Genomic DNA, 40699 nt, shown 5'->3' with positions numbered 1-40699 from the left:
ACGACTTCACCTGACCCGGCCTTGGCACAACCCATCCAACGACCAGACCCCAACAAAGTCACCGGTATTGCACCTAGCTCCACCATCCCCACATCCTGGCGTGCTCCGACATGAAGACGAGGACCGGCAGGATGTGCCGGACAAGGTCCAGGACCATCCGGAGGATCTCGAAGGCGTCACGCAGCCGCCGAAGCCCGCCTGAGACGCTGACCGTGACCGTGCCTTTCGAGACTCCGGCTTCGGCCGCGACTTCCTCAGCGGTCTTGTCGAGGCCCTTGTGCTCGTAGAGGTACCGGCGGGTCTTCTCGGGGAGCTTGGCGAACTCCTCTTCCAACGTGACCAGGTCCTCGGCGTCCTCCATGGGATCTGTGGTCTCTTCGGGCTGCTCCCCCAAGGCGAGGGGTTCCTTCTCCGGCGGGAACCGGCGGGCTGCCAGACGGCGGGCGATGAGGTACATGATCCGTTCGGGAACACGGTGCTTGTGCCGGTCCCGCCACAGCAACTCGACAGTCTCACCCACCACGTCTTCGGCCGCCACCGTCCGCCGGTCATACGGGAGGTGGCGGAGACGGAAGAACACGTAGCGGGTCAGCCGCTGGCTGTAGAGCAGATGGAACCGCTCGAACTCGGCCCGGTGCGCCCAACAACGTGAGCACCAGCGGTCCACTTCGGCGTACAGGCCGGTCGGCGACTCAGTGCTCGCGGGGAATACCACCGCCCGACGAACGGACTCCTCACAACAGCCCAGGCAGTCCGGCATCGACTGGTACCCGTTCACGTACTCCCCCTTGGAGCGCGGGGGCTGGCTCCTTGTGGCCAGCCCGTCACCATGCTCGTGCACTCCGAGCCCCAAATGGACGACAACGAGTTGCCCCGAATTCGACCGAAGGTCGTTGCCCTCACACGACACGTCGGTGCGGAGGCACCACCACGCCGACGCGGTCACCGCAGCAGCCGCTTCACGCCCTCGATGAGGAAGGCCGCCACCACGGCGGCGAGAGTGGCGTTCGGCAGTTCCTCGACCTGGTCGACGACGTACGCGAGCACGGTGTGCATCCGGAGGTAGCGTCTGTCCCTTAAAGTTCAGTACGCCGGGGTCATTGGACCCATGTGGTGTTTGGAGGAGTGTCCGAGCAGCCGCTATGGCGTTCGGTTTCCTGAACGCTTCGGCCTCACTGGTCAGTGGCCGCCTTGGCGGAATGGGTTGTATGCCTCGAAGGGGGCCCTCGTCGGTTTCCCCACGGCGTCGGCGCTCGGCCCGGTACGCGGTCCACGCGAGTTCCCCCTGCTGCGCGGAGCGCCAGGGCGTTCCGTGCGGTCGCAGCACTCGGCGTAGCTCAGATCGGGGGTCGAGGAACAACCCTTCTGGACCGTGCGGCAACGGCCGGTCGGAGCCGCGGGGATGGTCCCTACTCTCGCTCCAGGTGCAGGGGGTTGTCGTCGGCGTCGATGTACTGCTCGGTCTTGGTGTAGCCCATGTTGAGGCTGTTGCGGCGCCGCTTGCCGATGGAGATGACGCGCAGTTCCAGGCGCTTCGTCCAGCCCGCCACGTCGGCCGGGGAGACTGGCCCGATATCGCACTGGGTCAGCCAGAGCACGGGGTCGAAGCGGTCCGAGGTGCCGGTGAGGGCGTCGGCGAGGTTGAAGGCGATGTTTCGGCGGGCGTGGAAGTCCTGGTCGTCGGATTCAGCGATGGCCGCGGAGATGGTTTCGTAGTCGGCGCGGCTCATCTGTCGGTTCGTGGCCATGGGCCCCTCCTGGCTCGAGGTGGTTGCTGTTCAGGGGTATGGCACGGGTCGCCGAACCCGGATGTCGAGTTGGACGGCCCGCACGCAGGGAGTGCGTGTGTATCACGCAGCGATGGACGTGTGCTGTCCTTCGATGGCGCGGGCGCTGCTCAGACGGGCGGACTGACCGGCGTTGTCTGTGGCCCGGCGGGCGGAGGTGCTGTACGAGGACGTGCGGGAGCCCTTCCAGGCGCCCTTCGTCTGCTCCCCGCACCCGCGGGGATGGTCGCAACAGCGTCATGCACGAGGACCGCGCCTATGTCCGTCGCGTCGCAGTCTCAGGGCAGCAGACGCCAGGCGCCGGAGGTCCAGGCGAAGACCGGTCCTGGCCGGAGCACCGCCCCAGTTCACGCGCCGCCGAGTCGTTCAGGCCGGCGATGGCGACGCTCTGCTCGATGTGCGTGCCGTGCGCATTGCCTCCCGCTGTGGGCCACCACGCGAGCCCTCGCCGGTCGAGCTCATCGAGGAGCCGGGCCTGGGCGTGGGCGTCGTCTTCGGCAAGGGTGGGACGGCCGTGGGGGTCGCACGCCGTGACGACGTGGAGGGCGGCGGTGCCGGCGGGTTCCGGGAGTTTAGGGAAAGGGCCCTCGGTCGTGCCTCGCGGACGCGGTTTGATCCGTACTGTTCGGTCCGGGAATCGGATGTCGACGACCGTCCACCGGTAGGGGTCCCAGTTCGGGGGTGTGGTCGCAGCGTCAGTGACCTGCATGAGGGCCTCCTGGGGACGAAGGACCCCCTTACCCACCGGCAGGGAGATCGGTGCTCGCTCCCACAGGGCCGTGGGAGTCGGTCCTCGGCGCGATCGGCGTCGTGACCGAGCGGAACGATGCCACACCACCGGTCAAGGGGCAAAGCGTTGTGGATCACATTGTGCAAGATCCGGACGGATGTTACTTTCGCGCCCGGTCACGAGTTTCAGCGTCAAGCCCCGGCTTGCTGGACGACATCCCGCTCGCCGCGGATGCCCCGGGTGACGACCGGCCCAGCGCGCGGTGCGTTGGGAAACCGCAGATCACCGGGGTGCGGGTGTGCACTGCCGGGGTCCATCGACTCCGGAGGGTTGGCCGCCCATGCCCGTTTCCGACGCGATCCCCGAATTGCCGACGGGGCGGCAGGACCAGAAGCCTGAGCCGACGCCCGGACCCGCCATGTCCGCAGTCGCAGAGCCGGGCTGCGCGGGCCTGGTGACCATCGGCCTTGACGCTGCCCGGGCGCTGTTCTGCACGGCCGAGGCGAGCGGCTCCGGCCGGCCTGGAACTGACGAGATCTTGGACCAGTGGCTCGACAGCGGATTCGACGTCGCCTTCTACCGCAGCTCGGACCGCCCCCTTCAGGCACGTGCTGTCAGCCAGGGGGAGAATGTTCCCGGATCACTGATCAGCAGCCGTATCGGAAAGGCCCGGTTGGAGTCGGTCTGCCTCAACCCTCACCGGCGCGCACCCGTCCGGCCTCGGGAGCCGGACGCGGTGTCTGCGGAAGGCGAGGAGGCCGACGGAACAGATGCCCGGACGGGTGCCGGCATGCCCGGCATCCGCCGGGGAGACGAGGAGGACAAGCGGCGGTACGCGAAGGTGGAGTACCAGGAGGACACCGGCTGCGTTCTGACGGTCGTGGACGACTTCGCCGAAGGAACGGGGAAGGAGTCGGCCTATCACCTGGGCGGCGACATCACCGCGTACACCGAAGGAGATTGGTTCGAAACGCTCACCACCCTCACCGAACTCGCCCAGGCAAGGCCGGAAAGGGAGGGGTGGGCCCCGGACGGTCCATGGCAGATCCAGTGGCGGTGCAGCTCATGCGACGTCACGGACCCGCCGTACGAGATCCTTGAAGTGTTCGAACAGTACGGCTTCGATCCGGACGAGATCACGCAGCACTACGTGTCCATCTACAGCCGGGGCAGCAACGGCTATTACACCGTCGAGTTCAGTGCGGAGCACCGGGGAGAGGACCACGTCATGTACCTCCAGCTGGACGCTGGCAGCAAGGAGCTGGGCAGCGGCAGTCTCGAAGAACTGCGGAGCCACCTGGAACAGGCGACGGAACGGATGCGGGAGGCCGGCTACACCCCGCTCGACGGCGACTGGAGCGTCCACTGGACACGCTGCCATGTTCCTCTTACCGAGCTGTGACCGACTAACGGCCCCAGGCTGCGGTGCCCTGCGCCCTGTTGTTTCCGTCCAGCCGAAGGGCGCAGAGCGAGCATCTGCCGCCTGAGTCCATACGGGTGCGGGCTCATGGGACAGCACCACCACCAACGGGCCGGGACAGCCCAACACGGCAGAGGTAACCGGCGTGGAAGGCGTCCTCTTCAAGCAGCTGAACGGCCCGTACGAGCCGTCGGTGTGGAGGTGGCGCAAGTACAAGGTGCGAGAGACCGAGGACGCGATCGACGGGGCGGTCACCGGATCCCCGGCATCTCCCCGCACCCTGCTGCTCGGCCGGTACGGCGCCGACGGGCGCCTACGCTACGTCGGCCGCAGCACGACGCTCCGGGCACCGCGGGCCGGGTCAGCGCCCAGCTGCTCACCCCGGCCAGAGATGAACACCCGTGGACCGGCTGGACGTTCTCCGCCGGGTGGGGCACCCGCGAGACCCTCTACGTCGCACTCGTGCGGCCGGAACTGTGCGCCTGCCGAGAATGTCATCCATGCAGCTCAGGGGCTTGTTCGGTGCGGCAGGATGAGCACTAGTGTTGCTTCGTCTCGCCTACCTGACCGTCACCAACGCGTTCGCGGCGCTGTGTCTGCTACCAATGAGCAACCGCGACAAGGACGCGGAGATTCTCGCCCTGTGTCACCAGATCATGGTCCTTGAGCGGCAGCTCGGGGAGGACCGGGTGAAGTTCGCCTCGGAAGACCGAGCCTTCCTCGCCGCTCTGCTGGTGCCGCTGCCGCGCCGGGTTCTGCGCGGGCCCCGGTTGCTGGTCCAGCCCGACACCGTGCTGCGATGGCACCGCGACCTGCTCAAGCGGCGCCACGCCCGCACCTGCCGACCGAAGAGGCCGGGCCGCCCGCCCACCGTTCGCTCGATCCGCATCCTGATCCTGCGCCTGGTCCGGAAGAACCCGTCGTGTCGGTTCGACCTCTCGATCGAAAAGGTCATGAACGAGCAGCCCTTCGAGGGCGGGCAGTACACGCAGGTTGTCGCAGGGAGCCGTGTTCTGGCACCCCACAGGTTGGCGGCGGTGACGACGAAGGCCCGGTAGGGGACGGGGGTCACGACGTACGGCTCCAGTCCCCGGACTTGCCTCCGGTCTTCTCCTCGACCCGCACATCCGTGATGACCGCGGCCTTGTCGACGGCCTTCACCATGTCGATCACGGTCAGGGCGGCGACGGTGACGGCGGTCAGCGCCTCCATCTCGACGCCCGTGCGATCGGTGGTCTTGACGGTGGCCTCGATCTCGACGGCGTCGTCGGCCACCGAGAGGTCCACCCTCACCCCGGAGACGGCGAGCGGATGACACAGCGGAATCAGATCCGGGGCGCGCTTGGCACCCATGATTCCCGCGATCCGGGCCGTGGCGAGGGCATCGCCCTTGGGAACGCCCTCTCCGCGCAACAGTTCGACGACGTGCAGGGAGACCAGGACCCGCCCGCTCGCGCGCGGTGCGCGCGGTGACGTCCTTGTCCGAGACGTCGACCATGCAGGCGGCACCCGCGTCGTCGAGATGCGTGAGGTGACGCTGCGTGCTCATGGCTGACGATGCTCCCAGTGGTCTGCGTGGGCAGACACGGTACCGGCACCGCGGAAAACGGTACCGGCACCGCGGAAAGACGGCAGCCCAGGGCCGATCCACGGACCCCGGAGGTCCCGGGCCGGCCCGACGAAGGCTCGGCCGAGGACGATCAACCGAGCAGGACGACGTCCAGCTCGGCACCCGGCTCGACCTCGGTGGTGTCCTCGGGAATCACGATCAACGCGTCCGCATGGGCCAGGGCGGCGACCAGGTGCGACCCGGCCCCGCCGACCGGAGCGACACCGCCGGCCGTCCCCTCCTGGGTGGGCGGCTCGTACCTGCCGCGCAGGAACTGCCGCTTGCCGGCCGGCGAGGTCAGCGGCTCGCCGACCTCGAGACGGGCCCGGACCACCCTGCGCTCATGGGGCTCGAGCCCCATGAGGGCCCGGATCGCGGGGCGGACGAACAGCTCGAAGGAGACATACGCGCTGACCGGGTTGCCGGGGAGGGCGAGCAGCGGGGTGCGGTCGGGGCCGATACGGCCGAAGCCCTGCGGCTTGCCGGGCTGCATGGCGAGCCTGCGGAACTCGACCCGGCCGCCTTCCGCGGCGGAGGAGCTGCCGTGCGGTCCGCCGGCGTCGTCCCTGTCGTCCCCGTCGTGCGCCCCTCCCCCGAACCGCGACAACGTTTCCTTCACCACGTCGTACGCGCCGACGCTGACGCCGCCGCTGGTGACGATGAGGTCGGCGTGGGCCAGCTGCTCCTCCAGGGCGGCACGCAGGCTCTCGGCGTCGTCGGCCACGGCCCCGGCGCGGTAGGCGATGGCTCCGGCGTCCCGGGCCGCGGCGGTGAGCGCGAAGCTGTTGGAGTCATGGATGCGGCCGGGGGTCAGCTCCTCGCCGGGCTGGACGAGCTCGCTGCCGGTGGAGATGACGACCACGCGCGGGCGCGGCCGGACCGTGACGGTGCTGCGGCCGATGGCCGCGAGCAGTCCGATCCGGGATGGGCCGAGGACCGTACCGGCTTCCAGGGCGAGGTCTCCGGCCTGCACGTCGCTGCCGCGGAGGCGGATGTGTCGTCCGGCCCGGGCGGGGCGGTAGACCCGGACCTCGCCGCCGGCGCCCTCGGGAGCGGAGGAGTGGGCGCGCATGGTGGTGGCGGGCCCCCGTCCCGTACCGCCGTCGGTCCACTCGACCGGGACGACGGCGTCGGCGCCGGGCGGCAGCGGGGCACCGGTCATGATGCGGGCGGCCTCGCCAGGGCGAACGGCGGGCAGCTCACCGCTGCCGGCGGCGACGTCCCCGATGACGGTCAGCACGGCCGGGCGGTGCTCCGAGGCGCCCTCGACGTCGGCGGAACGCACCGCGTAGCCGTCCATGGAGCTGTTGTCGAACGGCGGCAGCGCGACCGGGACCGTGACGTCCTCGGCGAGGACACAGCCCTGGGCGTCGAGGAGGCGCAGCTCGAGGGGCTCCAGCGGGCGGATGTGGGCGAGGATGTCCGCAAGGTGCTCGGGGACCGACCAGATCGGGTCCTCGGCGGCGGCCGCCGACGTCCCGGCGCCGTGGGCTTCCGGGGCGGCCGCCGGGCCGTGGCCCGAGGGGGCGGGCATGGCCGACGCGGCGGCCTGTTCGACACTGCTCAAAGCGCTCCATCCCCTCGTGACATGACTGCGAAGCCTGGTCCGGAAGTCCGGTCCCGATCTTCGCGTTCGCGTGCGAGTCTGACAAGGGCACGCAGACAGTCGACACGGACCCCGGTGTCGTTGCGGCGGCCTGGGTGACGACGCCGTGCACGGGCCCGCCCAGGCTCCGGGTGTCGGCCAGCGTAGGCAGGGCGTCGGTGAGCTGGAGCTCGCCGCCGCGGCCGGCGCGTCGCCGACGGACGGCCGGAGACATGGGACGTATCCCGTTCACGCTGTACGAGCACGGGTTCACGCTGAACGAGCACGGGCTCGCAACAGCAACGGGTCACTTCTCACGCACGGGAAACGGCCCAGGCTCAGGGAGGATGCGGTCAGGCGCGGTCGATGTGGACGCTGGTCGACTTCACGCGGGAGACGGCGCCCCGACTCTACGAAGAGGCCGTTCATTTCCCCTCCCGGGAAGTGATCAAGGGCCGGGCAGACGGTGCCGAGTGGACATCACGGATCTCGTACTCGCCGGAGGCCGAACCGATGATCATCTCATCGGCTACGCCGGTGAACAGGCCGTTCTCCACTACCCCCGGAATCCAGTTGAGCCGGCCATCCAGTGCGATCGGGTCCTTGATGGCCTGCAGATGCGCATCGATCAGGTAGTTGCCACTGTCGGTGATCACGGTCTCGCCGTTGCTGGTGCGGAGCCGAAGGTCAGGTTCTGGATAGCCGAGGCGGGTCAGGAGCCGGGCGATGGAGCGTTGGGTTGATTCCCAGGCGAACGGGATCACCTCGATGGGGAGCGGGAACGCGCCGAGTGTGTCGACCACCTTGGTGCCATCCACGACTGCCACCATCTTGTCGGACGCGTCGGCGACGATGCGTTCCCACAGCAGGCACCCGCCCCCTCCCTTGATCATGGCCCCGTCGTGGTCGATCTCGTCGGCGCCGTCGATGGTGATGTCGAGCCTGTCGACCTCGGCCAGCATGGTCAGTGGGACACCCACCTCGATGGCCAGATCGCGGGTGCCGGTCGAGGTGGGGACTCCTACGACGTCGAGCCCTTCGGAGACGGCGGCACCGAGTGCTCGGACGAACCAGTGCGCGGTCGTACCGGAGCCCAGGCCGATTTTCATGCCGTCGCGGACGTAGGCGTGGACTGCTGCGGTACCGGCGGCCCACTTGGCCTTTTCCTGGTCGGTGCGAGGCTGCATGGTGCTGTCTCCTGTGGAAGGTCGGACGATCGCGTTCGGGGAGAGGGGTCCGGTCGGCAGAGCTCACCGGCGAAGCGAACTTCTCGATGACAGTGCAGTTCGGGACGGGGTGTCCCCACGCGACGTGTCGGTAAGTGACTCCGAGGCGTTGTGCGGTGTTGCGTCGATGTTGGTGTCCCCGACGTGGATGGCTTCGTCGGTGGTGACCCCGAACTGGTCGAGCACAGCACGAAGATGGCTGGGATCGGGTTCGCTGACCGGCACCGAGTCGATCCCCAGCACGACGTCGACGAGTTCGGCGAGGCCAGTGCCAGCCAGCACGTGCTGGGCTCGGAGTGTTTCACCGAAGTGCTGTTTGAACTCGCAGATGAAATGCGACTGGGCGGCCGACGCCTCGGTGGTCTCCGCCTTAAGACGCAGATGCCGGGTGAGCACCACATAGGGGAGCGGGTCGTACATGTAGTCCCGGCTCCCGATCCGTGCCGTCCTGCCGCCCGCCCTGGGCGACCAGGCAGACGACAGCGAGTTCACCGCGTCCCAGTCCGGCGGGACCGGGGAGTCGAAACGGTGGAGGGTCAGACCGGGCCAGTCGGAGTAGTTGGCACCCTCATCGGGCGCATATGGGGCGATCGGCGAGACCAGCTCTACGGCGCGGACCGGCTCGTCCGGCATGAATTCATCAGCCATGAACGTACTCCACTCCATCTGTGCCGCGGCTGTCTGTATCAGGTCTCCGCAAGCCAGTCCGCCCACTGACTCGCCCTGGGCCAGAACCGGGATTCCGGCGTCGGCCGGCACCCGCTGCCGCGCTGCCGCTGCTGGGGGTGGCTGCGTGTCGACGGTTGACGGGGGTGCAGAGGTACGCAGCGGCGCGATGGACGACGCCGTTGCGAGTGAGCCTGCTGCTGGGCGCGGTGCTGGTCCCGGTGGAGACGGAGTGAGGCAGAAGCCAATGTCGCAGCCTGTGGCCAGGAACGCGGCCAGGACCTGGCGCCAGGTGAGCTCACCACGGCCGGGAGGGCGGCGATGGTGAGCAGCCGCACCATGATGAGCAGGCACAGTGCCGCGCTGTCAATGCCGGTGGCGGATAACACACTTGGGAGACGGAGGCGATCGCCGCCACGCCTGATCCGGGCGGCGAGCCGTATCCCGAGGGGGCGCGCCGGGCGTGGTCGGCGGACGGTGGTGCCGATGACGGCGGTGGCCTCGTTGGCGCCGGCACATACGCCGGCGGCATGCCCGGCAGGGCGATGAGCAGCACGGGAAGCCGGCGCGGCCGGCGTCTTGGCCATCCCCTCGATGATCCCCCCGGCAGGGGATGTAGGCCTCGTAGCGGATTCCTAGTCTCCCTGGAGTCGGTGCGCCGCCGGCGGAGTTCTGGTGGACAGGCGTGACACCGCGGCGGAGTACCGGACGGAGTGCACCGCCGACGGAGCACGCATGGGAAGGAGTTGGGTGACCTGAGGCCACCAGGGTTTGTGGACCGCCTGACAAGGACGATCACGGGGTCCCCGGCAGAGCAGTGCGAATGCAGTCAGGCATGACCTGCGGAGGGAGCGGGAGCCTATGAACGCGTACGAGCCGATCCTCGTGCTCGGTGCCATCGCGGCGGCGTTTGCGGTGGGATCCATCGTGATGGCCGCCCTCGTCGGCCCCAAGCGTTACAACCGGGCCAAGCTCGACGCGTACGAGTGCGGCATCGAGCCGACCCCGCAGCCGGCCGGCGGCGGGCGGTTCCCGATCAAGTACTACCTGACGGCGATGCTCTTCATCGTCTTCGACATCGAGATCGTCTTCCTCTACCCCTGGGCCGTCACCTTCGACGACCTCGGGATCTTCGGGCTCGTGGAGATGCTGCTCTTCGTGCTCACCGTCTTCGTCGCCTACGCCTACGTCTGGCGCCGCGGCGGCCTTGAGTGGGACTAGCGGAGAGGGCATGTCCATGGGACTCGAAGAGAAGCTGCCGAGCGGCTTTCTGCTGACGACGGTCGAGCAGGCCGCCGGGTGGGTCCGGAAGTCCTCCCTCTTCCCGGCCACCTTCGGCCTCGCCTGCTGCGCCATCGAGATGATGACCACCGGCGCCGGGCGCTACGACCTGGCCCGCTTCGGCATGGAGGTCTTCCGCGGCTCCCCTCGGCAGGCGGACCTGATGATCGTTGCCGGGCGTGTCAGCCAGAAGATGGCCCCGGTGCTGCGGCAGGTCTACGACCAGATGCCGAACCCGAAGTGGGTCATCTCCATGGGCGTGTGCGCCTCCTCCGGCGGCATGTTCAACAACTACGCGATCGTCCAGGGCGTCGACCACATCGTCCCCGTCGACATCTATCTGCCCGGCTGCCCGCCCCGCCCCGAGATGCTGCTGGACGCGATCCTCAAGCTCCACCAGAAGATCCGCGAGGAGAAGCTCGGCGTGAACCGCCTCCGGGCGGAGAAGCAGGCCGAGCAGGAGGCGCTGCGTGCGGTCCCGACCATCGAGATGAAGGGGCTGCTGCGATGAGCGCCATCAACGGTGCCGGGCGGAATGGCGACGCGGGGAAGAACGGTTCTCCGCCCGTCCCGCGCGGCGAGCTCGGCGAAGTGATCGACACGCGGCGCGGCATGTTCGGCAGCGGCGACTCTGGGGGTACCTCCGGCTACGGACGCCTCGTACGGTCCGTGCGGCTACCCGGCGCGACCGCCCGCCCGTACGGCGGTCCACGCGGCCGAGGTGCAAAGGGAGACTTTGACGAGGTCGCCGACGAGCTCGAGGGTGCTCTGGAGGAGCAGGGTCTGGCGCCCGAGAAGGCCATCGAGAAGGCCGTCGTCGACCGCGGCGAGCTGACCTTCCACATCCGGCGCGAGCACTTGCTCCAGGTCGCCAGGACGCTGCGGGACGACCCCGCCCTGCGCTTCGAGCTGTCCCTCGGGGTGAGCGGAGTGCACTACCCCGGCAACACGGGCCGCGAGCTGCACGCCGTGTACCACCTGCGGTCGGTCACCCACGGGCGGCTGATCCGACTGGAGGTCTCGGCGCCGGACACCGACCCGCACATCCCGTCCACCGTCTCGGTCTACCCCACCAACGACTGGCACGAGCGCGAGACGTACGACTTCTTCGGCATCGTCTTCGACGGGCACCCCGCTCTCACCCGGGTCCTGTTGCCCGACGACTGGCAGGGCTTCCCGCAGCGCAAGGACTACCCGCTCGGCGGCATCCCCGTCGAGTACAAGGGCGCCCAGATCCCGGCTCCGGACCAGCGGAGGTCGTACAGCTGATGTCCGAGACATATGCAGAGGCGACAGCCCGGGAGACCACCGAGGGCCGGGTCTTCACCGTCACCGGTGGCGACTGGGACGAGGTCGTCGCGGCAGCCGCCGACACAGCCGACGAGCGGATCGTCGTCAACATGGGCCCGCAGCACCCGTCCACACACGGCGTGCTCCGGCTCATCCTGGAGATCGACGGCGAGACGGTGACCGAGGCCCGCTGCGGCATCGGCTACCTGCACACCGGCATCGAGAAGAACCTCGAGTACCGGACCTGGACGCAGGGCACCACCTTCGTCACGCGGATGGACTACCTCGCGCCACTCCACAACGAGACGGCGTACTGCATGGCGGTGGAGAAGCTGCTCGGCATCCAGGACCGGATCCCGGAGCGGGCCACCGTGCTGCGCGTGCTGCTGATGGAGCTGAATCGCATCTCCTCGCACCTGGTGGCCCTCGCCACGGGCGGCATGGAGCTCGGCGCCACCACCCTCATGATCTACGGCTTCCGGGACCGCGAGGTAATCCTCGACATCTTCGAGCTGATCACCGGTCTGCGGATGAACCATGCGTACGTCCGCCCGGGGGGCCTCGCCCAGGACCTACCCCCGGGAGCCGTCGACCAGATCCGCGAGGGTGTCGCGCTGCTGCGCTCTCGGATGCACGAGTACGACAAACTCGCCACGAACAACCCGATCTTCAAGGCCCGGCTGGTCGACGTCGGCTGTCTCGACCTGGCCGGCTGCATGGCACTGGGCATCACAGGGCCGATCCTGCGCTCCACCGGCCTGCCGCACGACCTGCGCAAGTCCGACCCATACTGCGGTTACGAGACCTACGACTTCGAGGTCGCCACCGCCGACAGCTGCGACTCCTACGGGCGCTTCCTGGTCCGCCTGGAGGAGATGCGGCAGTCGCTGCGGATCGTCGAGCAGTGCCTGGACCGGCTGGAGCCCGGCCCGGTGATGGTCGCCGACAAGAAGATCGCCTGGCCCGCCCAACTCGCCCTCGGCCCCGACGGCATGGGTAACTCCCTCGACCACATCAAGAAGATCATGGGCACCTCCATGGAGGCCCTGATCCACCACTTCAAGCTCGTGACCGAGGGCTTCCGGGTCCCGCCGGGACAGGCGTACGCGGCCGTCGAGTCGCCCCGGGGCGAGCTGGGGGTGCACGCGGTCAGCGACAGCGGCACCCGCCCTTACCGGATCCACTTCCGGGACCCGTCCTTCACCAACCTGCAGTCCATGGCAGCGATGTGCGAAGGCGGCCAGGTCGCCGACGTCATCGTCGCGGTGGCCGGAATCGACCCGGTGATGGGAGGTGTGGACCGATGACGGTACACGAAAACGAACCCGTGGGGCTGGGCATGCCGGCGCTGCCGGCGCCCGCCTTCCCGGCAGAGGTGAAAGCGCGGCTGGAGGCCGACGCCCAGGAGATCATCGGGCGGTACCCGGTGCCGCGCTCGGCGCTACTGCCGTTGCTGCACCTGGTGCAGTCCGAGGAGGGGTACGTCAGCAGCACCGGTATCCGGTTCTGCGCCGAGCAGCTGGACCTGACCACGGCTGAGGTCACCGCCGTCGCCACCTTCTACACCATGTACCGGCGCAGGCCCGCCGGCCGCTACCACGTCGGAGTGTGCACCAACACCCTGTGCGCGGTGCTCGGCGGCGACCAGATCTTCGCCGAGCTCAAGGAGCACCTCGGGATCGAGAACAACGAGACCACCGAGGACGGAGCGATCTCCCTTGAGCACGTCGAGTGCAACGCGGCCTGCGACTACGCGCCCGTGGTGATGGTCAACTGGGAGTTCTTCGACAACCAGACGCCTGAAAGCGCCAAGCAGCTCGTCGACGACCTGCGGGCGAGCCGCACGGTCCTTCCCACCCGTGGCGCTCCGCTCTGCACATTCCGGGAAACGGCCCGCATCCTCGCCGGGTGCCCGGACCAGCGACCCGGCGTGCTGGACGCCTCCGGGGCCGGCGGCGAACCCTCTCTCGCCGGGTTGCGACTGGCCAGGGGCGAGACCCTGGCCGGCACCGGCAGCGTCCCGCTGGACACCGCCGTGTCCGACCCCGGCCGCCCTGCCGGTCCGGAAGGGAGGGAGGGCCGGTGACCGCCGACGTCCTTCTCGAGGGGATGGGGCCGGAGAAGCTGCTCACGCCGGTGCTCACCGCCTTCTGGGACGAGCCGCAGTCCTGGACCCTGGAGACCTACCGCCGCCATGACGGCTACCAAGGGCTGCGCAAGGCCCTGCAGATGCCCCCCGACGACGTGATCGCCCTGGTGAAGGAGGCGGGGCTGCGCGGACGCGGCGGCGCGGGCTTCCCCACCGGGATGAAGTGGGAGTTCATCCCGCAGGGCGATGGCAAGCCGCACTATCTCGTGGTCAACGCCGACGAGTCCGAGCCCGGCACCTGCAAGGACATCCCCCTCCTGTTCGCCAACCCGCACGCGCTCATCGAGGGCATCGTCATCGCCTGCCATGCGATCCGCTCGAACCACGCCTTCATCTATCTGCGCGGCGAAGTCGTCCCCGTACTGCGCCGGCTGCACCACGCCGTCGCCGAGGCGTACGAAGCGGGCTACCTCGGCAAGGACATCCAGGGCAGCGGCTTCGACCTCGAACTCACCGTGCACGCCGGCGCCGGCGCGTACATCTGCGGCGAGGAGACCGCCCTGTTGGACTCCCTCGAAGGCCGCCGCGGCCAGCCCCGGCTGCGACCCCCCTTCCCAGCCGTCGCCGGCCTGTACGCCTGCCCCACTGTCGTCAACAACGTCGAGTCCATCGCCTCGGTTCCCGCGATCCTGCACAAGGGCAAGGACTGGTTCCGGTCGATGGGCAGCGAGAAGTCCCCGGGCTTCACGCTCTACTCGCTCTCCGGCCACGTCGCCCGCCCCGGCCAGTACGAGGCCCCGCTCGGCATCACGCTCCGTCAGCTCCTCGACTTGAGCGGCGGCATGCGGCCGGGCCACCGGCTGAAGTTCTGGACCCCGGGCGGCTCGTCCACTCCGCTGCTCACCGACGAGCACCTCGACGTGCCGCTGGACTACGAGGGCGTGGGCGCGGAGGGCTCCATGCTCGGCACCAAGGCACTCCAGTGCTTCGACGAGACCACCTGCGTGGTGCGCGCCGTGACCCGCTGGACCGAGTTCTACGCCCACGAGTCCTGCGGCAAGTGCACCCCCTGCCGCGAGGGCACGTACTGGCTGGTGCAGCTGCTCCGTGACATCGAGGCGGGCAAGGGCGCGATGAGCGACCTCGACAAGCTCACCGACATCGCGGACAACATCAACGGCAAGTCCTTCTGCGCGCTGGGCGACGGCGCCGCCAGCCCGGTCTTCTCCTCGCTGACGTACTTCCGGGACGAGTACGAGCAGCACATCACCGGCCAGGGGTGCCCCTTCGACCCGGCGAAGTCCACGGCCTGGGCCGACGACCACAAGACCGCCACCAAGGGGGTGCTCGCGTCACCATGACCATCGCCACGAACGCTCCCGCCGGGGGCGGAGCCGCGCCGGTCCCGCCGGAGGACCTCGTCACCGTCACCATCGACGGCATCGAGATCAGCGTGCCCAAGGGCACGCTCGTCATCCGGGCCGCCGAGCTGCTCGGCATCGAGATCCCGCGCTTCTGCGACCACCCGCTGCTGGACCCCGTCGGCGCCTGCCGCCAGTGCATCGTCGAGGTCGAGGGCCAGCGCAAACCGCTCACCTCGTGCACGACGACGGCCAGCCAGGGCATGGTCGTACGGACCCAGCTCACCTCGCCGGCCGCCGAGAAGGCGCAGCGCGGGGTGATGGAGCTGCTGCTGATCAACCATCCGCTGGACTGCCCGGTCTGTGACAAGGGCGGCGAGTGCCCGCTGCAGAACCAGGCCATGAGCGCCGGGCAGGCCGAGAGCCGCTTCGAGGGCCGCAAGCGGACGTACGCCAAGCCCGTTCCGATCTCCACACAGATCCTGCTGGACCGGGAGCGGTGCGTGCTGTGCGCCCGCTGCACCCGCTTCTCCCACCAGATCGCCGGCGACTCCTTCATCGACCTGGTGGAGCGCGGCGCGCTGCAGCAGGTGGGCACCGGCGAGGGCGACGACTTCCGGTCGTACTTCTCCGGCAACACCATCCAGATCTGCCCGGTCGGCGCCCTGACTTCGGCCGCCTACCGCTTCCGGTCACGACCGTTCGACCTCACCTCCTCGCCGAGCGTCTGCGAGCACTGCGCCGCGGGCTGTGCGATGCGCACCGACCACCGGCGCGGCAAGGTGCTGCGGCGGCTCGCCGGGGACGACCCGGAGGTCAACGAGGAGTGGAACTGCGACAAGGGCCGCTTCGCGTTCCGCTACGCGCAACTGCGCGACCGGCTGACCACGCCGCTGGTCCGCGACTCCGCCACCGGTGAACTGGTCCCCGCCTCCTGGCCGGAGGCGCTGGAAATCGCCGCTGCCGGACTCGCCGCCGCACGCGACCGGGCCGGCCGCGGCACAGCCGCTGGCGTCGGGGTCCTGGTCGGCGGCCGGGTCACGGTCGAGGACGCCTACGCCTACGCCAAGTTCGCCCGGGTGGTGCTCGGCACCAACGACATCGACTTCCGGGCCCGCCCGCACAGCGGCGAGGAGGCCGACTTCCTGGCTGCCGCCGTCGCCGGGCATGGCATCGACCTGGACGGCAGCGGGGTGACCTACCGCAGCCTGGAGGCCGCACCGGCCGTGCTGCTCGCGGGCTTCGAGCCGGAGGAGGAGTCGCCGATCGTCTTCCTGCGGCTGCGCAAGGCGGCGCGCAAGGGCCTGAAGGTCTTCTCCATCGCCACCCATGCCTCCCGGGGCCTGACCAAACTCGGTGGCGCACTGCTGCCGGCCACGCCCGGAACCGAGGCCGAGTGGCTCGACGCCCTCGCCGGCGGGGTGGGGCTGGAGGACGCGGGGCAGGAGGCGGCCAAGGCGCTGCGCAGTCCTGGCGCGGCGATCCTGGTCGGCGAGCGCCTGGCCACAGCACCCGGGGCGCTCACTGCCGCCCTGCGGCTCGCCGCGGCCACCAGGGCCCAGCTCGCCTGGATCCCGCGGCGCGCCGGGGAGCGGGGCGCGGTGGAGGCCGGAGCCCTGCCGGGCCTGCTGCCTGGCGGACGACCCGACAACGATCCGGACGCCCGCGCCCAGACCGCAGCCGTCTGGGGCATCGCCTCGCTTCCCGCGGGATACGGCCGCGACACCGGCCAGATCCTGGCGGCCGCCGCGGGCGGCGACTTGGGGGCGCTGTTGGTCGGCGGGGTGGAGACGGCGGACCTACCGGACCCGGCCGCCGCCGAGGAGGCGCTGGACCGGGTGCCGTTCCTGGTCAGCCTGGAGCTGCGGCCCTCCGCCGTCACCGCCCGCGCCGATGTGGTGCTGCCGGTGGCGGCCGTGGCGGAGAAGGCCGGCGCCTTCCTCACCTGGGAGGGCCGGGTGCGGGTCTTCGATGCCGCCCTCAAGCCCGATCAGCTGACGCAGCCTCACCTCCCGTCCGACCTACGGGTGCTCAGCATGCTGGCCGACGCCATGGGCGTGCACCTGGGCCTGCCCGACCCCACCACGGTCCGGCGTGAGCTGGACGCCCTCGGGCCATGGACCGGCGCGCGGCCGGACGCCCTTGCCGATGCCCCCGAGGCGCTGCCCCGCCCGGGCGCGGGGGAGGCGGTGCTGGGCGGCTGGCGGCAGCTGCTGGACAACGGCGCGCTCCAGGACGGCGATGCCCACCTGGCCGGCACCCGCCACCCGGTGCTGGCCCGGATGTCGCCCACCACTGCTGCCGAGATCGGCGCCGTGGACGGCGGCGCAGTCACCGTGACCGGCCCCGCCGGTTCCCTCACCTTGCCGCTGGCCGCCACGCCGGGGATGCCCGACCGCGTGGTGTGGATCCCGCTCAACTCAACCGACGGTGGCGCCGTCCACACCCTGGGCGCGGGACCCGGGCGCGTCGTCGGCATCGCGCCGGCCACCACCGGCGGAGACACCGGCGGGAAGGAGAGCCGATGAACCACTCCCTCACCACCCTCGCCACCGCCGACGACCAGCTCGGCTTCTTCGGCCGCGACCCGTTGTGGCTGGTCCTGCTCAAGGCCGTCTTCGTGTTCGTGTTCCTGACCGTCACGGTGCTCATCGCGATCGTCTGGGAGCGCAAGGTCGTCGCCTGGATGCAGCTGCGGATCGGCCCCAACCGACACGGTCCGTGGGGCTTGCTGCAGTCGCTCGCCGACGGCGTGAAGCTGGCCCTCAAGGAGGACCTCGTCGTCGCCGGCGCCGACAAGGCCGTCTACATCCTGGCCCCGATCGTCAGTGCGATCCCCGCCTTCATGGCCTTCGCGGTCATCCCGTACGGGCCGGCCGACCACCAAGTGTCAATCTTCGGCACCCGTACCACGATGCAGCTCACCGACCTGCCGGTCGGCGTGCTCTACATCCTGGCCGTCGCCTCGGTCGGGATCTACGGCATCGTACTCGCCGGCTGGTCGTCCGGCTCGACGTACCCACTGCTCGGCGGACTGCGCTCGGCGGCGCAGATGGTCTCGTACGAGATAGCCATGAGTCTGTCGTTCGCCGCCGTGTTCCTCTCCTCCCGGTCGATGTCGACGTCACAGATCGTGGAGGCGCAGCAGCACACCTGGTTCGCGATCGTGCTGCCGGTCTCCTTCCTGGTCTACACCGTGTCGATGGTCGGGGAGACCAACCGGGCGCCCTTCGACCTCCCGGAGGCGGAGGGCGAGCTGGTGGGCGGCTTCAACACCGAGTACTCCTCGCTAAAGTTCGCGTTGTTCATGCTTGCCGAGTACGTCAACATGGTCACCGTCTCGGCGCTGGCCAGCACTCTCTTCCTCGGCGGCTGGCGGGCGCCATGGCCGATCAGCGCCTTCTGGGCGGGCGCCAACCACGGCTGGTGGCCGATGCTCTGGGTCACCATCAAGATCCAGCTGCTGTTGTTCCTCTTCATCTGGCTGCGCGGCACGCTGCCCCGGCTGCGCTACGACCAGTTCATGAAGCTCGGCTGGAAGGTCCTTATCCCGGTCTCGCTGGTGTGGGTGCTGATGGTCGCCGCCGTCCGGGCGCTGCGCAACGAGGGCTACGACATCGCCGAGGTCGTTCTCCACGTCGGGGCGCCGGTCGCCACGATCCTGCTGCTCTCCCTGGTGTGGAACCTGTTCCGGCACAAGGAGAAGCCGGTGAAGCACGCGCTGCCGGACACCTTCGACCCGATGGCCGGAGGCTACCCGGTGCCGCCCATGCCGGGGCAGCAACTGCCGTCCGTACCGCGCCGCCGAAGCCGCGTGCAGCAGCCTCAGGCGCAGTTCTGGGAGTCCGGCGAACCCGCCGCCGTCGGCGGTACCTCCACCCCGAAGGGAGCCGAGGATGCCTGACATGTTGGGCCCGGTCGCCGGATTCGGCGTGACCTTCAAGGCCATGTTCAAAAAGCGCCTCACAGAGCAGTACCCGGAGTACAAGAAGCCCACCGCGCCCCGTTTCCACGGCCGCCACCAGCTCAACCGGCACCCGGACGGACTCGAGAGGTGCGTCGGCTGCGAGCTGTGCGCCTGGGCCTGCCCCGCCGACGCCATCTATGTCGAGGGCGCCGACAACACCGACGAGGAGCGCTACTCGCCGGGCGAGCGATACGGGGCGGTCTACCAGATCAACTACGCCCGCTGCATCTTCTGCGGGCTGTGCATCGAGGCGTGCCCGACCCGGGCGCTGACGATGACCAACGAGTACGAGCTCGCCGACAGCAACCGCACCGGCCTGATCTTCACCAAGGAGCAACTGCTCGCCGGGCTCACCGAGGGCATGGTCGCTCCACCGCACGCCATGTACCCGGACACCGACGAAGGTGACTACTACCGCGGCAGGGTCACCGGCGCGGCCCCCGGCACCAGGACGCGGCAGCCCACCAAGAAGGCCGACCGGGAGGAGGTGAGCCAGGCATGACCGTCCCTTCGCTCGCCGCTGCCATCGCCACCTCCACCAGCGAGGCCGTGCAGTTCTGGGTGCTCGCTGTGATCGCGGTTGGCGGTGCCCTCGGCATGGTGTGGTTGAAGAAGGCGGTGCACAGCGCGCTCTGCCTCGCTGCCACCATGCTGGCACTCGCCGTCTGCTACATGGCGCAGGGCGCGGCCTTCCTCGGCGTGGTGCAGATCGTCGTCTACACCGGCGCGATCATGATGCTGTTCCTCTTCGTCGTCATGCTGGTGGGCGTCACCGCCGCCGACTCGCTCGAGGAGACCCTCAAGGGGCAGCGCTGGGGCGCCGCTCTGTGCGGCCTCGGCTTCGGCGTCCTGCTGATCACTGGGATCACCGACGCCAAGCTGCGTACCTTCACCGGCCTGGCGAAGGCCAACGCGAAGGGCAACGTCCAGGGTCTCGCCGAGCTCATCTTCACCCGCTACGTCTGGGCCTTCGAGATCACCGGCGCGCTGCTGATCACGGCCGCCGTCGGGGCGATGGTGCTCACCCACCGGGAGCGCACCGAGGTCCGCCACACACAGCGTGAGCTCGCCGAGCGGCGGGTGCGCGAGGGCGTTCAGGTCACCCCGCTGCCGGCCCCTGGCGTCTACGCCTGGCACAACGGGGTCGACATCGCCGGCTTGTTGCCGGACGGCACCACCGCCGAGGTGTCGGTCAACCCCACGCTGCGGGCCCGCGGCCAGATGCGCGAGGTCAGCCGGGACATGCTGCGTCGGCTCGAACAGCTGGAGACTTCCAGCGCCAACCGGCTGGGCCGTACGCCCCCGCGGCGCCGCATTGCCGACACCTCGCGTGCTGCGCTCACTGATGGCGCCGCGGACGAGGCGGCCGAGCGGGCCTTCGCTGCGACATTCACCGAGGGGGAGGCCACCCCGTGAATCCGGTCAACTACCTCTATCTCGCGGCCCTGCTGTTCAGCATCGGCGCGGCGGGCGTGCTGATCCGGCGCAACGCGATCGTCGTCTTCATGTGCATCGAGCTGATGCTGAACGCCTGCAACCTCGCGTTCGTCACCTTCTCGCGCATGCACGGCAACCTCGACGGCCAGATCATCGCCTTCTTCACGATGGTCGTCGCCGCGGCCGAGGTCGTGGTCGGCCTGGCGATCGTCGTGACGATTTTCCGTACCCGCCACTCGGCCTCGGTCGACGACGCCAGCCTCATGAAGCTGTAAGGGGTCGCAGACAGTGGAGAACCTCATCGGATTGCTCGTCGCTGCGCCGCTTCTCGGCGCTGCGGTGCTGCTGTGCGGCGGCAGGCGGCTCGATCGTACGGGCCACTGGATCGGCTGCGCCCTCGCGGCGGCCTCGTTCGTGGTCGGGGCGGTGCTCTTCGCCGGCATGCTGGGCCGGGACGGCGAACACCGCGCCATCCACCAGTACATGTACAGCTGGATTCCCGTCGGAGGCTTCCACGCGGACGTGGCCTTCCAACTGGACCAGCTGTCGATGACCTTCGTCCTGCTGATCACCGGTGTGGGCACGCTGATCCACATCTACTCGATCGGCTACATGGAGCACGACGAGCGGCGCCGCCGCTTCTTCGGCTACCTCAACCTCTTTCTCGCGGCGATGCTGCTGCTCGTCGTCGCCGACAACTACCTGCTGCTGTACGTCGGGTGGGAAGGCGTCGGCCTGGCGTCGTACCTGCTGATCGGCTTCTGGCAGCACAAGCCGTCCGCGGCCACGGCGGCGAAGAAGGCGTTCCTCGTCAACCGCGTCGGCGACATGGGTCTGTCGGTCGCGATCATGCTGATGTTCACGACCTTCGGCACGTTCGCCTTTGAGCCGGTGCCGGCCTCGGTCGACAGGACCGGCGAGAGCACGCTCACCGCGATCGCGCTGATGCTGCTGCTCGCCGCGTGCGGCAAGTCGGCCCAGGTGCCGTTGCAGTCCTGGCTCGGTGACGCGATGGAGGGCCCGACCCCGGTCTCGGCCCTCATCCACGCGGCGACCATGGTGACCGCCGGCGTCTACCTGATCACCAGGTCGGGTGCGATCTTCAACGCGGCGTCGCAGGCCCAGGCGGCGGTCGTGGCGGTCGGCGCGGTCACGCTGGTCTTCGGTGCGATCGTCGGTTGCGCGAAGGACGACATCAAGAAGGCGCTGGCCGGCTCGACGATGTCGCAGATCGGCTACATGGTCCTGGCCGCGGGCCTCGGCCCCATCGGCTACGTCTTCGCGATCATGCACCTGGTCACGCACGGCTTCTTCAAGGCCGGGCTGTTCCTCGGCGCCGGCTCGGTCATGCACGCCATGAACGACGAGGTCGACATGCGCAGGTACGGCGGCCTGCGGACGTACATGCCGATCACCTTCGTCACCTTCGGCCTCGGCTATCTGGCCATCATCGGCTTCCCCGGCCTGTCCGGCTTCTTCTCCAAGGACAAGATCATCGAGGCGGCCTTCGCCAAGGGCGGCACCGAGGGCTGGATCCTCGGCGGCGCGGCCCTGCTGGGCGCGGCCATCACCGCGTACTACATGACCCGCGTGATGCTGCTGACCTTCTTCGGTGAGAAGCGGTGGCAGCCGGCCCCCGATCCCGGCACGGCGCACAGCGTCGAGCCCGGAATCGAGGTGCACCCCGGGGAGATGCCGCACCCGCACGAGTCGCCCAAGGTCATGACAATCCCGATGATCCTGCTCGCCTTCGGGTCGGTCTTCGCCGGCGGCGTGTTCAGCCTGAACGACGCGTTCCTGCACTGGCTGGAGCCGGTCACCGGACACGCCGAAGCGCATCCGCCCGTCAGCGCAGCGACCGTCACCCTCGCCACGATGGCCGTGCTCGCCATCGGTGCCGGGCTCGCCTGGGCGCAGTACGGACGCAGGCCCGTCCCCGTCGCGGCGCCCCGTGGCTCGCTCCTCACCCGGGCCGCGCGCCGCGATCTGCTCCAGGACGACTTCAACCACGTCGTGTTCGTCAAGCCCGGCGAATACCTCACCCGCGGCCTGGTCCACCTCGACCGCTCGGTCGTCGACGGCATGGTCAACGGCACCGCCGCCGCGGTCGGCGGACTGTCCGGCTGGCTGCGCCGCGTCCAGAACGGATACGTCCGATCGTACGCACTTTCGATATTCGGCGGTGCCGGGGTGCTGGTCGCCGCCATTCTCCAGATGAGGTCGGTGTGATGAGCTCATTCCCGCTGCTGACTGTCACCGCCGCCGTCCCGGCGGTCGGCGCGGTCGTCACGGCCGCGCTGCCCGCCGCGACAACGGATGCCCGGCGGCGCAGCGCCAAGGCCGTCGCCCTGATCTTTGCCTCCGTCACCCTGGCCCTGGCTGCCGTCATTGCCGGACGCTTCGATCCCGGCGGCGCCCGCTACCAGTTCACCGAGTCGTATGCCTGGATCAAGACCTTCGGGATGGCCTTCTCGCTCGGCGTGGACGGCATCGGCACGGTGCTGGTGCTGCTGACCGCCGTGCTCGTGCCGCTGGTGATGCTCGCCTCCTGGCACGACGCCGACCCGGAGTCTCTGCCCGAGAGGTCGTTCGGGAACCGCCGCCGCACCCAGGTCTTCTTCGCCCTGGTCCTCGCCGTTGAGGCGATGGTGCTGGTGTCCTTCCTGGCCACCGACGTCTTCCTCTTCTACGTCTTCTTCGAAGCCATGCTCATCCCGATGTACTTCCTCATCGGCGGCTTCGGCGACCGGGCGGGCAGTGACGAGGCGGCCGGGCAGCGTTCGCACGCGGCCGTGAAGTTCCTGCTCTACAACCTGCTCGGCGGCCTGGTGATGCTGGCCGCCGTGATCGGGCTGTACACGCTCTCCGCCCGGGCCGGGATCGGCAGCGGGGGCGACGGCAGCTTCGACCTGGCCACCCTCACCCGTGCGATCCGCGACGGCAAGCTGTCCATCGACCCGGCGACGGAGTGCGCGCTCTTCCTCGGCTTCTTCTTCGCCTTCGCCGTCAAGGCCCCGCTGTGGCCGCTGCACACCTGGCTGCCGGGTGCCATGGGCGAGACCACCGCCGGCACCGCGGCCCTGATCACCGCGGTCGTCGACAAGGTCGGCACCTTCGCGATGCTGCGGTTGTGCCTCGGGCTGTTCCCCGACGCATCGAAGTTCTTCGCGCCCGCGATCCTGGTGCTCGCTGTGATCGGGATCATCTACGGGGCGCTGCTCGCGGTCGGCCAGAAGGACATCAAGCGGCTGATCGCCTACGCGTCCATCTCCCACTACGGCTTCATCATCCTGGGCATCTTCGCGATGACCACCCAGGGTCAGAGCGGCGCCACCCTGTACATGGTCAGCCACGGCATCGCCACCGCCGCGCTGATGCTGGTCGCCGGGTTCCTGATCTCGCGGCGCGGCAGCCGCCTGATCGCCGACTACGGCGGCGTGCAGAAGATCGCCCCCGTGCTCGCCGGAGCGTTCCTCGTGGGCGGCCTGGCCAACCTGTCGCTGCCGGGGCTGGCACCCTTCGTCAGCGAATTCCTGGTGCTGGTCGGCACCTTCACCCGCTACCCGACGCTGGGCGTCGTCGCCACCTTCGGCATCGTCCTCTCCGCTTTGTACGTGCTGGTGCTGTACCAGCGCACCATGACCGGCCCCGTGAAGGAGAGCGTGGCCCCCATGGCCGACCTCAGGGCCAGGGAGCTGCTCGTGGTGACCCCGCTGGTGGCCCTGCTGATCGGGCTCGGCGTCTACCCCAAGGCCGTCACGGACATCGTCAACCCGGCGGTCGAGGCCACACTCGCCGAGGTCCATCGCATGGATCCGAAGCCCGTCCACCCGGCCGCAGGACAGCGCGGCGGGTTCTCGCACTCCCCCATCCACGAGAACGCCGGAGGTGAGGCGAAGTGAGCGCCCTCGCATCGGGAGCTGCCTACACCGTGTGGACGGCGGCGGGCGACACCGCCGGCATCCCTGCCCCGAAGGTCGAGTACGGGCAGCTGGCGCCCATGCTCGTCGTGTTCGGCGCCGCTGTCGTCGGCATCCTCGCCGAGGCGTTCCTGCCCCGCCGCATCCGCCGCACCACTCAGGTGGCCGTCGCCCTGCTGGGGCTGACCGCCGCCGTCGGCACCGTCGTCACGCTCGCCACGTGCGGCTACGCCTCCAACAAGGCCAACCTGGCTGCCATGGGCGCGGTCGCCGTGGATGGCCCGGCGCTGTTCCTGCAGGGCGTCATTCTGCTGGTCTCCATCGTCGCGGTGCTCGCCTTCGCCGAGCGGCGGCTGGAGCCGCGCGGCGCGGACGGCGCGCCCGTGGACGCCTTCGCCCCGCAGGCGGCCGCAGTGCCCGGCAGCGACGCCGAGAGGGCTGCCGTTCGGGCGGGGTCCGCGACCACCGAGGTCTTCCCGCTGACGATGTTCGCGGTCGGCGGCATGCTGCTCTTCCCGGCGGCAGCCGACCTGCTGACGATGTTCGTCGCGCTGGAGGTCTTCTCGCTGCCGCTGTACCTGATGTGCGCCCTGGCCCGGCGCCGCCGCCTGCTCTCCCAGGAGGCCGCGGTCAAGTACTTCCTGCTCGGCGCCTTCGCCTCGGCGTTCTTCCTGTTCGGAACGGCCCTGCTGTACGGCTACGCCGGCACCGTCTCGCTCGGCGGCATCGCCGACGTCATCGCCGGCCGGTTCCCGGCGGCCCCGGCGCTGGGCACCACCACGAACAGCGCCCTGCTGCTGATCGGCGGCACTATGGTGCTGGTGGGGCTGCTGTTCAAGGTCGGCGCGGTTCCGTTCCACATGTGGACGCCGGACGTCTACCAGGGCGCCCCGACACCGGTCACCGGCTTCATGGCCGCTACCACCAAGGTCGCGGCCTTCGGCGCGCTGCTGCGGCTGCTGTACGTCGCCGTCCCGGACATGCGGTGGGACTGGCGGCCGGTGCTGTGGGGGGTGGCGATCCTCACCATGGTCATCGGTGCGGTGCTGGCCGTCGCCCAGACCGATGTGAAGCGGCTGCTGGCGTACTCCTCCATCGCCCACGCCGGTTTCGTCCTCACGGGGGTGATCGCCACCAGCAAGGCGGCCCTGTCCTCGGCCCTCTTCTACCTGGCCGCGTACTCCTTCGTGACCTTCGGCGCCTTCGCCGTCATCACCCTGGTCCGCGACGCGGGCGGCGAGGCCACCCACCTCTCCCGCTGGGCCGGCATGGGCCGCCGCTCCCCGCTGCTGGCGGCGGTTTTCACCCTCTTCCTGCTGGCTTTCGCCGGCATCCCGCTGACATCGGGGTTCGCCGGGAAGTTCGCCGTCTTCCAGGCGGCAGCGGCGGGCGGAGCGGTGCCGCTGGTGATCGCGGGTGCGCTGTCCTCGGCAGTCGCGGCGTTCGTCTACCTCCGGGTCATCGTCCTGATGTTCTTCTCCGAGCCGGAGCCCAGCGGGCCGTCCGTCGCTGTCCCCAGCGCGTTGACGGCCACTTCCATCGGCCTCGGCGTCCTGGTCACCCTGGCGCTCGGCCTGCTCCCGCAGTACGTCCTCGACCTGGCGGACAAGGCCTCGCTCTTCGTCCGCTGAGGGCGCCGCCGTACGCTTCCCCATCACTCACCACGAATAGCGTCGATCTGCAGCGAGTGGTCGACGACCCCCACACTGCCTCGGCCGTGAACGTCATGGTCATCGCGGTGGGCTGCGCCTCGGACCGGCCCTGGTCGAGTTCCCCGCACGGCTGGTGGATCAAGCCCGCGGGGGGGGCGGCGGTATCGATCTCGTTGTCGGCGACCATCAGCTGGACCATACCGTCGGCCAGCCGGGCCGCGAACGGCCGGCTGTCCGCGGCCCGCGCCACCGCGATGTCCTGCGCGGTGCGGGCCATGCACATCGCGTACGCCGCGCCCGTCCGCTCCGGCGTGGCGATCGCCTCGAGCATGTGCGTGTTGCCCCCGTCGGGCGCCGCCAGTTCAGCACCGGCGGGCCGAACAACGATTATCCGGCCTCCTCGAAGATCAGTGCCGTCCGCGCAAGTCCAGGCCGTGGCCGCCGAACTCGGGCAGGACAGGCGGCGAACACGCCGCGCTTCGGGCGGCCTCCCTCAGGCGCGTCCGCGGCGCCTCTCCCCCGGCGGCGGACACACCGCCGCACTCCTCCTCGGCCGGGATCGCCACCTTGCGGACGAATTCCGCCGTGCGGCGAGCGAGATCGACAGACGGGAATGCGACCGCGTCCACGAATCCGTTATCGCCCCCACCTCGGGATCGCAGCTGATCAGCAGTCCCCTGCGGTCCTGGGACGGGAGCGCAGTGTTTCGAGCGTCCGCCAGGCCCGGGTGGCCAGCTGCAGATTGAAGTGGGTGTCCGGATTCGCAAGGTCATGCCCCGAGATCTCGCGAATCCGCTGCAGCCGGTACTTGAGTGTGCTGCGATGCACCGACAGAGCCGCCGCCGTGGAGTCGTAGTGTCCACCGCACTCGAGATACCAGCTCAACGTGTTGACCAGGTCGGACCGCTTGCTGGCGTCGTAGTCCAGGAGCGGTCCCAACCAATGCCGCACGAACCGCTCGACTGCTGCCGGGTCCCCGACCTCGCCGAGGAGCCGGTACACGCCCAGATCCTCGTAACTGACCACGCGGTCGCTGCCGTGCGCGGTGCTTTGCATCTTCAGCGCGAGCAATGCCTCGCCGTAGGAGCGCGGGAACTCCCCGGGTCGCTCACAAGGGCCGCCGACCCCGATCCGGCACCGGCCGCCGCCCAGTTCGGCCACGACGGCCGTGCGGAACCGATCCCAGGGCACCACGCGGTCGGCGAGCAGGACCACAGCGTCACCACGGGTCATCAGCAGCGAGCCGACACCTGTCGAACCGGCCGCGCGGCGCACGCCGTGGAGCAGCGCCTCCGGGTCCTGCGCCTGCGCGCCTCCCTCGACGACGATCACCCTGTGCACGCGCTCCAAGTCGTAGCCCAGCGCCTGCGCGCGGGCCAAGGCGCTCTGTTCATCGGTACCCGACAGTAGTTCCTCAACCAGGTCACGCCGCAAGTGCAGTTCGGTCTCGGCCAAACTGCGCAGGCGGACGAGTTCCATCGCCAGCACGGTCGCCCCGTGCTCCAATGCGATCAGGTCTTGGTCCCGGGCCGCCCCGGCAGGGTCCACCAGCGCCAAGACACCGAGGATATCCGGGCGCGGACTGGCGATTACCAGCAACCGCCCGCCCTCGCGGATCGGCCGCCCGTCGCGCACCGCGCGCCGCAGCATCTGCTCGCGGCGCGCTGGGGGATCCTTCGGGTACGGGCCGGGTTTGTTCGGGCCCGCCCACGCCCGCAGGTTGCCGTATCGGTCCTCGATGGCCACGGGGAACCCCGTAAGTTCATGCAGAGCGGTCGCGATGCCCTCCTGCCCTTCGCCCGCGACCGCGACCCTGGTGAACCGGTCGTGGATCTGCAGGGTCCGTTCGAGTGCGCCGAGTGTTTCGGCAAGCGCGGCGTTGGCTGTGCGCAGCTCCTCGGAGGCGGCCCGTTCCTTCGCGTGGAGCCGCGCGTTCGCGAGGGCCACACCGGTCTGCTGGGCGAGTGCCTGAAGCAGGAACTGCTCGTCCGACGACGGTTCCTCGCCGGCCGACACGATCAGGTGACCGACGTATTCGTCGAGGCTGCGCACTGGCAGCGCCCATCCCCAGCCCTGGCCGGGGACGGTGACCAGACCGCCGCTGTGGCCGAGAGCCATGATCTGGGGCTCGATCGCCGCCCGCACCTCCGGACGCACTGCCGGAGTCGCCTGCCACCCATCCCCCAGGTAGTAGACGCCCTCGACGTGGCAGCGCCCGAAGGACGCCACCGACGTGGTCGCCAGGTGCAGGATCTGCCGTTCGTCGGTGCTCTCAGTCATCAGCATGGAGAGCATCAGCAGGCCGCGGAGGTTGCTCAGCTGGTCGCGCAGTGTCGTGTCCGGCGCTGCCGAGCGTGCGGCCGGGACCGCAGGCGTACTCATCGCCTCCTCACTGCCTCGTCGCGAGGAACTCGTCGGGCTCGAGGTAGTAGGGGTTGGCGACCAGCATGCCGCCGACCAGAACCTTTGGGTGCGTCTTCAGCACGTCCAGCAGTATCCCGCCGCTGAACCGGTCGAGGTCATACAGGCAAAGGACCACCTGGGGGTAACGCGGCAGGAAGCGGTTGAGCCTCGACTCGTACTCCACTAATTCTTCGACCCCGGACATCTGGCGCAGTGACCAGGTCATCTCCCCCACGGCCCGGGAAAAGCTGAACCCATGAGCGAGAGCTCCGCCGACCGCGTCGTCCCAGAAATCGAGCATGACATCCGTCGAGAACCTGCCCTCACGCAGGTATGTGTCACTTGATCGCTGAACGTCGAGCTGCTGACTGCTCAGACACGGTCCACGGTCGAGGTCCGCGGCGAGGGCTGCCAGCACCGCCTCGGGATCGTTCGCGTCCACGACGCAGATGCACTTGTCGCCGGTCTGCAGTCCCTCGCGGAGATACGGGATCAGGATCTCGTCGCGCGCAGCCGGGCCGCGGTAGAAGGCGCACAGATGATCGCCAGGCGTGACCTGGACACCTGCAACGCCGAGAGCAACCGAGGTCGGCATCGAGTCAGGCACCGTCGACCCCCTCTCCGGCAAACCTTAATCGAGAAGCATAACATTCCAGCTATAGATCGTGATCTTCATATTTGCTGGGCGACTTGTTGCCGCAGTGGCTGGCGCAGGGCCTGGTGGGCGCGCCGCCACGTTGCGCACTGTAGCGGGTCGGCCGGGAGCTGACCTTGCATGTTCCACCCAATCCTCAAGCGAGCTCGGCGACGATGAGCTCGGCGCTGTCCCTGTCGTCAGGAGGCGGGCGAGAAGGTCCGAGGCGAAGCGGTGCGCTACCGAGACCAGGCGACCTCGGCGGGCACGGCCAGGACCGCCTGCGGGGCGTGCAGAGCAGGGGGCTGTGCCAGGCCATGGAGGGCCGTGGAAACGGGCATTGAGGTTCCCTCACTTGCGGGATGGCACGGGGACAGCTGGCGCCAAGACGTAGCGGAGGGCGCGGACTGTCAACGTTCGTGACGCGAGTCGGGCATCACCAGCACCGAGGGCGGAGGATCGTCGGAACCAGCCGATGCCTACGACGGGCTGCGTGCTCTGTGCGTTGCTTGGTCAGTCATAGTCCGGGAACTCCTCGGTCAAGCCAGTCTTGACCCAGTGGGCGAGGAAGTCCTCGAGCTGGGCCTCGCAGTCCCGCACGGCCTGCTTGGTGGACAGGACGCCGATGACGTACCCGACGGCGAGCGCGACTACCCCGCAGCCGACGGCGATCAGGGTCGTGTTCATGTGCTGTCTTTTCACTTCGCTCGCGGGTGGACCCGGCTAGCGGCGTTGTTCACAGCAGTGACCGTCTCGCCGCAACCGGGCGCGGGCCTCCACTGCCCCGGCCCGAGATCGGGCCGGGGCCGAGCCGTCAGCGGGTGGCTTCCAGCAGGTGGTAGAGCAGGAGGAGCTGGGTGATGGCCAGCGGCTCACTGCGCTCACCGACGTCGAGCTTGCCCAGCGTGTCCGGAGGGTCGCCGGCGTCCACGCCGAGCTGCGACCAGATGGCCTTCTCCACCACATGGCTCTCCTCGCGCGGCGCGTAGCCGTGGACGTGCAGCGCGTCGACGGGACGGCCGTCCTCGTCCCGGGCCAGTTTGAGGTGGATCGCACGCTGGTCGCCCTTGGAGAGGACCCCGTTCAGGTCCGGGTGCCGGATGGTCGGCCGCAGCAGCAGCTCGGCCGACAGCGGCGTGCCGGGCGGGTCCTCCCGGCCTGCAATCGGTGCGAAGCGGACGACGATATCGGCGGATCGCCGCTGGGGGCGGATGAACGCCTCCGACTCCGGCTCGCGGCGGTCCATCTCGGCGAGCACCTGGTCGACGGTGTAGCCGCGCTTCTGGGTGTCCCGCTTGATCTTCCACTCCCGGCGGACCTCCTCCGGGGGGTTGAGGTAGACGGTCACGTCGAAGCACGCCCGGGTCAGCTTCGTGTGCAGCGGCAGCAGGCCCTCGACGATGACGAAATCGCGTGGCTCGACGAGCTCGGGCCGGGTGAGCCGGCCGGTGTCGTGGTCGTAGACCGGCTTGAGGATCGGCTGGCCTGTGGCGAGTAGCTGGAGGTGCTGCTCCATGATCCCGACGTAGTTGCAGTCCGGGTGCAGCGCGGTGAACGGCAGGCCCTTGCGCTCCTGCCGGTCGTAGCGGTGGTAGTCGTCCACGCAGACCGATGTGCTGCGCTCCGGCCCGAGCGCCTCGACCAGCCCCTTGGTGAGGGTGGTCTTGCCCGCCGCGCTGTCGCCGGCGATGGCGAGCATGACGGGTCGCTTCACGGGTGCCTGGTTGGCGTCCGCGCGCTGCATCCGCATCAGCTTGTACGGCATGTCGACTCCTCCTCTGTCCTGCTACGGATGCCGGTCAGCGCGGCCTCGACGACCGCGGGAACGGTGAAACCGAGCTCGCTGTAGACGACCGGGCCAGGGGCGCTGGCGCCGAACCGCCGCAGCCCGATGACCTGGTCGCCGGGCCGGGCGAGGGCCTGCCACCCGTGCGGCACGCCGGCCTCCACCCACACCGCCGGGCAGTCCGGCAGCAGTCCGGGGTCGGTGCCGAGCGCCTCTTCGAACCGCTCGCGCCACGGGACCGACACGACCCGGGCGGCAACGCCGCGCTCGGCGAGCGCATCGGCGGCGGCACACACAAGGGCCACCTCCGACCCGGTCGCGATCAGGACCACGTCGGGCTCCTCGGAGGTCTCGCGCACGACCTGGGACCCGTGCCGGGTGAGCACGCTCGCGGGCACCGGCTCCAGCACCGGGAGGTCCTGGCGGGTGAGCACCAGCACCGTCGGGCCGTCACGGCGCTCGAGCGCCACCTGCCAGCAGGCCGCGGTCTCGTTGGCGTCGCCGGGGCGCAGCACCGCCAGCCCCGGGATGAGCCGCAGCGACTCCAGCTGCTCGACCGGCTGGTGCGTGGGTCCGTCCTCCCCGACCGCGATGGAGTCGTGCGTGAAGATGAACACCACCGGCAGCCCCATGAGCGCGGCAAGCCGCACCGTGGGGCGCATGTAGTCGGAGAACACGAGGAACGTGCTCCCGTACGGCCGCAGCCCTCCGTGCAGTGCCATACCGTTGAGCACCGCGCCCATGGCGTGCTCGCGAATCCCGAAGTGCACCGTGCGGCCGTCGTAAGCGCCGGGCCCGACGTCCCCGACTCCGGGGATCGTCGTGTTCGTCGAGGCCGCGAGGTCCGCCGACCCGCCGACGAGCGCCGGGTACGACGGGCCGACCGCGGCCAGCACCGCCCCCGACGCCTTGCGGGTGGCCATCGCCGTACCGGGCTCGAAGTGCGGCAGCAGGCCGGCGAGGTCGGACGGCGGCAGCGCCGACATCGCCGCATCCCACTCCGCGGCGAGCTCGGGGTGGGCGTCGTGCCACCGGGCGCGGTCGTGCTCCCAGGACAGCCGCTCGGCGCGTCCCTCGCCTGCCAGCCGGCGGCAGTGCTCCGCGACGGCGGTGGGCACGTGGAACGGCTCGGCCGGCCAGCCGAACCGCGCCCGCGTCGCCGCCAGCTCCTGCTCCCCGAGCGGGGCACCGTGCGCCGCGCTCGTGCCGGCGAGCGTCGGCGCGCCGTACCCGATCGTCGTGCGCACCGCGACGAGGCTGGGCCTGGTCTCGTCGGCGACCGCCTCGGTGAGCGCTGCCGTCACCGCGGCCACGTCGTTGCCGTCGTCGACCCGCAGCGCCTGCCAGCCGTAGGAGGCGAACCGCCCCAGGACGTCGTCCCGGCAGGACTGGCTGGCGGGGCCGTCGATGGTGATGTCGTTGTCGTCGTAGACGACGATGAGCCGACCCAGCCCAAGGTGCCCGGCGAGCGAGGCCGCCTCGTGGCTGATGCCCTCCATGAGGTCGCCGTCGCCCGCAAGCACCCACGTGCGGTGGTCGACGACGGTGTGCTCCTCGGTGTTGCACCGGGCGGCGAGCATCCGCTCCGCCAGGGCCATGCCCACCGCGTTGGCCAGACCCTGGCCGAGCGGACCGGTGGTGGTCTCGACGCCGGGCGTGTGTCCGTACTCGGGATGACCCGGCGTCGCCGACCCCCACTGACGGAACCGGCGCAGCTCGTCGATCGGCAGGTCGTAGCCGAACAGGTGCAGCAGCGCGTACAGCAGCATCGACCCGTGCCCGGCGGACAGCACGAACCGGTCGCGGTTCAGCCAGCCGGGCTCGGTCGGGTCGTGCCGCAGGAAGCGCGACCACACCACCCACGCCGGGACCGCGGCGCCCATGGGCAGGCCGGGGTGTCCGCTGCGGGCGGCCTCCACGGCGTCGGCGGCGAGCAGTCGGATCGTCGCTGTCGCCTGGGCGTCGATGTCGTCCGGCGCGGGCGCCAGGTCGGCCGTCACGGGGCCGGCCGGCGCGATCAGCACCCTGTCTCCGGGCGCACTCATGCTGCCTCCTGGTCCTTCTCCTGCAAGCCCTGCGCCTGCGCGTAATCCGGTGCCGCTTCCGCGGCCAGCGAGCGCAGCTGCGCCACCTCGTCGGCGAGGCGGTCCCGCTCGCGGAACAGCGCGCTGCCGGCGCAGAACGTCGTGGCGCCGGCCTGCGCGGCGCCGGCGATGGTGCTGCGCGCGATGCCGCCGTCCACCTCCAGCTCGATCTCCCGCCCGGTGCGCGCGATGAGCGCGCGGGCTGCAGCGATCTTGGGCTCCATGGACGCCAGGTATTCCTGGCCGCCGAAGCCCGGGTTGACCGTCATGACGAGCAGCAGGTCGACAAGGTCGAGCACGTGCTCGACCGCGCTCAGCGGGGTCGCCGGGTTGACCGCCACCCCGGCGCGGGCCCCCAGGTCGTGCACCGCGGCGAGGGTGCGGTGCAGGTGACGGGTCGACTCGGCGTGGACGATGACGATCTCGCAGCCGGCCTGGACCCAGCGCCGCAGCATGCGATCCGGCTCCTCGACCATCAGGTGCGCCTCGAATCCGAGGGTCACCAGCGGGCGCACCGACGCGATGATGTCCGGACCCATGGTCATGTTGGGAACGAAGGCGCCGTCCATGACGTCCCACTGAATGCGGTCCACCCCGGCCCGCTCGAGCAGCTGGCACTCTTCTCCCAGTCGCGAGAAGTCCGCGGGCAGGACTGACGGGACGATGCGCGGCGGCGATGCGGTCGGCGCCATCTGGGCCTCCTGTCTTCAGCGTTGCGGACGACGCTACGTTCGCAGACCGTGAGCGGCTCCCCCCGAGCGGGGGAGACCGTCGGGGATTCCGTGCACGAATCCCGACGGTTATCGTGTTCGGATGGAAGACCGACCGTTGCGGGTCGTGCTCGTCGACGACCACGAGATGGTGCTCGAGGGACTCAAGGCGTTGCTGGCACGGTTCACGCGGCGCGTCCGTGTGGTGGGGCAAGCGGCAGACGCGGAAGAGGCGGAACGCGTCGTCGCGGCGTTCGATCCCGACATCGTGTTGTCCGACGTGCGGCTGCGTGGCCCCTACAGTGGCCTCGACTTGTGCCGGCGGCTCGTCGAGGCCGCCCCCGAGAGGAAGGTCGTGCTGCTCAGCGCGTACGACGATGAGCAGTACCTGTACCAGGCACTGCGCGCTGGGGCAGCCGGCTACCTGCTCAAGTGGATGGGTGGCGAGGAGCTGCTCCGCCACGTCGAGCGGGCGGCCGCGGGAGAGACGGTCGTCGACCCGACCATGGCCGGCCGGGCAGCCGCGTCCGCCGCGCGGCTGCAAGCCGGGGAGTTCTGGCCCGGCGCGGCCCTGGGCCTCACCCAGCGGGAGAGCGAGGTCCTCGCGCTCATGGTCACCGGTCTGTCCAACCGCGGAATCGCGAACAAGCTCGTCCTGGGTGGTGAGACGGTGAAGAGCCACGTGCGCTCGATCTACCGCAAGCTCGAGGTGAGCGACCGGGCCGGCGCGGTCGCGGTCGCGCTCCGCGAAGGGATCTTCCGTTGACCGGGCACGGCCTCGGACTGGCCGACCCGGAGCGGGAGAACGCGCTGCTGGTGGGCATCATCGAGGCGATCTCGGCTGGGCCCGAACTGGGGCCGCTGGCAGGGAACGTCGCCAGGCTCATCTCGGAAGCGACCGCCACCGACGTGTGCTTCGTGCATGTGCTCGATGACGCCGGCGGGTCGCTCACGCTCGTCGGCGCGACACCGCCGTTCGACCGCGAAGTGGGCCTGATCCAGCTGCCCATCGGCGAGGGCGTGAGCGGGTGGGTGGCAAGCCATCGGCAGCCGGTGGTCATTGTCGAGAACAAGGAGGACGACCCGCGATACCGGTACTTCCCGCAACTGCGCGGCCAGGACTACACGTCCATGGTCTCAGTGCCCATGGCCAGCCACCCCGGTGGGTTCGTCGGCACCCTCAACGTGCACACGCGCGACCGCCGCGAGTTCACCGACCGGGACGTGCGACTGCTCACCTCGATCGGCAGCCTCGTCGCCGCAGCGCTGCACCAGGCGCGGCTGCACCGCAGGCTGGCCACCCGCGAGCGCGCGCTCGAGCGGTTCGCCGAGCAGGTCATCGCGGCACAGGAGTCGGAGCGGCGCCGACTGGCCGCCGACATCCACGACGGCATCACCCAACGGCTCTTCAGCCTCCGCTTCCACCTCGACGCCGCGTCCGACGCACTCACCGAAGCGCCGGACTTCACGGCCGAGCAGCTCGTGCACGCACGTCGGCTCACCCGCCTCACGCTGGACGAGGCCCGGGCGGCGATCAACGGCCTGCGACCGCCGGTCCTCGATGACCTCGGACTCGCAGATGCCCTGGCCAGCCTGGCCCGGTCGATCGCGGCCGTCGAGGTGACCGTCGATGTCGAGGAGTGCCGGCTTCCCGAGCACGTGGAGATCGCGCTCTACCGCATCGCGCAGGAGGCGCTGCAGAACGTCGTCAAACACGCCCAGGCCAGCCAGGCCCGGCTCGAGCTGCGCTGCGACCGCGACGAGGTATCGCTGCAGGTGACCGACGACGGGCGCGGTTTCGACGGCCTTGCGTTGCTGCCAGGGCACGTTGGCGCCGGCGGGTACGGCATGGGCAGCATGGCCGAGCGCGCGGAGCTTGTCGGCGGCCGGCTCGAGGTATGGTCCCGCCCCGACCAGGGCACGACGGTCATCGCCAAGGTCCCGTTCCCGTAGGGGCGGTGGGCATCGCGCGTGTCGTCTCGGCTCCCGAGACGGTCAGTTGTTGCCGGCCAGTCGGCTCCTGAGCAGCGTCGCCACGGCCTCGGCGAGCGCCGCCGGCTCCACCGGTCGCGTGATGACCGCGTCCGCCCCGCTCCAGGTGGCCAGCCAGGAGTCCTGCGGCCGAGCGATCAGCAACAGCACTGGCGGACAGCCGTGGATCTCATCCTTCAGCTGCCGGCACAGGCCCATGCCGCCCTCCGGCACGGCCTCGCCGTCGAGGATCAGCAGGTCGATCAGCGCGCCCCCCGTGGCATGCAGGTCCAGCGCCCCGACCACCGCGGGCGCGGTAGCGCACTCCAGGTACTCGATCTCCGGCAGGTCGGCAGCGGGGCGGCGGCCGAGGGCCAGCCGCCCCTGCTCGCGGGTGTTCCGGTTGTCGCTGTAGACAAGGACCGTGACGGTTGCGTCGGCGTGCGCCATGCGGGCATCCCCCCGATCAGCGGAGATCATTTTCGTCGTTCCTTCCCGACGGGCCGCATGGGGTGGACCGCGTGGTCTCAAGCGCGTGATGGCGAATCAGAGTCGCCGCGTCGGGGCCGTTGAACCCGTCGAGCACGGCCAGAGCTCCGGTGAAGTCCTCGCCGCGGGTGTAGTCGTTCGCCACGATCACGCAGCGCAGGCCGGCACCCAGTGCTGCAGCCAGCCCGTTCGCCGAGTCCTCGACGGCGAGCGCGCGGGCAGGAGGCACTCCGAGCCGCGCCAGCGCCTCTCCGTAGACGGCCGGGTCCGGCTTGAGAGCGGGCACCTCGGTGCCGGTGACCACGACAGCGAAGGTGCCCGACCCGAACAGCCGGTCGAGCAGCGGTTCGACCCACGCCCGGGTGCCGGTCGTGGCGACGGCGAGAGTGATGCCGGTGGCCGCGAGCTCGGCGAGCAACTCGGGAACGCCCGGGCGCGCTGGAATGCGGCCCTGCTCGACCATCTCCCGGAACCGGGCCGTCTTGTCCACGTGCAGCGTTGCTGCGAGCGCTGCTGCCTCCTCGGAGCGATACCCCTGGCTCTCCAGGAATCCGGCAATACGCCGACGCCCCCCTGTGATCTTGAGGAGGCGGCCGTACGCCTCGACGTTCCACCGGTACGGCAGCCCAGCGGCGGCGAAAGCCGCGTTGAAAGCGACCCGGTGGCCATCCCGCTCGCTGTCGACGAGCGTGCCGTCGACGTCGAAGACGATTGCGGCACGCTGCGCCGTGGCTCGCCTGAACCCGTTAGGCGGCATGCTCCCGTTCCAGCGCGTCAGTGTAGGTGCCGGTGAGGGCGGCGGTGTTGCACGCGACCCGGTGGGCGAGCGCCTGCTGGCCGTCGGCCACCCGCTCGGGGTCGCCTCGCCACGCAGCAAGCGCCGGGTCGACGAGACCCCGCCCGAAGGAGAAGGTGAGTGGCCAGGGCGCCTCAAGTCGCTGCATCGCGGCGAGGTTGGCGGTGGCCTGCGCAGCGCTCTGCCCACCTGACAGGAACGCGATCCCCGCGACCTTCTCCTCCACGACGGCGCGCAGTGTACTCACCGTGGCCTGCGCGACTTCGTCCGGTGTGGCGGTCTCGCCGGAGTCCCTTCCGGGCACCACCATGTTCGGCTTGAGCACGATGCCGTCAAGCTCCGCCCCGTCCAGCTCGGCGAACACCTCCTGTAGCACATCCGACGTGACCGCCGCGCAGCGGGCGATGCCGTGCGTGCCCTCCATGAGGACCTCGGGCTCGACGATCGGCACGATGCCGGCCTCCTGGCACAGCATCGCGTACCGGGCGAGCGCGTGGGCGTCGGCTCGCACCTTCCGCCGGGTCGGCCGTCCGTCCCCGATCGAGATGACCGCCCGCCACTTCGCGAAGCGCGCGCCCAGCGCGGCGTACTCGGCGAGCCGCCCGCGCAGCCCGTCCAGCCCCTCGGTCACGGTCTCGCCCGGCGCGCCGGCCAGTGGCTTGGCTCCGGTGTCCACCTTGATGCCGGGGAGCAGCCCGCGCTGTGCCATGGCCTCGGGGAAGGTGCGCCCGTCCGAAACGGCCTGGCGGAAGGTCTCGTCGCACAGGATCACGCCGCTCACCCCGCTGGCGAGGTCGGGAGTGGTGATGAGCATCTCCCGGTAGGCCCGGCGGTTCTCCTCGGTCGGCGCCACACCGGCCTTCTCCAGCCGGGCGGACATGGTGGCGATGCTCTCGTCCGCGGCGAGGATTCCCTTCCCAGGGGCCACCATGGCGGCAGCAGTGTGGGCCAGGTCGGCCATAACAGTCACTCTCCTTCAGCATCGGGAACAGGCGTGGGGCGGTGGTCTGCGTGGCAGGTTCAGCGGAACGAGGCCCCGCAGGCGCAGGACCCATGTGCGTGGGAGCTGTCGATCGTGAAGCCCTGCGCCGCGGTCGTATCGACGAAGTCGATCGTCGCGGCGTTCAGGTACGGGGCACTCGTCCGGTCCACGACGACCCTGATGCCGCGGAGTTCCTGGACGATGTCGTCGTCGAGTACCCGCATATCGAAGAGCAGCTGGTAGCTCGGGCCGCAGCAGCCCCCGGGCTGCGCGACCACACGCAGGTGTACGTCGTCGCGGCCCTCCTGCTCGAGCAGGCTCCTGATCCTGGACGCCGCGGCGTCGGTGAGGACGACCCCGCTGGGTGGGGTCAGGTCCCGGACTGTCATCTCGCTGCTCCCGCTCACTGGTTGTGCCGGCGGTAGTCGACGACGCTGTAGGAACCGAGCCGGTCGAGCTTGTGCTCGCTGCGTACGAAGCGAACGGTGCCGCTGCGGGCACGCATGACGAGCGACTCGCTGACTGCCCGGTCCGGGCCGTACCGCACGCCGCGCAGCAGCTCGCCATCAGTGATCCCGGTGGCCACGAAGAACGCATCCTCGCCGCTGACGAGGTCCTCGGTGGTGAGGACCCGGTCCAGGTCGTGCCCGGCGTCGAGAGCCCGGCGGCGCTCCGCGTCGTCGCGCGGCCAGAGCCGGCCCTGGATCACACCGCCGAGGCACTTGACCGCGCAGGCGGCGATGATCCCCTCCGGCGTGCCGCCGATGCCGAGCAGGAGGTCGACACCGGTATCGTCGCGCGCCGCCATGACCGCGCCCGCTACGTCGCCGTCGGAGATGAACTTGATCCGGGCGCCTGCCCTGCGCACCTGATGTGCCAGGTCCGTGTGCCGTGGCCGCTCGAGGATGCACACGGTGACGTCCTCGGGTGCGCAGCCCTTGGCCTTCGCAACAGCGCGCACGTTGTCGGCGATCGGGGCGCAGATGTCGACGGCGCCGGCTGCGGCGGGCCCGGTGACGAGCTTGTCCATGTAGAACACGGCGGACGGGTCGAACATCGACCCGCGCGGGCTTACCGCGAGCACGGAAACGGCGTTGCCCATGCCCTTGGACGTCAGCGTCGTCCCGTCGATCGGGTCAACCGCGACGTCGCAACCGGGACCGCGGCCGTCGCCGACCAGTTCGCCGTTGTAGAGCATCGGGGCGGCGTCCTTCTCGCCCTCGCCGATGACCACGATGCCCCGGATCGGCACGGTGCCGATCATGGCGCGCATGGCATCGACGGCGGCCTCGTCGGCGCCGTTCTTGTCACCCCGGCCCACCCAGCGCCCGGCCGCCATCGCCGCGGCCTCGGTGACGCGCACCAGGTCGAGCGCAAGGTTGCGGTCCGGCGCGGGCCGAGCCGCCGCGCTACCCCCCGTACCGACATCGGCGGGTGTCGTCATGTCCCTCTCCCTCTCGGGTCGAGCCCTGTACGCGTACGGGGCCGGCTTCCTGGGGCAGAACGACCGCCCCGTACGTGGTCGGGGCGATACGGAGAGGCCGTACGGGGCGGTGTCCTGACCAGGACCCTAGGTTTGCGGCCCGCTCCCTCTCACCCCCCGGCGGGTGGAACGTGCGGGGGAACCGGCACGCGGTGGGCGGCGCCAACCGGCCGTCCTGTCGTCTCCGTCGTGCAGCAGGTAGTCGAGGAGCAAGGTCGTGCTCGCCGACGTTCGGGCATGGGTCACGGCATGCCATGGCCTGCGCAGCGGCGTGCCCGGCACCGTCACCTCGACCAGCTCCCCTGTGGCCAGATGCCGGGCGACCGCGTCACGGGAGACGAGGGTCGCACCGAGCCCGGCCACCGCCCCGGCAACCACCGCGCCGTTGGAGCCCAGGGTCAGCTGTGGAGGGTCCACCTCGAGACCGGCCAGCAAGGCCTCGCAGGTGACGCGGGTACCCGAGCCCGCCTCGCGCAGCAGCCAGGTGGTCCGCCCTAGATCAAAGTCCTCGGCCGGCCCGGGGGCTGCGACGACCACGAGTTCGTTGGGGCGAACCGCGCGCACGACGACGTCGTCGAGACCGCTTGGTGGTCGCCCGGCGATGACGAGGTCGGCCTCGTGGGCGGAGAGCAGCCCCCACACCTGCTCGCTCGTGCCGACCTCGAGCCCCAAGTCCACCCCGGGGTGGTGCGCGAGGAATCCTGCGATCACGGTGGGCAGAACGTGCTCCCCCGCAGTCGTGACCGCGGCGACCCGCACCCGTCCCCGTTCCGGGTCGACGTCCCCCCGCGCAGCGGTCAGCGCCTCGTCGTGCAGGCCGAGGATGGTACGGGCGTAGTCGGCGTAGGTCTGTCCGGAGGGCGTGAGGCACAGGCCTCTTCCCACACGCTCCACCAGTGGGACGCCGACCTCCCGGGTGAGTGCGGCGACGGCCGCCGACACTGCGGACTCCGTCACCACGAGGCGCTGTGCCGCGACCCTCACAGACCCGGCCTCGGCAACAGCGACGAAGGCCCGTAGCCGGGCGGTGGTCGTCATACACACCTCCATGGGTTGAAGGATGAGTTCAGCATCAGCTGAAATATTTGAGGGTCAGCTCCACTATTCTGACCTGTCGCAGCCGAGCTAAGACGGTGTCCTATGTGGTGAGGCGGAGGAGTCGTTTGTAGCAGCAGAGTGCTGCGGCGAGGCCGAGAAAGGCCAGGTAGTTGCGGGGATTGCGTTCGTGGCGGGGGCTGAGTCTGCGGTAGCCGGACAGCCACGCGGTTGGGTCGGCCGCGCGGCGAGGTGTTCGCCGTGGGGCGAGTCCTGTTCCGCGCGGCCTCCCGCCGAACCGGACAT

General features: G+C 70.0%; 36 protein-coding genes, 3 pseudogenes and 1 riboswitch. Of the genes and pseudogenes, 18 read left to right on the top strand and 21 right to left on the bottom strand.

Annotation, left to right across the window (positions count from 1 at the left end; genetic code table 11):
- Positions 1-73 precede the first annotated feature (73 nt).
- The 3 genes from ABD198_RS24755 to ABD198_RS30790 form a co-directional block, all read right to left on the bottom strand.
- The gene (locus ABD198_RS24755) at positions 74-778 is read right to left on the bottom strand and encodes an RNA polymerase sigma factor (RefSeq protein WP_344005834.1); all 705 of its coding nucleotides are present in this window, start codon (positions 776-778) and stop codon (positions 74-76) included.
- A gap of 631 nt (positions 779-1409) precedes the next feature.
- Positions 1410-1748 carry a hypothetical protein gene (locus tag ABD198_RS24750; protein WP_344005832.1) on the bottom strand — a complete coding sequence of 113 codons (339 nt, stop codon included), beginning with the start codon at positions 1746-1748 and terminating at the stop codon, positions 1410-1412.
- A 295-nt stretch (positions 1749-2043) separates the two neighbouring features.
- On the bottom strand, positions 2044-2496 hold the full coding sequence (locus ABD198_RS30790; protein ID WP_425580540.1) for a DUF3293 domain-containing protein: 453 nt from the start codon (positions 2494-2496) through the stop codon (positions 2044-2046).
- Positions 2497-2691: 195 nt separating this feature from the next.
- A riboswitch (SAM riboswitch) is annotated at positions 2692-2801 on the top strand.
- A gap of 56 nt (positions 2802-2857) precedes the next feature.
- Between ABD198_RS30790 and ABD198_RS24745 the strand changes: the two genes are divergently transcribed.
- Together ABD198_RS24745 and ABD198_RS24740 are read left to right on the top strand one after the other, a co-directional pair.
- Positions 2858-3919 (top strand): hypothetical protein, encoded by a 1062-nt coding sequence (locus tag ABD198_RS24745; protein ID WP_344005830.1) that lies wholly within the window; start codon positions 2858-2860, stop codon positions 3917-3919.
- 560 nt (positions 3920-4479) lie between these two features.
- Positions 4480-4995, top strand: coding sequence for a hypothetical protein (locus tag ABD198_RS24740; RefSeq protein ID WP_344005828.1), 516 nt, complete (start codon positions 4480-4482; stop codon positions 4993-4995).
- 10 nt (positions 4996-5005) lie between these two features.
- Here ABD198_RS24740 and moaC read toward each other — a convergent pair.
- The 5 genes and pseudogenes from moaC to ABD198_RS24715 form a co-directional block, all read right to left on the bottom strand.
- Positions 5006-5486, bottom strand: a pseudogene (gene moaC / locus ABD198_RS24735) (cyclic pyranopterin monophosphate synthase MoaC).
- 151 nt (positions 5487-5637) lie between these two features.
- Positions 5638-7080 carry a molybdotransferase-like divisome protein Glp gene (gene glp / locus ABD198_RS24730; RefSeq protein WP_344005838.1) on the bottom strand — a complete coding sequence of 481 codons (1443 nt, stop codon included), beginning with the start codon at positions 7078-7080 and terminating at the stop codon, positions 5638-5640.
- 48 nt (positions 7081-7128) lie between these two features.
- A pseudogene (locus ABD198_RS24725) lies at positions 7129-7363 on the bottom strand (UTP--glucose-1-phosphate uridylyltransferase); the annotation flags it as partial.
- A gap of 193 nt (positions 7364-7556) precedes the next feature.
- Entirely contained in the window at positions 7557-8318 is a 762-nt protein-coding gene (gene rpiA / locus ABD198_RS24720) for a ribose-5-phosphate isomerase RpiA (protein WP_344005826.1), read from the bottom strand.
- A 63-nt stretch (positions 8319-8381) separates the two neighbouring features.
- Entirely contained in the window at positions 8382-9005 is a 624-nt protein-coding gene (locus ABD198_RS24715; protein ID WP_344005824.1) for an HAD family hydrolase, read from the bottom strand.
- Positions 9006-9884: 879 nt separating this feature from the next.
- Here ABD198_RS24715 and ABD198_RS24710 point away from each other — a divergent pair.
- The 14 genes from ABD198_RS24710 to nuoN are packed head-to-tail and all read left to right on the top strand — an operon-like array spanning position 9885 to position 25999.
- On the top strand, positions 9885-10244 hold the full coding sequence (locus tag ABD198_RS24710; protein WP_344005822.1) for an NADH-quinone oxidoreductase subunit A: 360 nt from the start codon (positions 9885-9887) through the stop codon (positions 10242-10244).
- Between the two features lie 16 nt (positions 10245-10260).
- Positions 10261-10815: a NuoB/complex I 20 kDa subunit family protein gene (locus ABD198_RS24705; RefSeq protein ID WP_344005820.1), complete on the top strand. Its 555-nt coding sequence runs from the start codon at positions 10261-10263 to the stop codon at positions 10813-10815.
- Complete coding sequence (locus tag ABD198_RS24700) at positions 10812-11573, top strand: NADH-quinone oxidoreductase subunit C (RefSeq protein WP_344005818.1); 762 nt, start codon at positions 10812-10814, stop codon at positions 11571-11573. The genes ABD198_RS24705 and ABD198_RS24700 overlap by 4 nt, the downstream gene beginning before the upstream one ends.
- On the top strand, positions 11573-12901 hold the full coding sequence (locus tag ABD198_RS24695) for an NADH-quinone oxidoreductase subunit D (protein WP_344005816.1): 1329 nt from the start codon (positions 11573-11575) through the stop codon (positions 12899-12901). The genes ABD198_RS24700 and ABD198_RS24695 overlap by 1 nt, the downstream gene beginning before the upstream one ends.
- Entirely contained in the window at positions 12898-13680 is a 783-nt protein-coding gene (gene nuoE, locus ABD198_RS24690) for an NADH-quinone oxidoreductase subunit NuoE (RefSeq protein WP_344005814.1), read from the top strand. The genes ABD198_RS24695 and nuoE overlap by 4 nt, the downstream gene beginning before the upstream one ends.
- Before the next feature lie 23 nt (positions 13681-13703).
- On the top strand, positions 13704-15044 hold the full coding sequence (gene nuoF / locus ABD198_RS24685; RefSeq protein WP_344005836.1) for an NADH-quinone oxidoreductase subunit NuoF: 1341 nt from the start codon (positions 13704-13706) through the stop codon (positions 15042-15044).
- Positions 15041-17572, top strand: coding sequence for an NADH-quinone oxidoreductase subunit G (locus tag ABD198_RS24680; protein WP_344005812.1), 2532 nt, complete (start codon positions 15041-15043; stop codon positions 17570-17572). The genes nuoF and ABD198_RS24680 overlap by 4 nt, the downstream gene beginning before the upstream one ends.
- On the top strand, positions 17569-18948 hold the full coding sequence (gene nuoH, locus ABD198_RS24675) for an NADH-quinone oxidoreductase subunit NuoH (RefSeq protein ID WP_344005810.1): 1380 nt from the start codon (positions 17569-17571) through the stop codon (positions 18946-18948). The genes ABD198_RS24680 and nuoH overlap by 4 nt, the downstream gene beginning before the upstream one ends.
- Positions 18941-19513 (top strand): NADH-quinone oxidoreductase subunit NuoI, encoded by a 573-nt coding sequence (nuoI, locus tag ABD198_RS24670; protein ID WP_344005808.1) that lies wholly within the window; start codon positions 18941-18943, stop codon positions 19511-19513. The genes nuoH and nuoI overlap by 8 nt, the downstream gene beginning before the upstream one ends.
- Complete coding sequence (locus ABD198_RS24665) at positions 19510-20427, top strand: NADH-quinone oxidoreductase subunit J (RefSeq protein WP_344005806.1); 918 nt, start codon at positions 19510-19512, stop codon at positions 20425-20427. Before nuoI ends, ABD198_RS24665 begins: the two co-directional genes overlap by 4 nt.
- Entirely contained in the window at positions 20424-20723 is a 300-nt protein-coding gene (gene nuoK, locus ABD198_RS24660; RefSeq protein WP_344005804.1) for an NADH-quinone oxidoreductase subunit NuoK, read from the top strand. The genes ABD198_RS24665 and nuoK overlap by 4 nt, the downstream gene beginning before the upstream one ends.
- 13 nt (positions 20724-20736) lie before the next feature.
- Positions 20737-22677 carry an NADH-quinone oxidoreductase subunit L gene (gene nuoL / locus ABD198_RS24655; RefSeq protein WP_344005802.1) on the top strand — a complete coding sequence of 647 codons (1941 nt, stop codon included), beginning with the start codon at positions 20737-20739 and terminating at the stop codon, positions 22675-22677.
- A complete protein-coding gene (locus tag ABD198_RS24650) occupies positions 22677-24350 on the top strand; it encodes an NADH-quinone oxidoreductase subunit M (RefSeq protein WP_344005800.1) in 1674 nt (557 codons plus the stop codon). Before nuoL ends, ABD198_RS24650 begins: the two co-directional genes overlap by 1 nt.
- A complete protein-coding gene (gene nuoN, locus ABD198_RS24645) occupies positions 24347-25999 on the top strand; it encodes an NADH-quinone oxidoreductase subunit NuoN (protein ID WP_344005798.1) in 1653 nt (550 codons plus the stop codon). The genes ABD198_RS24650 and nuoN overlap by 4 nt, the downstream gene beginning before the upstream one ends.
- A 687-nt stretch (positions 26000-26686) precedes the next feature.
- Here nuoN and ABD198_RS24640 read toward each other — a convergent pair.
- The 6 genes from ABD198_RS24640 to rpe all read right to left on the bottom strand — a co-directional run bounded on the left by ABD198_RS24640 (position 26687) and on the right by rpe (position 33619).
- The gene (locus tag ABD198_RS24640; RefSeq protein WP_344005796.1) at positions 26687-28402 is read right to left on the bottom strand and encodes a helix-turn-helix domain-containing protein; all 1716 of its coding nucleotides are present in this window, start codon (positions 28400-28402) and stop codon (positions 26687-26689) included.
- Between the two features lie 7 nt (positions 28403-28409).
- A complete protein-coding gene (locus tag ABD198_RS24635; protein WP_344005794.1) occupies positions 28410-29030 on the bottom strand; it encodes an MEDS domain-containing protein in 621 nt (206 codons plus the stop codon).
- A gap of 540 nt (positions 29031-29570) precedes the next feature.
- Positions 29571-29744, bottom strand: coding sequence for a hypothetical protein (locus ABD198_RS24630; protein ID WP_344005792.1), 174 nt, complete (start codon positions 29742-29744; stop codon positions 29571-29573).
- A gap of 127 nt (positions 29745-29871) precedes the next feature.
- A complete protein-coding gene (locus ABD198_RS24625) occupies positions 29872-30822 on the bottom strand; it encodes a phosphoribulokinase (RefSeq protein WP_344005790.1) in 951 nt (316 codons plus the stop codon).
- Positions 30807-32888, bottom strand: coding sequence for a transketolase (gene tkt / locus ABD198_RS24620; RefSeq protein ID WP_344005787.1), 2082 nt, complete (start codon positions 32886-32888; stop codon positions 30807-30809). The genes ABD198_RS24625 and tkt overlap by 16 nt, the downstream gene beginning before the upstream one ends.
- On the bottom strand, positions 32885-33619 hold the full coding sequence (gene rpe / locus ABD198_RS24615; protein ID WP_344005785.1) for a ribulose-phosphate 3-epimerase: 735 nt from the start codon (positions 33617-33619) through the stop codon (positions 32885-32887). Before rpe ends, tkt begins: the two co-directional genes overlap by 4 nt.
- A gap of 121 nt (positions 33620-33740) precedes the next feature.
- Between rpe and ABD198_RS24610 the strand changes: the two genes are divergently transcribed.
- Complete coding sequence (locus ABD198_RS24610) at positions 33741-34403, top strand: response regulator (RefSeq protein ID WP_344005783.1); 663 nt, start codon at positions 33741-33743, stop codon at positions 34401-34403.
- Positions 34400-35590: a GAF domain-containing sensor histidine kinase gene (locus ABD198_RS24605; RefSeq protein ID WP_344005781.1), complete on the top strand. Its 1191-nt coding sequence runs from the start codon at positions 34400-34402 to the stop codon at positions 35588-35590. Before ABD198_RS24610 ends, ABD198_RS24605 begins: the two co-directional genes overlap by 4 nt.
- A gap of 42 nt (positions 35591-35632) precedes the next feature.
- Here ABD198_RS24605 and ABD198_RS24600 read toward each other — a convergent pair whose 3' ends face one another.
- The 7 genes and pseudogenes from ABD198_RS24600 to ABD198_RS24570 form a co-directional block, all read right to left on the bottom strand.
- Complete coding sequence (locus ABD198_RS24600; protein ID WP_344005779.1) at positions 35633-36058, bottom strand: response regulator transcription factor; 426 nt, start codon at positions 36056-36058, stop codon at positions 35633-35635.
- Between the two features lie 16 nt (positions 36059-36074).
- Positions 36075-36854, bottom strand: coding sequence for an HAD-IA family hydrolase (locus ABD198_RS24595; protein ID WP_344005777.1), 780 nt, complete (start codon positions 36852-36854; stop codon positions 36075-36077).
- A complete protein-coding gene (locus ABD198_RS24590; RefSeq protein ID WP_344005775.1) occupies positions 36844-37854 on the bottom strand; it encodes a class I fructose-bisphosphate aldolase in 1011 nt (336 codons plus the stop codon). Before ABD198_RS24590 ends, ABD198_RS24595 begins: the two co-directional genes overlap by 11 nt.
- Positions 37855-37913: 59 nt before the next feature.
- Positions 37914-38264, bottom strand: coding sequence for a HesB/IscA family protein (locus ABD198_RS24585; RefSeq protein ID WP_344005773.1), 351 nt, complete (start codon positions 38262-38264; stop codon positions 37914-37916).
- Between the two features lie 14 nt (positions 38265-38278).
- Positions 38279-39319, bottom strand: coding sequence for a class II fructose-bisphosphatase (gene glpX / locus ABD198_RS24580; protein ID WP_344005771.1), 1041 nt, complete (start codon positions 39317-39319; stop codon positions 38279-38281).
- Positions 39320-39445: 126 nt separating this feature from the next.
- Positions 39446-40396, bottom strand: a complete 951-nt coding sequence (locus ABD198_RS24575; RefSeq protein ID WP_344005769.1) for a LysR family transcriptional regulator — start codon at positions 40394-40396, stop codon at positions 39446-39448.
- Between the two features lie 100 nt (positions 40397-40496).
- A pseudogene (locus tag ABD198_RS24570) lies at positions 40497-40622 on the bottom strand (IS5/IS1182 family transposase); the annotation flags it as partial.
- Positions 40623-40699: the final 77 nt, after the last annotated feature.

Origin of the sequence: Streptomyces thermocarboxydovorans, assembly GCF_039524635.1 — a bacterium.
In the GTDB taxonomy this organism is placed as follows: Bacteria; Actinomycetota; Actinomycetes; order Streptomycetales; family Streptomycetaceae; genus Streptomyces; species Streptomyces thermocarboxydovorans.
Note: the sequence above shows the minus strand (reverse complement) of the source record. Positions and strands in the feature narration are given on the sequence as shown.

Excerpts from the sequence above, each read along its gene's own strand:
- ABD198_RS24750 (WP_344005832.1), bottom strand. The coding sequence starts at position 1,748 with ATGGCCACGAACCGACAGATGAGCCGCGCCGACTACGAAACCATCTCC.
- ABD198_RS30790 (WP_425580540.1), bottom strand. The coding sequence starts at position 2,496 with ATGCAGGTCACTGACGCTGCGACCACACCCCCGAACTGGGACCCCTAC.
- ABD198_RS24745 (WP_344005830.1), top strand. The coding sequence starts at position 2,858 with ATGCCCGTTTCCGACGCGATCCCCGAATTGCCGACGGGGCGGCAGGAC.
- glp (WP_344005838.1), bottom strand. The coding sequence starts at position 7,080 with ATGCCCGCCCCCTCGGGCCACGGCCCGGCGGCCGCCCCGGAAGCCCAC.
- rpiA (WP_344005826.1), bottom strand. The coding sequence starts at position 8,318 with ATGCAGCCTCGCACCGACCAGGAAAAGGCCAAGTGGGCCGCCGGTACC.
- ABD198_RS24715 (WP_344005824.1), bottom strand. The coding sequence starts at position 9,005 with ATGGCTGATGAATTCATGCCGGACGAGCCGGTCCGCGCCGTAGAGCTG.
- ABD198_RS24710 (WP_344005822.1), top strand. The coding sequence starts at position 9,885 with ATGAACGCGTACGAGCCGATCCTCGTGCTCGGTGCCATCGCGGCGGCG.
- ABD198_RS24705 (WP_344005820.1), top strand. The coding sequence starts at position 10,261 with ATGGGACTCGAAGAGAAGCTGCCGAGCGGCTTTCTGCTGACGACGGTC.
- ABD198_RS24700 (WP_344005818.1), top strand. The coding sequence starts at position 10,812 with ATGAGCGCCATCAACGGTGCCGGGCGGAATGGCGACGCGGGGAAGAAC.
- ABD198_RS24695 (WP_344005816.1), top strand. The coding sequence starts at position 11,573 with ATGTCCGAGACATATGCAGAGGCGACAGCCCGGGAGACCACCGAGGGC.
- nuoE (WP_344005814.1), top strand. The coding sequence starts at position 12,898 with ATGACGGTACACGAAAACGAACCCGTGGGGCTGGGCATGCCGGCGCTG.
- nuoF (WP_344005836.1), top strand. The coding sequence starts at position 13,704 with ATGGGGCCGGAGAAGCTGCTCACGCCGGTGCTCACCGCCTTCTGGGAC.
- ABD198_RS24680 (WP_344005812.1), top strand. The coding sequence starts at position 15,041 with ATGACCATCGCCACGAACGCTCCCGCCGGGGGCGGAGCCGCGCCGGTC.
- nuoH (WP_344005810.1), top strand. The coding sequence starts at position 17,569 with ATGAACCACTCCCTCACCACCCTCGCCACCGCCGACGACCAGCTCGGC.
- nuoI (WP_344005808.1), top strand. The coding sequence starts at position 18,941 with ATGCCTGACATGTTGGGCCCGGTCGCCGGATTCGGCGTGACCTTCAAG.
- ABD198_RS24665 (WP_344005806.1), top strand. The coding sequence starts at position 19,510 with ATGACCGTCCCTTCGCTCGCCGCTGCCATCGCCACCTCCACCAGCGAG.
- ABD198_RS24650 (WP_344005800.1), top strand. The coding sequence starts at position 22,677 with ATGAGCTCATTCCCGCTGCTGACTGTCACCGCCGCCGTCCCGGCGGTC.
- ABD198_RS24640 (WP_344005796.1), bottom strand. The coding sequence starts at position 28,402 with ATGAGTACGCCTGCGGTCCCGGCCGCACGCTCGGCAGCGCCGGACACG.
- ABD198_RS24630 (WP_344005792.1), bottom strand. The coding sequence starts at position 29,744 with ATGAACACGACCCTGATCGCCGTCGGCTGCGGGGTAGTCGCGCTCGCC.
- ABD198_RS24625 (WP_344005790.1), bottom strand. The coding sequence starts at position 30,822 with ATGCCGTACAAGCTGATGCGGATGCAGCGCGCGGACGCCAACCAGGCA.
- tkt (WP_344005787.1), bottom strand. The coding sequence starts at position 32,888 with ATGAGTGCGCCCGGAGACAGGGTGCTGATCGCGCCGGCCGGCCCCGTG.
- rpe (WP_344005785.1), bottom strand. The coding sequence starts at position 33,619 with ATGGCGCCGACCGCATCGCCGCCGCGCATCGTCCCGTCAGTCCTGCCC.
- ABD198_RS24610 (WP_344005783.1), top strand. The coding sequence starts at position 33,741 with ATGGAAGACCGACCGTTGCGGGTCGTGCTCGTCGACGACCACGAGATG.
- ABD198_RS24600 (WP_344005779.1), bottom strand. The coding sequence starts at position 36,058 with ATGGCGCACGCCGACGCAACCGTCACGGTCCTTGTCTACAGCGACAAC.
- ABD198_RS24595 (WP_344005777.1), bottom strand. The coding sequence starts at position 36,854 with ATGCCGCCTAACGGGTTCAGGCGAGCCACGGCGCAGCGTGCCGCAATC.
- ABD198_RS24590 (WP_344005775.1), bottom strand. The coding sequence starts at position 37,854 with ATGGCCGACCTGGCCCACACTGCTGCCGCCATGGTGGCCCCTGGGAAG.
- ABD198_RS24585 (WP_344005773.1), bottom strand. The coding sequence starts at position 38,264 with ATGACAGTCCGGGACCTGACCCCACCCAGCGGGGTCGTCCTCACCGAC.
- glpX (WP_344005771.1), bottom strand. The coding sequence starts at position 39,319 with ATGACGACACCCGCCGATGTCGGTACGGGGGGTAGCGCGGCGGCTCGG.
- ABD198_RS24575 (WP_344005769.1), bottom strand. The coding sequence starts at position 40,396 with ATGACGACCACCGCCCGGCTACGGGCCTTCGTCGCTGTTGCCGAGGCC.